Annotated in this window: 47 protein-coding genes and 1 pseudogene; 21 read left to right on the top strand and 27 right to left on the bottom strand. The window is 63.6% G+C overall.

Translation table 11 applies throughout. The features are described 5' to 3' along the window. The first annotated feature begins 4 nt into the window (after nucleotides 1-4). A complete protein-coding gene (locus U4Z64_RS00240) occupies nucleotides 5-466 on the top strand; it encodes a CBS domain-containing protein (protein WP_044846711.1) in 462 nt (153 codons plus the stop codon). Nucleotides 467-619: 153 nt separating this feature from the next. On the opposite strand, the gene U4Z64_RS00235 is transcribed toward U4Z64_RS00240, so the two are convergent. Next, complete coding sequence (locus tag U4Z64_RS00235) at nucleotides 620-949, bottom strand: DUF4148 domain-containing protein (RefSeq protein WP_044846710.1); 330 nt, start codon at nucleotides 947-949, stop codon at nucleotides 620-622. A gap of 514 nt (nucleotides 950-1463) precedes the next feature. Between U4Z64_RS00235 and U4Z64_RS00230 the strand changes: the two genes are divergently transcribed. Continuing rightward, a complete protein-coding gene (locus U4Z64_RS00230) occupies nucleotides 1464-1862 on the top strand; it encodes a GreA/GreB family elongation factor (RefSeq protein ID WP_044846709.1) in 399 nt (132 codons plus the stop codon). A 186-nt stretch (nucleotides 1863-2048) separates the two neighbouring features. On the opposite strand, the gene U4Z64_RS00225 is transcribed toward U4Z64_RS00230, so the two are convergent. Beyond that, entirely contained in the window at nucleotides 2049-3155 is a 1107-nt protein-coding gene (locus tag U4Z64_RS00225) for a porin (protein ID WP_044846708.1), read from the bottom strand. Between the two features lie 611 nt (nucleotides 3156-3766). Between U4Z64_RS00225 and U4Z64_RS00220 the strand changes: the two genes are divergently transcribed. Then, nucleotides 3767-4141 carry a hypothetical protein gene (locus tag U4Z64_RS00220; RefSeq protein WP_321818890.1) on the top strand — a complete coding sequence of 125 codons (375 nt, stop codon included), beginning with the start codon at nucleotides 3767-3769 and terminating at the stop codon, nucleotides 4139-4141. Nucleotides 4142-4439: 298 nt separating this feature from the next. On the opposite strand, the gene U4Z64_RS00215 is transcribed toward U4Z64_RS00220, so the two are convergent. After that, a complete protein-coding gene (locus U4Z64_RS00215) occupies nucleotides 4440-4826 on the bottom strand; it encodes a helix-turn-helix domain-containing protein (protein ID WP_321818889.1) in 387 nt (128 codons plus the stop codon). Between the two features lie 259 nt (nucleotides 4827-5085). Here U4Z64_RS00215 and U4Z64_RS00210 point away from each other — a divergent pair, with 259 nt between their 5' ends. After that, on the top strand, nucleotides 5086-5562 hold the full coding sequence (locus U4Z64_RS00210; RefSeq protein ID WP_321818888.1) for a nuclear transport factor 2 family protein: 477 nt from the start codon (nucleotides 5086-5088) through the stop codon (nucleotides 5560-5562). 265 nt (nucleotides 5563-5827) lie between these two features. Here U4Z64_RS00210 and U4Z64_RS00205 read toward each other — a convergent pair whose 3' ends face one another. Both U4Z64_RS00205 and U4Z64_RS00200 read right to left on the bottom strand, forming a co-directional pair. Then, nucleotides 5828-7078, bottom strand: a complete 1251-nt coding sequence (locus U4Z64_RS00205) for an MFS transporter (protein ID WP_321818887.1) — start codon at nucleotides 7076-7078, stop codon at nucleotides 5828-5830. A 150-nt stretch (nucleotides 7079-7228) separates the two neighbouring features. Beyond that, nucleotides 7229-8545, bottom strand: coding sequence for an MFS transporter (locus U4Z64_RS00200; protein WP_321818886.1), 1317 nt, complete (start codon nucleotides 8543-8545; stop codon nucleotides 7229-7231). Nucleotides 8546-8828: 283 nt separating this feature from the next. On the opposite strand from U4Z64_RS00200, the gene U4Z64_RS00195 reads away from it, so the two are divergent. The 3 genes from U4Z64_RS00195 to U4Z64_RS00185 all read left to right on the top strand — a co-directional run bounded on the left by U4Z64_RS00195 (nucleotide 8829) and on the right by U4Z64_RS00185 (nucleotide 11424). Then, entirely contained in the window at nucleotides 8829-9746 is a 918-nt protein-coding gene (locus tag U4Z64_RS00195; protein ID WP_321818885.1) for a LysR family transcriptional regulator, read from the top strand. A 345-nt stretch (nucleotides 9747-10091) separates the two neighbouring features. Then, complete coding sequence (locus tag U4Z64_RS00190; RefSeq protein WP_321818884.1) at nucleotides 10092-10625, top strand: VOC family protein; 534 nt, start codon at nucleotides 10092-10094, stop codon at nucleotides 10623-10625. 43 nt (nucleotides 10626-10668) lie between these two features. Then, nucleotides 10669-11424 carry a glucose 1-dehydrogenase gene (locus tag U4Z64_RS00185; RefSeq protein WP_321804371.1) on the top strand — a complete coding sequence of 252 codons (756 nt, stop codon included), beginning with the start codon at nucleotides 10669-10671 and terminating at the stop codon, nucleotides 11422-11424. 189 nt (nucleotides 11425-11613) lie between these two features. On the opposite strand, the gene U4Z64_RS00180 is transcribed toward U4Z64_RS00185, so the two are convergent. The 4 genes from U4Z64_RS00180 to U4Z64_RS00165 form a co-directional block, all read right to left on the bottom strand. Beyond that, nucleotides 11614-13131, bottom strand: coding sequence for a purine-cytosine permease family protein (locus tag U4Z64_RS00180; protein WP_321818883.1), 1518 nt, complete (start codon nucleotides 13129-13131; stop codon nucleotides 11614-11616). 447 nt (nucleotides 13132-13578) lie between these two features. Further along, nucleotides 13579-15075, bottom strand: coding sequence for an efflux transporter outer membrane subunit (locus tag U4Z64_RS00175; protein WP_321818882.1), 1497 nt, complete (start codon nucleotides 15073-15075; stop codon nucleotides 13579-13581). Next, nucleotides 15072-18245 carry a multidrug efflux RND transporter permease subunit gene (locus U4Z64_RS00170; protein WP_321818881.1) on the bottom strand — a complete coding sequence of 1058 codons (3174 nt, stop codon included), beginning with the start codon at nucleotides 18243-18245 and terminating at the stop codon, nucleotides 15072-15074. Before U4Z64_RS00170 ends, U4Z64_RS00175 begins: the two co-directional genes overlap by 4 nt. A gap of 13 nt (nucleotides 18246-18258) precedes the next feature. Beyond that, on the bottom strand, nucleotides 18259-19485 hold the full coding sequence (locus tag U4Z64_RS00165) for an efflux RND transporter periplasmic adaptor subunit (RefSeq protein WP_044846697.1): 1227 nt from the start codon (nucleotides 19483-19485) through the stop codon (nucleotides 18259-18261). 79 nt (nucleotides 19486-19564) lie between these two features. Here U4Z64_RS00165 and soxR point away from each other — a divergent pair, with 79 nt between their 5' ends. Beyond that, the gene (gene soxR, locus U4Z64_RS00160; protein WP_044846696.1) at nucleotides 19565-20041 is read left to right on the top strand and encodes a redox-sensitive transcriptional activator SoxR; all 477 of its coding nucleotides are present in this window, start codon (nucleotides 19565-19567) and stop codon (nucleotides 20039-20041) included. 211 nt (nucleotides 20042-20252) lie between these two features. Here the strand turns inward: soxR and U4Z64_RS00155 are convergent, their stop codons facing one another. Beyond that, nucleotides 20253-20906 (bottom strand): TetR/AcrR family transcriptional regulator, encoded by a 654-nt coding sequence (locus U4Z64_RS00155; protein WP_321818880.1) that lies wholly within the window; start codon nucleotides 20904-20906, stop codon nucleotides 20253-20255. A gap of 146 nt (nucleotides 20907-21052) precedes the next feature. Between U4Z64_RS00155 and U4Z64_RS00150 the strand changes: the two genes are divergently transcribed. Continuing rightward, nucleotides 21053-22345, top strand: a complete 1293-nt coding sequence (locus tag U4Z64_RS00150) for an NAD(P)/FAD-dependent oxidoreductase (RefSeq protein ID WP_321818879.1) — start codon at nucleotides 21053-21055, stop codon at nucleotides 22343-22345. 44 nt (nucleotides 22346-22389) lie between these two features. Further along, entirely contained in the window at nucleotides 22390-22779 is a 390-nt protein-coding gene (locus U4Z64_RS00145; RefSeq protein ID WP_257769468.1) for a DUF3331 domain-containing protein, read from the top strand. Here the strand turns inward: U4Z64_RS00145 and U4Z64_RS00140 are convergent. Then, the gene (locus U4Z64_RS00140; protein WP_044846692.1) at nucleotides 22776-24104 is read right to left on the bottom strand and encodes a dicarboxylate/amino acid:cation symporter; all 1329 of its coding nucleotides are present in this window, start codon (nucleotides 24102-24104) and stop codon (nucleotides 22776-22778) included. The genes U4Z64_RS00145 and U4Z64_RS00140 overlap by 4 nt on opposite strands. A gap of 227 nt (nucleotides 24105-24331) precedes the next feature. After that, complete coding sequence (gene ggt / locus U4Z64_RS00135) at nucleotides 24332-26083, bottom strand: gamma-glutamyltransferase (RefSeq protein ID WP_321818878.1); 1752 nt, start codon at nucleotides 26081-26083, stop codon at nucleotides 24332-24334. A gap of 368 nt (nucleotides 26084-26451) precedes the next feature. Here ggt and U4Z64_RS00130 point away from each other — a divergent pair, with 368 nt between their 5' ends. Continuing rightward, on the top strand, nucleotides 26452-27330 hold the full coding sequence (locus tag U4Z64_RS00130) for a MurR/RpiR family transcriptional regulator (RefSeq protein ID WP_321818877.1): 879 nt from the start codon (nucleotides 26452-26454) through the stop codon (nucleotides 27328-27330). Nucleotides 27331-27357: 27 nt separating this feature from the next. Here U4Z64_RS00130 and U4Z64_RS00125 read toward each other — a convergent pair whose 3' ends face one another. The 3 genes from U4Z64_RS00125 to U4Z64_RS00115 all read right to left on the bottom strand — a co-directional run bounded on the left by U4Z64_RS00125 (nucleotide 27358) and on the right by U4Z64_RS00115 (nucleotide 30803). Beyond that, nucleotides 27358-28704, bottom strand: coding sequence for an AAA-associated domain-containing protein (locus U4Z64_RS00125; protein ID WP_044846689.1), 1347 nt, complete (start codon nucleotides 28702-28704; stop codon nucleotides 27358-27360). Between the two features lie 11 nt (nucleotides 28705-28715). After that, nucleotides 28716-30470, bottom strand: a complete 1755-nt coding sequence (locus tag U4Z64_RS00120; RefSeq protein WP_321818876.1) for an ABC transporter permease subunit — start codon at nucleotides 30468-30470, stop codon at nucleotides 28716-28718. 78 nt (nucleotides 30471-30548) lie between these two features. Next, nucleotides 30549-30803, bottom strand: coding sequence for a phosphate transporter (locus U4Z64_RS00115; RefSeq protein ID WP_321818875.1), 255 nt, complete (start codon nucleotides 30801-30803; stop codon nucleotides 30549-30551). A gap of 244 nt (nucleotides 30804-31047) precedes the next feature. Here U4Z64_RS00115 and U4Z64_RS00110 point away from each other — a divergent pair, with 244 nt between their 5' ends. The 3 genes from U4Z64_RS00110 (at nucleotide 31048) to U4Z64_RS00100 (ending at nucleotide 33644) form a co-directional block, all read left to right on the top strand. After that, complete coding sequence (locus U4Z64_RS00110) at nucleotides 31048-31992, top strand: metallophosphoesterase family protein (protein WP_044846687.1); 945 nt, start codon at nucleotides 31048-31050, stop codon at nucleotides 31990-31992. Between the two features lie 47 nt (nucleotides 31993-32039). After that, nucleotides 32040-32381: a cupredoxin domain-containing protein gene (locus tag U4Z64_RS00105; RefSeq protein ID WP_044846686.1), complete on the top strand. Its 342-nt coding sequence runs from the start codon at nucleotides 32040-32042 to the stop codon at nucleotides 32379-32381. A 123-nt stretch (nucleotides 32382-32504) separates the two neighbouring features. Then, a complete protein-coding gene (locus U4Z64_RS00100; protein ID WP_321818874.1) occupies nucleotides 32505-33644 on the top strand; it encodes a patatin-like phospholipase family protein in 1140 nt (379 codons plus the stop codon). Nucleotides 33645-33692: 48 nt separating this feature from the next. Here U4Z64_RS00100 and U4Z64_RS00095 read toward each other — a convergent pair whose 3' ends face one another. Further along, nucleotides 33693-34397, bottom strand: a complete 705-nt coding sequence (locus U4Z64_RS00095; RefSeq protein WP_321818873.1) for an SDR family oxidoreductase — start codon at nucleotides 34395-34397, stop codon at nucleotides 33693-33695. A gap of 120 nt (nucleotides 34398-34517) precedes the next feature. Here U4Z64_RS00095 and gcvA point away from each other — a divergent pair, with 120 nt between their 5' ends. After that, the gene (gene gcvA, locus U4Z64_RS00090) at nucleotides 34518-35417 is read left to right on the top strand and encodes a transcriptional regulator GcvA (protein WP_321818872.1); all 900 of its coding nucleotides are present in this window, start codon (nucleotides 34518-34520) and stop codon (nucleotides 35415-35417) included. 278 nt (nucleotides 35418-35695) lie between these two features. Here the strand turns inward: gcvA and U4Z64_RS00085 are convergent, their stop codons facing one another. From U4Z64_RS00085 to U4Z64_RS00065, 5 genes are all read right to left on the bottom strand, one after another. After that, entirely contained in the window at nucleotides 35696-37009 is a 1314-nt protein-coding gene (locus U4Z64_RS00085; protein WP_321818871.1) for a TniQ family protein, read from the bottom strand. Beyond that, nucleotides 36993-38369 carry a TnsD family Tn7-like transposition protein gene (locus U4Z64_RS00080; RefSeq protein ID WP_322034612.1) on the bottom strand — a complete coding sequence of 459 codons (1377 nt, stop codon included), beginning with the start codon at nucleotides 38367-38369 and terminating at the stop codon, nucleotides 36993-36995. Before U4Z64_RS00080 ends, U4Z64_RS00085 begins: the two co-directional genes overlap by 17 nt. A gap of 37 nt (nucleotides 38370-38406) precedes the next feature. Then, nucleotides 38407-39987 (bottom strand): ATP-binding protein, encoded by a 1581-nt coding sequence (locus U4Z64_RS00075; RefSeq protein WP_321818870.1) that lies wholly within the window; start codon nucleotides 39985-39987, stop codon nucleotides 38407-38409. A 79-nt stretch (nucleotides 39988-40066) separates the two neighbouring features. Then, a complete protein-coding gene (locus U4Z64_RS00070) occupies nucleotides 40067-42457 on the bottom strand; it encodes a hypothetical protein (protein WP_321818869.1) in 2391 nt (796 codons plus the stop codon). Nucleotides 42458-42542: 85 nt separating this feature from the next. Beyond that, a complete protein-coding gene (locus U4Z64_RS00065; protein WP_321818868.1) occupies nucleotides 42543-43508 on the bottom strand; it encodes a hypothetical protein in 966 nt (321 codons plus the stop codon). Between the two features lie 586 nt (nucleotides 43509-44094). Between U4Z64_RS00065 and U4Z64_RS00060 the strand changes: the two genes are divergently transcribed. Continuing rightward, complete coding sequence (locus U4Z64_RS00060) at nucleotides 44095-45108, top strand: hypothetical protein (RefSeq protein ID WP_321818867.1); 1014 nt, start codon at nucleotides 44095-44097, stop codon at nucleotides 45106-45108. On the opposite strand, the pseudogene U4Z64_RS00055 reads toward U4Z64_RS00060, so the two are convergent. The 3 genes and pseudogenes from U4Z64_RS00055 to U4Z64_RS00045 all read right to left on the bottom strand — a co-directional run. Continuing rightward, nucleotides 45071-45307: pseudogene (locus U4Z64_RS00055) on the bottom strand (type II toxin-antitoxin system PemK/MazF family toxin); the annotation flags it as partial. The gene U4Z64_RS00060 and the pseudogene U4Z64_RS00055 sit on opposite strands and share 38 nt — an antisense overlap. Beyond that, nucleotides 45301-45552: an AbrB/MazE/SpoVT family DNA-binding domain-containing protein gene (locus U4Z64_RS00050; protein ID WP_321818866.1), complete on the bottom strand. Its 252-nt coding sequence runs from the start codon at nucleotides 45550-45552 to the stop codon at nucleotides 45301-45303. The pseudogene U4Z64_RS00055 and the gene U4Z64_RS00050, both read right to left, overlap by 7 nt. Before the next feature lie 233 nt (nucleotides 45553-45785). After that, entirely contained in the window at nucleotides 45786-48431 is a 2646-nt protein-coding gene (locus U4Z64_RS00045) for a DEAD/DEAH box helicase (protein ID WP_321818865.1), read from the bottom strand. A gap of 679 nt (nucleotides 48432-49110) precedes the next feature. On the opposite strand from U4Z64_RS00045, the gene U4Z64_RS00040 reads away from it, so the two are divergent. Further along, nucleotides 49111-50907, top strand: a complete 1797-nt coding sequence (locus tag U4Z64_RS00040) for a phage integrase family protein (RefSeq protein ID WP_321818864.1) — start codon at nucleotides 49111-49113, stop codon at nucleotides 50905-50907. A 355-nt stretch (nucleotides 50908-51262) separates the two neighbouring features. On the opposite strand, the gene U4Z64_RS00035 is transcribed toward U4Z64_RS00040, so the two are convergent. Continuing rightward, a complete protein-coding gene (locus tag U4Z64_RS00035; protein ID WP_321818863.1) occupies nucleotides 51263-51727 on the bottom strand; it encodes a hypothetical protein in 465 nt (154 codons plus the stop codon). A gap of 90 nt (nucleotides 51728-51817) precedes the next feature. Between U4Z64_RS00035 and U4Z64_RS00030 the strand changes: the two genes are divergently transcribed. Both U4Z64_RS00030 and U4Z64_RS00025 read left to right on the top strand, forming a co-directional pair. Next, complete coding sequence (locus U4Z64_RS00030) at nucleotides 51818-52063, top strand: helix-turn-helix domain-containing protein (protein ID WP_039321166.1); 246 nt, start codon at nucleotides 51818-51820, stop codon at nucleotides 52061-52063. A gap of 943 nt (nucleotides 52064-53006) precedes the next feature. Beyond that, on the top strand, nucleotides 53007-53306 hold the full coding sequence (locus tag U4Z64_RS00025) for an H-NS histone family protein (protein ID WP_321818862.1): 300 nt from the start codon (nucleotides 53007-53009) through the stop codon (nucleotides 53304-53306). Nucleotides 53307-53906: 600 nt separating this feature from the next. Here the strand turns inward: U4Z64_RS00025 and U4Z64_RS00020 are convergent. Then, entirely contained in the window at nucleotides 53907-54545 is a 639-nt protein-coding gene (locus U4Z64_RS00020) for a hypothetical protein (RefSeq protein WP_321818861.1), read from the bottom strand. Between the two features lie 161 nt (nucleotides 54546-54706). Here U4Z64_RS00020 and U4Z64_RS00015 point away from each other — a divergent pair, with 161 nt between their 5' ends. After that, on the top strand, nucleotides 54707-55015 hold the full coding sequence (locus U4Z64_RS00015; RefSeq protein ID WP_321818860.1) for a helix-turn-helix transcriptional regulator: 309 nt from the start codon (nucleotides 54707-54709) through the stop codon (nucleotides 55013-55015). After that, on the top strand, nucleotides 55012-56244 hold the full coding sequence (locus U4Z64_RS00010) for a type II toxin-antitoxin system HipA family toxin (RefSeq protein ID WP_321818859.1): 1233 nt from the start codon (nucleotides 55012-55014) through the stop codon (nucleotides 56242-56244). Before U4Z64_RS00015 ends, U4Z64_RS00010 begins: the two co-directional genes overlap by 4 nt. A gap of 617 nt (nucleotides 56245-56861) precedes the next feature. On the opposite strand, the gene U4Z64_RS00005 is transcribed toward U4Z64_RS00010, so the two are convergent. Then, on the bottom strand, nucleotides 56862-57479 hold a 618-nt coding region (locus tag U4Z64_RS00005), incomplete at its 5' end, for an ABC transporter ATP-binding protein (protein ID WP_321818858.1).

Here is a 57479-nt window from a genome sequence, read left to right as displayed (position 1 = left end):
GCAAATGAGCACGACTGTCGCGCAAATTCTCAAAGCCAAGCCGGATTCCGGCCGCACGATCTACACCGTCAAGAAAGCCGATTTCGTCTATGACGCCATCAAGCTGATGGCGGAAAAGGGAATCGGCGCATTGCTGGTCATGGACGGCGACGACATCGCGGGCATCGTCACCGAGCGCGACTACGCGCGCAAGGTCGTGCTGCAGGACCGTTCGTCGAAAGCCACCCGCGTCGAGGAAATCATGACGGCCAAGGTGCGCTACGTCGAACCGTCGCAATCCACCGACGAGTGCATGGCACTGATGACCGAGCACCGGATGCGCCACCTGCCCGTCATCCAGGACGGCAAGCTGATCGGCCTGATCTCGATCGGCGACCTCGTGAAGAGCGTGATTGCCGACCAGCAATTCACGATCAGCCAACTGGAACACTATATCCACGGCACCCCGACGGTCACGTCCGCCTGATCCGTCCCAGCGAAAAAGGCCCAAACGCGCGAGCGTCTGGGCGGAAAAGCCGCCGGAATGCGGCGACGGAGGTTCTGCTCTGCTGACGCAGACGCGCGCAAGCGGCGCGCGTCCCGTCGGTCACATGCTGTGCTCGGGCAGACCCGGGAATGTTCAGTTGCCGAAGTAGACGGAGTTCACGGGATTCGCGGCTTCATGCGTCATGCGGCGGCCCGACTGGCCTGCGCCCGTCGCCACCGCACCATAACCGCTCGTATCGGCTTGGGCGAGCATCGGCTGGTTCGGCTGGATCCGTTGTTCCGCGGCCTGGATGTTGTCCGGATATTGCGAATCGCTCGCGAGCGGCTTGTAGCCGTTCTGTTCGAGTTGCACGAGCTCGGCCCGAACCTGGTCGCGAGTCAAGCCCTGCTCGGACTGTGCGAACGATGCGATCGGGGCGGCAAGAACGGATGCAGCGATCGCTGCGTAGATGATCGACTTCATGGTGGACCTCCGAAATATGTTCTCTTTTGACGTCGCTCCCGGCGGGACTGTCTGAAGCGATGGATCAAGTGTAGTGCTGGCGATACCAAGGGGAAACCCTTGGTTTGAACATACAGCGTTGCATTTTCGGAAAAAATCGACCGCTGTCACCGTGCGCGATCGCTATTACTTAAATCATTTTCACAACAATGCCTGACGAAAGGCCGACAACCGAAGCACCGATCCGGAAGGTTGTGTTGTAGAATCGTAAGGTTTTATTCACCTCTCGATACCCCATTCACCATGCACGCGCCCATGCTCGCTTCGGTTTCGCCGCCTGGCCTGGTCGGCGTGCGCATGCGCGCCGGCCAGCCGGCGCATCCCCTCGCTCGACGCACGGCCCAGGCGCCGCTCGCGCCTGCCCGGCGCCTGATCTGACGGCTCGGTCTCCTTCCCGGAGCCAGGTCAGACAGGCTCCGGGCGATCCCCATAGGCGCGCTCCGCCTGCCCCATGCCGATCATTTGGAGAACTGCCATGAAACAACGCCTTTACCAGTTGACCGAACTCGACGTTGCTCGCCTCGAGAAGCACGCCGAACACAACCCGCGCTTCCAGACGATGCTCGACACGCTGCTCGAGCGCGCAGATATCGTGCAACCGGACGCCATCAAGGCAAACGTCGTCACGATGAACTCGCAGATCACACTGCTCGACGAAGCGACCCAGGAACAGGCCACCTGGACGATTGTTTATCCGGACGCCGCCAATCTCGAGCTCGGCCGCCTGAACGTGTTCTCGCCGGTCGGCATGGCGCTGCTCGGCACGCAACGCGGTCAACTGGTGAAAGTGCTGCAGCCGAGCGGCGCCGAAAGGCTGATGAAGGTCGCCGCGATCGTGTTCCAGCCGGAAGCCAACGGCGAATACACGCGCTGATGCAGCCGGCCGGCAGCGCACACGTCGGCACACCAAGCAAAAAGCGAGGCTCAGCGCCTCGCTTTTTTTGCGGCCGGACGATACGCAGCGTCATCGCAGCCCGCATCGCCGATGCGGCGGGCGAAAAAAAAGGCGCCCGAAGGCGCCTTTTTCGATACTGCGAAGCTGGTTACCCAGCCGTCACGCTTAGAAGCGGTGACGCAGACCAACCGTTGCTGCGGTTTGGTTGATCGACGAGCTCGGCAGCGTGTTGACGTCGCCGTTGTAGATCGATGCGCCAACGCCGTTCTTCGCAGCGCGCTGGTACACAGCTTGTGCGTAGACGTCGGTGCGCTTCGACAGCGAGTAGTCAGCTTGCAGGCCGAACTGGTTCCAGTGCGTGCTTTCGCCAGCAACCTTCGCGTTCGTGTACGTGTACGCTGCGCCCAGGCCCAGCGCCGGCGTCAGGTTGTACTTCGCGTTGACTTCGTAGTTGTCAGCGTGGAACGTAGCCGCGCCGTTAGCTTGGTTGTCGACACGCGATTGCGTCCATGCTGCGCCAACTTGCGCCGGGCCGAATGCGTATGCAGCAGCCGCGCCGTACGTGCGCAGGCGGCCTTGGCCGTTGAACAGAGCCGACGACGAGTCAACTGCGCCCGTGCCGTTGTTGTTCGGGTTGTTCGCTTGCGAGTAAGCTGCACCCAGCTTCAGGCCTTGGTACTGGTACGACACGCCGCCGCTGTAAGCACGGTTGTTGCCGAAGTTCGTGCTGTTCGAGAACGAGTACGTGCCGCCGAATTGCAGGCCAGCGTAGTTCGCGCTTGCGAACTTGATCGTGTTGTTAGCCGAGTAGCCGCCGTTCGTGCTCAGGTTGTCGTTGTTGAACGGGTGAGCGAAGTACGTACCGCCCCACGAGCCCGTTGCGGTCAGCGGTGCCAGGTAGTCCTGGACGGAGTCGTACTGCTTACCCAGCGTAACCGTGCCGTACTGGCTCGACAGGCCGACGAAAGCCTGGCGGTTGAACATGCCGTTGTTGTTCGCGAACTTGCCGTTGCCGATGTTGAAGCCGCTTTCCAACGTGAAGATCGCCTTCAGGCCGCCACCGAGGTCTTCCGAACCACGCAGGCCGAAGCGGCTCTGGTCAATGCCCGAACCCATCGACCACAGCGACTTGCCTTGGCCGGCTGCGTTCTGGACGTTGCTTTGGTAGGTGATGCCTGCGTCCAGCACGCCGTACAGCGTGACGCTGCTTTGCGCGTGAGCGACGGTAGCGAACGATGCTGCAGCTGCTGCAACGATCAGAGTCTTGTTCATTCGTGGAGCTCCCTTCTAAAAAGAGGCAGGTCTCGCGACCTTGTTCATAAACGGTCTGCAACCGCCCGGGAGCGCCATCGGTCCTTCTGGCCGCGCCCGGATAGTTGCCCGTTTGGGAACCGTGAGTTTAGGGGTGTACCCTAGGGACGCGATCTGCAAATAAAGAAATAAGCTTTTCCAGAACTAGAAATAATGAAAGTGGGGACGCGTTATAAGTATTTGTTTTAACGTCTTTTTTTGACCTATTGACGGATGTTTTTTGGAGGCTTTCATCCCACCATTCTTTCGTGTCATCGTCTTGACGGTTGCATAGAAACAACAAGCGGAATCGATGGAACCACACGAAAACGGTAATTTTTACCCGAATTGATCTCAAATATTGGGCCTGGCCGCCTAAAACGCAGCGACTGAACGGTAAACATTCGGCCGCGCGGCCGTAGCCGACCCCATTGGCCGTCGGCGCCAACTTCAACGGGGAGATCGACGGCGGCGCCCCGGCAGCCGCCGGGCCGTCGTGACATGCGGTAACAGCCTTAACGACCCGCGTAACCCGGCTCCGGGACCGGCGGGCTAATGTAAGGCGGCTTCGACTACATATATAGAGGACCCGCATGAATCGACGCTCGTTGCTGCGCGCCGTCGGACTGACCGCCGCATTCGCCGCCACCGGCGGCTGGCTGCGTACCGTCTCGGCCCAGCCCGCCCCACCCGGGTACCGGCCGCCCGGACCGCCTCCGGGCCCCGGCAGGCCGCCTTATTCCGATCGCCCGGGCTTCGCGCCGCCTGCACCGCGGCATGATCGCCGGCCGCCGCCTCCACGGCCGCACGGCTATGTCTGGACCGACGGCTACTGGCGCTGGCAGCGCGGCCACTATATATGGGTGTCCGGGCGCTGGGTCGCCCGCCGCCCCGGGCGCAGGTGGGTACCTGGATACTGGCGGCGCCAGGGTCAAGTGTGGGTCTACGTCGACGGCACCTGGCGTTAAGTCGTCCGCGCCGGCCGTCGGTCGGCGCGAATCCGCCGCTTCCACGCCCTTGCCGATCGACACGCCGCCCTGTCCTGCCTACGAGCTGACCGACCGGGCGGAGGCCGATCGCGCTTGCCACGGTCACGACAGTCGTCGGCACCCTTCAAACGCCGATCGCCACGCGTGCGTTGCGCCCTTCGCGACACCGCATGCGAAAGCAACCCCCCCGAAACGTTCGGATAACGAAATCACCTGCCGCTGCCGCAACGCACGCATCCCGTCGCCGGCCGTCACGCGACCGCACGACGCACTCCGCTCAACGCCCGCTGCTTTCCTGCTCGCGCGCACGGCGACGGACCGCGCAAATCGAACGATGATGCTCGTCGGCCCAGCGGATCAGCGCGTGCATCGGCGTCAGGAACGAACGCCCGAGGTCCGTCAGCGCATATTCGACGCGCGGCGGCACCTCGGCATACAGCGTGCGGCTGACGAAGCCGTCCTGCTCGAGCCGCTTGAGCGTGCGCGACAGCATCTGCTTCGACACGTCGCCGATCGCACGGGCGAGTTCGTTGAAACGCATCGTGCCGCCGGACAGCGCCTCGAGCACGAGCAGGCTCCACTGGTCGCCGATGCGGTCGAGCACATCGCGGATCGGGCACGGCTGATCGAGTTCGACGGATTCGTCGGCGGACGGAAACGACATGACGGGATTCTCTTTCACGGGCAATGCACGGTCACCGCGGTGTGACCTGTTCACACCGCGGTGACTTCTTGTGACGGGTTCGCGGCAACTGTACCATTCGATCGACTCGATGGCCGAGCGGACTTGCCAGTTCTACGAAGCATGCGCACGCGCACCACCGGCACCCTGTCGCCGCCGATGACGACGATCGGCGTCATCCGCAGTCGCACACCACGCACCGCGCGTCCGTCCACGCATCTCCAGACAAGGAACCTGCCGCATGTCATCGCTCCGCTCGCCCGTTCGTACCGTTGCCGCGTTCGTCCTGCTCGCCGCATCGACCGCCGCGCCGGCCGCCGGCCCGGCCGCGCGCGACCTGGCCGCCGAGGAAGCCAACCGCCAGCTCGTGCTGACGTTCTACGACCGCTTCTTCAACAAGCACGAAGCGCTCGAGGCTGCCGCCGTCGTCGCCGACGACTACAAGCAGCACAACCCGCACGTGCCCGACGGCAAGAAGCCGTTCGTGTCGTACTTCGTCGGCGCGTTCCAGAAGAGCCCCCAATCGCGCGCGCAGATCGTCCGCAGCGCGACCGACGGCGACCTCGTCTATCTGCACGTGCATGCGACCGAGCGCCCGGGCGATCGCGGCGAAGCGGTGGTCGACATCTTCCGCGTGAAGGATGGCAAGATCGTCGAGCACTGGGACGTGATCCAGCCGGTGCCCGAAAAAGCCGCGAACGGGAACACGATGTTCTGACCGGGCGGGCCGCGCGCCGATGCGCGGCCGACCGCTTCGCACGCTTGAACGCGGCCAGCGCACCGGCCACGCATGTGTCGTGCGACATCGAGCGCGAGCACCTGCCCGGTCGTCAGCACGTCGCCGCACGCGGCCCCGCGCCAGATTGCCGCCGCGGGCTGACCAGCCGCGACCGCGAGGCACCGGTGTCGGGCCGCGCGCTCACGCGCGACAGCGACCCGCGGGACAACGTCCGACAGGTTCAGGCCAACCTGCGCGCAACCGTCTACGACAGCGCGGCCGTGCGCCCGCCGGCCTGCTTGCGCCCGTAACTCACCATCATCACGAAGCTGAGCAGAAAGCCCGCGCCGCCGATCAGCAGCAGCCCGATCTCGCCGAATACCGGCAGCAGGTTCGTCAGCGCGCCCGTCACGACCCATGCGACGGCCATCACCGAGCCCGCGACGCCGAGCGCCCAGCCCTGCCGGTCCTCGCTGACGGCATCGGAAAACGCCGTATACATGGTGGTGTAGGCGACCATGTCGAAACAGCCGACCACCATCGCGAGCACCCACAGCACCGGCTCGTGCGGGAACAGTGCCGACGCGATCTGGCCGAGGCCCGCGACGAGCAGGCCCGTCTTCGCGATGTCGACCACCCGCCAAACGCGCAGCATCAGCCGCACGACGAACAGCAGGCCGAACACGAAGCAGATGCCGATCACGCCGCTGAACAGCCCGAGCCGCGCGCTCGTGTAGCCGAACTTCGCCTGCAGCAGCAGCATGATGGTCTGCAGGTAGAGTCCGTAGCCGACCTGCATCAGGAAGAACACCACCGACAGGAACGCGACGTTGCGCTGACGTGCGGCTTCCCCGATGATCCGCAGCGGCAGCAGCGGATCGATGCGCGTGTCGCCGCGCGGCGCGGCCGTGTCGCGATACGACGCCCAGGTCCAGAACGCGCACACGAGCGACAGCGCGGCGACGAGCACGAACGGCGTGCCGTAGTCGAACAGCGGCGAGATCGTCCGGTCGGACGTGACGCCGCCGAGCACGGGGCCGACGATCACGCCGGCGCTGAACGCGAGCGACATGATGCTCATGTTGTACGCCTTGTTCCCGGGCGTGCTCAGGTCGGTGATGGCCGCCTGCGCGATGCCCTGGCAGCCTGCCATCAAACCGGTGAGCCCGCGGCCGGCCAGCAACAGCGCGACGCTCCCGTGCCATGCGCCGGCCGCCATCAGCGCGTAGCCGGCCGCAAGGCCGAGCACGCACAGCAGCAGGATCCGGCGGCGGCCGTAACAGTCCGACAACTCGCCCATCAGCGACGAACCGAAGAACATGAAGAGCGGATAGATCCCGTAGCCGACACCGAGGTAGAAATTGCGCGCGTGTTCGCCGGCGTCGGCCGGCAGGATGCCCGCGTGCGGATCGCTGAAGATCGCGGACATCATCGGGTAGACGAGCCCGAACCCCATCGCGTCGATCGCGATGGCGAGCAGGCAGGGGCCGAGCAGCGTGTAGTCGAGCCGGGACATGGCGACCTTCCGGACAGAGTGGATGATCGCGCCAGCGTAACGAGCGGGCGGCGGCCCCGGTAGGCCGCTGTCCGCGATGCTGACCATCGGCGGCGCCGATACGTCGCATGCCGCCCGGGCCGATGGCTGATCGCCCCGAATGGCGAACGACTATTTGGCGCTCAGCGGCTCGCCCGAGAACTGCCGGCGCGCGAGCACGCACGGCGCGCCGTCGTGCATGAACACGCTCGCGGCCAGCCCGAACGACGCGGCGAACAGCACGTACCACGCGGGCGCGACGGGCGACCCGCTCGCACGCGTCAGCCATGTGACGATGAACGGCGCGAAACCGCCGAACACCATCACGGCAACGTTGTACGCGAGCGCGACGCCGGTCGATCTCGATCGTGTCGCGAACTGCTCGGCGAGCGTGGTCGGCGCGGGACCGTAGCAGATGCCGATGATCGTGCAGATCACGAGCTGCATCACGAGCAGGCGCCCGATGCCAGGCGCGGCGGCCAGCCACGAGAACAGCGGATACGTGAGCGTCAGCAGCGACAGCGTGCCGGCGATCAGCACGGGCCGCCGGCCGATGCGGTCGGACACGATCGCCGCGACCGGAATCGTCACCGTCAGCAGCGCGACCGCCACCATCTGCACCTTGAAGACCTGGTCGAGCGGCAGCCCGAAGGTCTTGTGCACGAACGTCGGCATGTTGACGAGCATCACGTAGAACACCGCCGTGCCGGTGATCGTCTGCCCCATCGACACCAGCACGCCGCGCAGGTTGTCGCGCAGCACGCGCGACACGCTCGCCGGCGGCTCGACCGTCGACTTGCTCGCATCAAGGAACGCTTCGGTCTCCTCCATGTGACGGCGGATCCACAAGCCAACCGGCCCGATCAGCAGCCCGAGCGCGAACGGCACGCGCCAGCCCCAGCTGTGCAGCGCCGCATCCGACAGCGACTGCGTGGCCCACGCGCCCATCGCCGCGCCCGAGAACACGGCGAGGCACTGGCCGATCAGTTGCCACGAGCCGTACAGGCCGCGCCGGTGCGCGGGCGCGCTCTCGACCAGGAACGCGGTGGCGCTCGCGTATTCGCCGCCGGTCGCGAAGCCCTGCAGCAGCCGCGCGACGACGATCAGGATCGGCGCCGCCGGGCCGATCGTCGCGTACGACGGCGCGAACGTGATCAGCGCGATCGACAGCGTCATCAGGAAGATGATGAGCTGCATCGCGGCCTTGCGACCCTTGCGGTCCGCATAGAGCCCGAGCAGGATGCCGCCCACCGGACGCATGAAGAAGCCGACGCCGAACGTCGCGAGCGACATCAGCAGCGACGCATACTGGCTTTCGGCGGGAAAGAACAGCCGCGCGATGATGCCGGAAAAGAAACCGTAGACGATGAAGTCGTACCACTCGAGGGTATTGCCGACGACGGCGGCAATGACTTGCCGATGCCGCGTGTTCCGACGTAGGTCGCGCATGCTTGTCTCCTGCAGTCTCGTGGGGCCGTGCCGGCCGCTCGTGAACCGTTGCGCGCTGCGGTACGCGGGATGGAACGCCGCCTGGCGCCCGCGCACAACCGGCACGAACCGATGATAGGGACGCCGAAAACCCTCATCAATTAACGGCAGCAGCGGATACTTAGCCGCAGATTAAACGTCGCCCGGGCGCGGCACCGTCCCGCGGCCATTCCGGACATTCGCGCATTGTTGCTGCCGGGGTTCTGCGTCAGAATCGCCGATCGCCCTTCCCGCTGCCCCGACCATGCGCAATCGCATCAACGAAGAGATCACCTTCCGCAAGCTCGAGGTGCTTCTCGCCTTCATGGAAACCGGCAGCCTCGCGAAGGCCGCCGAGGCGCTCAACGTCAGCACGGTCAGCGTGCATCGTGCGCTGCACACGCTCGAGGAAGGGATGCATTGCGCGCTGTTTCGCCACGAAGGACGGAACCTGATTCCGACCGACGCCGCGCAGGTGCTCGCGGAGGTCGCGGGCGACGTGCTGAAGACGATGACGGACGGAATCCGCTCGACGCGCGAAGCGGCCGGCTACGGCGCCGGGCAATTGAAGATCGGCTCGCTCTATTCGCTGACGATCCGTACGGTGCCCGAGGTCGTGATCGCGCTGAAGGAGCGTCGGCCCGAGTTGCAGGCCGAGCTCGTGCTCGGCTCGAACGCCGACCTGCTCGACAAGCTTCGGCAAGGCGCGATCGATGCGACGCTGATGGCGCTGCCCGAACCGGACGCCGAAATCGAATCGATCGCGCTGTTCGAGGACGAAATGTTCTTCGCCGCACCAATCGATTCGCCGTACGCGCAATGCGATGCGGTCGATCTCGCCGCCTGTCGCGACGTGCCGTTCGTGTCGCTCGGCGAAGGTTTCGCGACGCAAGACGGTTTCACGAAAGCGTTCCGGGCCGCGGGCGTCACGGCGAACGTCGTGATGCGCGTGGGCGACATCTTTTCGCTGATCAACCTCGTGTCGGGCGGCGTCGGCCATTCGCTGCTGCCGGGCCGCGTGCGCGACCTCTTCTCGCACAAGATCGCGCTGGTGCCGCTCGCCGGACCGACGATCCGCCAGACGATCGGCCTCAGCTTCCTGCATCGGCGTGAACGTGATCCGAACCTGCTTGCGCTTGCAACGGTGTGCCGACTGACGGTCAAGAGGCCGAACGCGGGGTAATGCGCGAATCCGGTTTACGCGCTTCGTCAGCTTCGGCTCCTCCCTGCTTTCCTGCTTTCCTGCTTTCCTGCTTTCCTGCTTTCCTGCTTTCCTGCCGCCCGCCGCCCGCCGCCCGCTTGCCCGCTTGCCCGCTTGCCGCTTGCCGCTTGCCGCTTGCCTGCTTCCTCGCTCGTCCTGTCCTGTACGCAAATCCGTCGTCAGCGATGCAGCGCCCAGCGCCGTCCGGATAGCCTGCAGCTAGTCCGTTTGGACGGCACGCCGCGCCGCCTTTGTTGCCATCATGACCGTCATTCATCACGCGCCGAATGCCGCACGAAACGGCGCCGCGCCCGCCACGGAGACACCATGAACGACCCTATCCTCGGCCCCATCGACCAGATCGGCTATGTGGTCGCCGATCTCGACCGCAGCATCGCGCGCTGGCGCGCCCGCCACGATGTCGGCCCCTGGACCGTGTTCCGCAACGTGCGGCTCGACGGCCGCTGCCTCGGCGAAGCGACGACGGTCACGATGGACGTCGGGCTCGCGTATCGCGCCGATCTGCAGATCGAACTGATCCACGTGACGAACGACGCGCCGTCGCCGTACCGCGATGCGCACGGACAACTGCTCACGGGCCTGCATCACGTCGCATGGGTGGTCGACGATCTCGATGCCGCCGTCGCGCAACTTACGGCGCGCGGGCTGCGCGTGGTGTTCGACGCGCACAACCCGGCCACGCGCGTCGCCTATCTCGACGACGCCGACGATCCCGGCGTGCGCGTCGAAGTGATCGAAGGTGCAGGCATGCGCGCGATGATCGCGCACGGCATCGCCGAAGCGCGTACCTGGGACGGCACCGATCCGGTCCGCATCATCGACGCGTCGGCCGCGGCCTGAGCGGGCCCGCACGCGTCCCCCTACACTCACAGGAGCACACACGATGAAACGACTCGAAGGCAAGGTAGCGCTGATCACGGGCGGCGCCCGCGGCCAGGGCGAGGCGGAGGCACGCCGGTTCGTCGCCGAAGGCGCACGCGTGGTGATCGCCGACGTGCTGGACGACGCGGGCCGGCGCGTCGCGGCCGACCTCGGCGACGCCGCGCGCTACCAGCATCTCGACGTGACGAACGAAGACGACTGGCGCACCGCCGTCCACGCGACACTCGCGCAATTCGGCCGGCTGGACATCCTCGTGAACAACGCGGCGATCCTGAAGCTCGTGCCGATCGAGTCCTGTTCGCTCGACGACTATCGCAAGGTGATCGACGTGAACCAGGTCGGCTGCTGGCTCGGCATGAAATCGGCATTGGCCGCGCTGAAGGATGCGGGCGGCGGCTCGATCGTCAACGTGTCGTCGACGGCCGGGATGGAAGGCGTGGCCGGCGGCAGCGCGTATGTGTCGAGCAAGTTCGCGGTGCGCGGGATGACGAAGGCCGCCGCGCTCGAGTTCGGCCGCTACGGGATCCGCGTGAACTCGGTCCACCCGGGTGGCATCGACACCGTGATGGCACGCCCGCCGGAATACGCGGATTTCGACCCGTCGTCGATCTACAGCGGTTTGCCGATCGCACGCATCGGCAAACCCGACGAAGTGGCGAGCCTCGTGCTGTTCCTCGCGTCCGACGAATCCGCGTATTGCACGGGTTCGGAATTCATCGTCGACGGCGGGATGCTCGCGGGCAGCACGTTCCACTGATCCGCAGCGGAGTCGACACGCGCCCGCCTGCCCGGCGGGCGCTGTCGTTTTCGGCCGCGCGCGGGAGAAGTCAGGGGCGGCCTTCCATACGCGCATACAACCCGGCATCCTGAAACAACCATGCCGCCGGCGGATCTCCCGCGCGGCGGCACCGGTATTTCCAGCGCGCAGCGACGCGCGATGCGGCGGTCAATACCCCTTCGGCTGAATCGCCGGGGCGCCGACACTTCGCGCCGCCTGCCTGCCGCCGCGCACGAGGAAACGTCCGCGCGCGCCGTACACGCCTTCCGCTTCCGGATACACCGTCAGCAGCACGAAATACAGCAGCCCGCCGACCACCAGCGACACCGGCACGCTGAGATCGAGTCCACCCGCGAGGTTGCCGAGCGGCCCGACGAACTGGCCCGGCAGGTTCACGAACGACAGTCCGATGAAGGCCGCCGGCAGCCACGCGCCCATCGCGCGCAGGTTCCAGCCGTGCGTGAACCAGTAGTGGCCGCCGCGCAGCCCGCGGTTGAACACCTGCAGGTCGTCCGCGAGATAGTAACCGCGGCGCGTCACGTAGCCGATCACCATGATCGCCATCCACGGGCAGCTGAACGTGTCGATCAGCGTCGAGAACGTCGCGACGCTCTCGACGAGGTTGAACCAGAAGCGGCCGACGAAGATGAACGCGATCGCGATCGTGCCGATCAGCAGCGTCGCGCGCACACGATTCAGGAAGCGCGGGAACATGCTCGACACGTCGAGGCCCGTGCCGTACAGCGCGGTCGTGCCGGTCGACATCCCGCCGATGATCGCGATCAGGCACATCGGCAGCAGGAACCAGCGCGGCGACACGGCGAGCAGCCCGCCGACGTAGTCATTCGACGCGATGAACGCGGGTGCCTTCGACGCGATGATGGTCGCGGTCGCGAGCCCGAAGAAGAACGGCACGAAGGTCGCGATCTGCGCGGCGAACACGGCGGCCATCACGCGCCGCTTCGGCGTCTGCTGCGGAATGTAGCGCGCCCAGTCGCCGAGCGTCGACGCGAACGACACCGGGTTGCTCAATGCGACCAGCACGGCGCCGACGAACGCGGCCCAGAAGCCTGCGCCGCCCTGGTTCAGCGTGCCCGCGTAGTTCAGGTCGAACAACCCCGCGAACGCGAACAGGCCGGCGACGAACAGCAGGCTCGCGGCCCACACGGCGATCTTGTTGACCCACAGCATGAAGCGAAAGCCGTAGATGCAGACGATCAGCACGAGCACCGCGAACACCATGTACGCGGCGCCGAGCGTGAAGCCGTTGACCGGCACGCCGACCATGTCGTGCGCGCCGCCGACGAGCGCATCGCCCGAGCTCCACACCGCGAGCGAGAAGAACGCGATCGACGTGAGCAGCGCGAGGAACGACCCGACGATCCGGCCGTGAATGCCGAAATGCGCGCCGGACGACACGGGGTCGCTGGTGCCGTTGCGCGGGCCGAACAGGCTCATCGGCGCGAGGATGCAGGTGCCGGCGAGCACGCCCAGCACGATCGCGCACATGCCGGCCTTGAACGACAGCCCGACCAGCACGGGAAAGCTGCCGAGCACCGACGTGGAAAACGTGTTGCAGCCGCCGAACAGCAACCGGAACAGATCGATCGGACGCGCATAGCGCGATACGTCGGGAATGCGTTCGAAACCGAACGATTCGACTTGGGTAATCCTGCCTTCAGTCATTTGTCTCCAGCTCCTCTGGCGCGTCTGTACGGCCCGCGACTGCGGCCATACGACACATCGTCATCGATTTGCGGCCACTCTAAACCGGATCGGGCAGCGCAAATATCACGCATTCGAGACGTTTACGACGAGGCAGAACAATGTTTCGCGACGGGGAATCGACCGGTTGGCGCGCCGCGCGGGCGGCCCGGGCGATGCAAGGTGCGCCGGGCTGCCGCCGGCGCGAGAGCCGGCCGGCGATCCAGCCCCGCTGAACGGCCGTAATCGCTGTGAGGCAGGCGCACGGAGCGTCATGCCGATCCACGGGACCGGCGCCGCATCGACCGTCGTCAGTCCATGCGACGCCCTCGCTGGCCGACAACGGGGACGCAAGCGCCCACCCGGCGATGCGAAGTCGATCGCCCGGCGGGCAGACCCAACGTCCCTGCCCGCCGCGCGACCCGCGCCCTACTGCCCCGATCGCGCGAGCGGACCGGCTGCCTGCTGCGCCGTTCCCGACGGCCAGCCGCCCGCGAGCGCCTTGTACAGCGCGACCGTCGATGCCGCGCTGCGCATCCGCCCGTCGGCCGCCGCGTCCTGCGCCTGCAGCAGCGTCCGTTGCGCGTCGAGCACTTCGTAGTAGTCGATCGCACCGGCCGAGAAGCGCGTCTGTGCAAGCTGTGCCGCGCGAGCGCTGTCGTCCGCCGCGCGCACGAGGTGCGCGGTCTCCTCCCGCGTGCGGGCGACACGCAGCAGCGCGTTCTCCGTTTCCTCCAGCGCGCCGAGCACGGTCTGCCGGTACTGCGCGAGCTGGCCGGCCGCGTCCGCGTCGCTCGCCGCGATCCGCGCGCGCACGCGGCCGACATCGAGGAACGACCAGTCGATGCCGAGCGCGATCAGGTTCGTATCGCTGCCCGCACGGAAGAATCCGTAGCTGCTCGTCGCGCCGCCGAGCAGCCCCGACAGCGTGAAGCGCGGAAACAGGTCGGCTGTCGCGACGCCGACGCGCGCGGTCGCCGCGTGCAGTCGTGCGTCGGCGGCAGCGACATCGGGGCGGCGGCGCAGCAGGTCGCCCGGCGTGCCGGGATCGATGTCGGCTGCAAGCGCCGGCAGCGGTACCGGCACGCCTTTCGATGCGGCAGCGTTCGGGATGTCGAACCGGCCGATCAGCGCATCCGGCGTCTGCCCGGTCAACACCGCGAGCCGATGCTCGTCGACGCCGATCGCCGCTTCGTACACGGCGATCCGCGACGTCGTCGATTCGTACTGCGCGCGCGCCCGCGCCGCATCGAGTTCGGAGCCGCGTCCCGCGCCGACGCGCGCATTGATCAGCGCGAGCGTCTGCTTCTGGTTGTCGGCGTTCTCGCGTGCGATCCGCAGCCGCTCCTGCGAGCCGCGCAGATCCACGTACGTGCTCGCGACCTCGCCCGCGATCACGACACGCACCGCGCGCACGTCGGCCGCACTCGCAGCCGTTTCCGCCCGCTGCGACTCGATCGAGCGGCGCACGCGGCCGAACAGGTCGAGTTCCCACGCCGCATTGATCCCGACACTGGAGATCGGCGTATCGCGCTGGCTACGCGGCGCGCCGAACGCCTGGTCCCTGCTCGTCAGCTGATGGCCGATCCGGCCGCTCGCGGTAATCGTCGGATAGCGGTCGAACGCGGCCTGCGACAGCAGCGCGTTCGATGCGTCGTAGCGCGATACGGCGACCTGCAGGTCCTGGTTCGCGGCGAGCGCCGCATCGATCAGCTGCGTGAGGGCCGGATCGCCGAAGCCGCGCCAGAACGCGGCATCGGCAGCGGCCGACGCATCGGGCGGCGACGCGTCGTGCGTGGCCGGATGCGCGTCGCGCGCGAAGCGCGCGGCGCTCGCCGTAGCGGGCCGCTTGAAATCGGGGCCGACCGCGCACGCGGCGAGCGTCATCGACAGCGCGAGCGCGGAAAGACGGAATGCAGCGCTCATCGGTTTTCTCCTTCGAGGGTGCCGTGCTGTTCGCTCCACACGGCCGGCGTGCCGCGCGCGAGCTTGCGGATCGCCACGTAGAACACGGGCGTGAGGAACAGCCCGAACAACGTGACGCCGAGCATCCCCGCGAACACGGTGACGCCGGTAGCCGCGCGCACTTCGCTGCCCGCGCCGCCGCCGATCAGGAGCGGCACCGAGCCCGCGATGAACGCGACCGACGTCATCACGATCGGGCGCAGCCGCAGCCTGCATGCCTCGAGCGCCGCCGCGATCGCGCCCTTTCCCTGGATTTCGAGTTCGCGCGCGAACTCGACGATCAGGATCGCGTTCTTGCACGCGAGCCCCATCAGCACGACGAGACCGACCTGCACGAACACGTTGTTGTCGCCGCCGGACAGCCACACGCCGAACAGCGCCGCGCACATGCACACCGGCACGATCAGGATCACCGCAAGCGGCAGCGTCCAGCTCTCGTACAGCGACGCGAGCACCAGGAACACGAGCATCACCGCGAGCGGGAACACGACGATCGCCGCGTTGCTCTGCGTGACCTGCTGGTAACTGAGATCGGTCCATTCGAGCGTGATGCCCGGCGGCAGCACGTCCTTCGCGATCTGCTGCAGCTTCGCGATCGCCTGCGACGACGACATCGCCTTCGGATCGGCGTCGCCGATCAGGTCCGCGGCCGGATAGCCGTTGTAGCGGACGACCGGGTCCGGCCCATACGCGGGCGCGACCGTCACCATCGAGCCGATCGGCACCATCTCGCCTTTCGCGTTGCGCGTGCGCAGGTTCGCGATGTCCGCGGCCGTCTGCCGGTGACCGGCATCGGCCTGCGCCATCACGCGGTACACGCGGCCGAACGCGTTGAAGTCGTTCACGTACATCGAGCCGAGATAGACCTGCAGCGTGTTGAACAGGTCGGTGAGCGCGACGCCTTGCGCCTTCGCCTTCAGCCGGTCAACCTTCACCTCGAGCTGCGGGATGTTCGCCTGGTACGAGCTGACGGGGTAACTCATCCCCGGCGTTTTCGCGACCGCGGCCTGGAACGTCGTCAGCGCCTTCTGCAATTCGCCGTAGCCGAGCCCGCCGCGATCCTCGAGGTACAGCGAGTAGCCCGAACCGTTGCCGAGGCCCTGGATCGGCGGCGGCATCAGCGCATAGGTGATGCCGCCGCCGATCGCCGCGAAGCGTGCGTTCAGGTCCGCGTTGATCTGCGCGGCGCTGCGGTGACGCTGGTCGAACGGCTTCAGGATCACGTACGAGTTCGTGATGTTCGGCGTGTTCACGCCTTGCAGCGCGTTCAGCCCGGCGAACGCCGGCACCATCTCGACGCCGTCGGTGCCGAGCGCGATCTTCGTCATCTGCTCGGTGACCGCGCTGGTGCGGGCGAGCGACGCGCCCTCCGGCAGCTTCGCGCCGGCGAACAGGTACAGCTTGTCCTGCACGGGGATGAAGCCGCCCGGCACCGCGTTGAACAGCAGCGCGGTCGCGGCGAGCAAGGCCGCGTAGACCGCGAACACGGCGCCGCGCCGCTTCAGCGTGCGCGCGACCACGCCGTGATAGCGATCGGAGCTGCGCTCGAAGAAGCGGTTGAACGGATGGAACAGCCAGCCGAATGCGCGGTCGAGCACGCGCGTCAACGCATCCTTCGGCGCGCCGTGCGGACGCAGCAGTTTCGCGGCGAGCGCGGGCGACAGCGTCAGCGAGTTGACCGCGGAGATCACCGTCGAGATCGCGATCGTCACCGCGAACTGCCTGTAGAACTGGCCCGTCACACCCGACATGAACGCCATCGGCACGAACACCGCGCACAGCACGAGCGCGATCGCGACGATCGGCCCCGACACCTCGCGCATCGCCTGGTGCGCGGCGTCGCGCGGGCTCAAACCCCGTGCGATGTTGCGCTCGACGTTCTCGACCACCACGATCGCATCGTCGACGACGATCCCGATCGCGAGCACGAGCCCGAACAGCGTCAGCGTGTTGATCGAATAGCCGAGCAGGTAAAGCCACGCGAACGTGCCGACCACCGACACGGGCACCGCGACGAGCGGAATGATCGACGCGCGCCAGGTCTGCAGGAACAGGATCACGACGAGCACGACCAGCACGACGGCCTCGATCAGCGTGTGCTGCACCGCGCGGATCGATTCGCGCACGAACACGGTCGGGTCCCATACCGGACGATAGGCGACGCCCGGTGGGAAACGTTTCGACAGTTCGTCGAGCTTCGCATACACCGCCTTCGCGACGTCGAGCGCGTTCGCGCCAGGCGACAGGAAAATGCCGACCACGGACGAATGCTTGTCGTTGAAGTACGAGCGCAGCGTATAGTCGCCCGCGCCGAGCTCGATGCGCGCGACGTCGGACAGCTTCACGACCTGGCCGTCGTCGCCGTTGCGCAGCACGATGTCGCCGAATTCCTGCGCGGTGCGCAGCCGGCCGCGCACGTTGATCGACACGAGGAAGTCGTTCTGCTTCGGCGTCGGCTCCGCGCCGAGCTGGCCGGCCGACACCTGCACGTTCTGCTCGCGCACCGCGGCGATCACGTCGCTCGCGGTCAGCCCGCGCGACGCCAGCCGGTTCGGGTCGAGCCAGAGCCGCATCGCGTAGTCGCCGGAGCCGTACACGCCGACGTCGCCGATGCCGGTCAGGCGCGACAGCTCGTCCTTCACGTGCAGCGTCAGGTAGTTGCGCAGGTACAGCGAATCGCGGCTGTTGTCCGGCGAATAGAGACTCACGTACATCAGCGGCGTCGGCGACTGCTTCTGCGTGGTCACGCCGTACTGGCGCACCTCGTCCGGCAGGCGCGACAACGCCTGGCTCACGCGGTTCTGCACGCGCACGGCGGCCGTATCGGGATCGACGCCCTGCAGGAACGTGACGACGACCTGCAGGCTGCCGTCCGAACCGGCGACCGACTTCATGTACATGATGCCTTCGACGCCGTTGATCGCCTCTTCCAGCGGTTCGGCGACCGATTCGGCGATTTCCTTCGGGTTCGCGCCCGGGTACGTCGCGCGCACGACGACGCTCGGCGGCACGACTTCCGGATATTCGCCGGCCGGCAGCATCGGGATCGAGATCAGGCCGATCGCGAAGATGACGATCGACAGCACGACCGCGAAAATCGGCCGGTCGATGAAGAAGCGGGAGAAATCCATTGCGGGCCTCCCGTTACCGTGCGGCCGGCGCGCCGGCGTCGGCCACGGCCACCGCCACGGCCTGCGTGCCGCTGCCCGGGCCGGTGCCGGTGTCCGCATCCGCGCGGGCAGGCAGCACTTTCGGCTTCACCTGCGCACCCGGATAGTAGATCCGCTGCACGCCGTCGACGACCACGCGATCGCCCGGCTCCAGCCCCTTCTCGACGATCCGCTCGCCGTCCAGCGCACGGCCGATCGTGACGTCGCGACGCAGCGCCTTGTCGCCGGCGCCGATCACGTACACGTACTTGCGGTCCTGGTCGGTGAGCACCGCCTTGTCGTCCACGAGCAGCGCATCCTGGTCGCGACCGCTGACGAGCTGGACGCGCGCATAGAGGCCGGGCGTGAACGTGTGGTCCGCGTTCGGCAGCCGCACGCGCGCACGAATCGTGCCGGTTTGCGGATCGAGCCGGTTGTCGAGAAAATCGACGGTGCCCGCGTGCGGGAAACCCGTCTCGTTCGCGAGACCCACGCGCACCGGATCGGCGCCGATCGCGCGATGCTTCGGGTCGGCGCGCCGCGCGTTGTAGCGCAGGTAGCTCTGCTCGTCGCAGTCGAAATACACGTAGACGGGGTCTTGCGACACGACGGTCGTGAGCAGCGTGTCGTCCGCACGCGCGAGGTTGCCGGCGGTCGCGATCGCGCGGCCGACGCGCCCCGCGATCGGCGCACGCACCTCGGTGAAACCGAGATTGAGCTTCGCGTCGGCGACGGCCGCGTCGGCCGCCCGCAGGTCGGCGCGCGCCTGCTCGGCGGTCGCGCGCGCGTTGTCGAGTTCCTCCTGGGAAGTTGCATGCGCATCGATCAGTGTCCGCACGCGCTTGAGCTGCACATCGGCGAGGCTCGCGGCCGCGCGCGCCCGCTGCTGCTGTGCGTTCGCGCGGTCGAGCGCGATCCGGTACGGACGCGGATCGATCTCGAACAGCACCGCGCCCTGCGCGACGAGGTCGCCCTCCTTGTACGCGATGCGCTGCAGATAGCCGCTCACGCGCGGCCGCAGCTCGACCGCGTCGACTGCTTCGACGCGTCCGTTGAATTCGTCCGCGAGGCGGATCGTGCGCGGCGCGACGGTCGTCACGCCGACTTCGGGAAGCGGCTGGGCCGCCGTTTCGCCTTTGCCGTCGTGACAGCCCGACAACGCCAGCAGCAGTGCGCAGGCCGCGCCCAAAGGCGAGGTCCTGCGTAGGGATAAGGAGAGCATGATGCCTCGCGACGGGTTAAACTGCCGCGTAGCATAAAAGTTGAAGTTAACTTCAAGTCAAGCTTTCCCGGAGGGCGTCATGGGTATCGACGAAATCCCGCAATGGCCGCTGATGTCGATCCGCGAAGTGGCCGCGCGCAGCGGCGTGCCGGCATCGACGCTGCGGTTCTACGAGACGCGCGGGCTCATCAAGTCGCACCGCAACGGCTCGAGCCATCGCCACTATTCGCGCGCGGTGCTGCGGCTGATCGCGTTCATCGTGTTCGCGCAGAAGATCGGCTATTCGCTCGACGAGATCGCCGAACAGCTCGTGAGCCTGCCGGAAGACACCGCGCCGACCAACAAGGACTGGCAGCGGCTGTCGCGCGGCTGGAAACAGCGCGTCGCGAACCGGATCGAGGAACTGCAGCGGCTCTACATCAATCTCGACGAGTGCATCGGTTGCGGCTGCCTGTCGCTGAAGCGCTGCAAATTGACCAATCCCGAGGACCGCGCGGGACGCAACGGGCCGGGCGCACGGCGCTGGCTCGGCGACACGCCGCCCGATCTCGACTGACGCATGCGCGGCGGCCGGCGCGATGCACGATGCCGCGCCGGCGTCCCGCGTCACCCGACTCGCCCGCCCCGCCGCTCACCGCGATCGCCGTGCCCGTGAGGGCGCCAGTCTGCCCGAACATTGACGGTTGGAAACAATGGCAGTCCGGGCCCTGCTCGGCGTAAGGTCGATCGCGCCGGCGCGCCGGGCGGCTTCGCGTCGCGCGCGGCGCTCAGACGCTCAGGATGCCGAGCGCGACGTCGAGCACGGCCTGCCGGAACGCCTCCTGCCGCGTGGGCAGCGACGTGAACTCCAGCATCATGTGGCTATACGACACCGTCGTGCCGACCGCGCTCGCGATCATGAAGAACAGCACGTTCGGATCGACCAGGCGGATCTCGCCGGCCTCGACCGCGTCGGCCAGCAGCGGAAACATCGCGTCGTGATACGGGCGCACGATCCGCTGCTGCAGGCAGTCGAGCCGCCCGCCCTCCTCGGTCGCTGCCGTCGAGAAGAACATGCCGATGTCCGGCTCCGCGAACTCGTGATCGACGCACAGCTCGATCGCGCGCCGCACGCGCTCGCGATGCGGCAATGACGACGTGCGCAGCGCGCGCAACGCGTCGAACAGCGGCTCGGCCAGGTCGACGATCTGCTCGACGACAGCCAGCCACAACGTCTCCTTCGCGCCGAAATGATGGGCGATCAGCGCCGCGTCGATGCCCAGCTCGCGCGCGACCTCGCGCACGCTCGTCGCGTCGTAGCCGCGCTTCGCGAACGTGCGGCGCGCGGCCCGCAATATCACGTCCGGTCCGACGGACGCCTCCGCCAGCGGCCGCCCGCGCGTACGCCGCTTCGACGGCGCGCGCTCAGTGACTTCAGCCACGTTTTCCTGCTCCCGTTGAATGAATCGAATGCCCGTGTCCGGGCCCCGGTTCGCGTCCGCGGAACCGGGTTGCCTGCCCGCTCCGTTGACACGCGAAGCCGGGAAGCGCTAGGATCATACCTTATTCATCACGTGATGATTTATTCATGACAACCCCTACTCGCATCGTGATCGTCGGCGGCGGCATCGCCGGATTGCAGCTCGCAACCCGCCTCGGCGAACGTCTCGGCCGCACCGGGCGCGCCCAGGTCACCGTGGTCGACCGCAGCCCGACCCATGTCTGGAAGCCGATGCTGCACACGATCGCGGCCGGTACGCGCGACGTGCAGCAACAGCAGGTGATCTTTCTCGCCCATGCGCGCGATCACGGCTACACGTACCAGCCCGGCGAATTGACGGGGCTCGATCGCGCGCGCCGTCGCGTGCAGCTCGGCGAGATTCGCTCGCAGGACGGCGAACGCGTGATCGACGCGCGCGAACTCGAATACGACGTGCTGATCCTCGCGCTCGGCAGCCAGGCCAACGATTTCGGCGTGCCGGGCGTGCGCGAGCACTGCTACTTCATCGACAGCCAGCGGCAGGCCGAAACCTTCAACGAAGCGCTGCGGATGCGCGTGTTCCGCAGCATCGCGCGCGACGAGCCGTTTCGCGTCGCGATCGTCGGCGCGGGCGCGACGGGCGTGGAGCTGGCGGCGGAACTGAGCCGGCTGCTGGAAGTGGCGCAGGCGTATGGCGACGCGACGGTGCGCGAGCGGCTGCGGCTCACGCTGCTCGAAAGCGGCCCGCGCATCCTCGCCGCATTTCCGCCGCGGATTTCCGCGTCGGCGCAGCGACGGCTCGAGCAGATCGGCTTTCACGTGCTGACGTCCACGCGCGTGACGGCGGCCGATGCGAACGGCTTCCACTACGGCGACGGTTCGTTCGCCGAAGCGGATCTGATGGTGTGGGCGGCGGGTGTGAAGGCGCCCGATTTCATGCAGGCACTCGGCGGGCTCGACACGAACCGCGCGAACCAGATCCTGGTCGGGCCCACGCTGCAGGCCACGGCCGACGAGCACGTGTTCGCGATCGGCGATTGCGCGAGCCTGCAGCCCGACGGCCAGGAACGGCCGCTGCCGCCCACCGCGCAGGTGGCGACCCAGCAGGCCGAACATCTCGCGAAGCACCTGCCCGCATGGCTCGACGGCAAGCCGCTGCCGCCGTTCGTGTTCCACGATTTCGGCGCGCTCGTGTCGATCAGCGACTACGACGCGTTCGGCACGCTCGGCCAATTCGGGTTCTTTCGCGGCGGCTTCATCCAGGGGCGTTTCGCGCAATTCAGCCACCTGATGCTGTACCGGCGCCACCAGCAGGCGCTGCACGGATTCTCCAAGGCGACGCTGCTGTGGCTCGCCGAACGGATCAACGGCTGCGTGCAGCCGCGCATCCGCCTGTCGTGACGTCGCGTTTCGCGGCGTCGCCCAACGTTTCGAGGAAAGCAAAGATGAGCAACAGTGCAGTTGCCTGGCTCAGGACCGTCGCCGCGATCGGCAGCTTCGACATGCCGTCCGTTTCATGGGTCGCCCCGCGACGGCGCAGCATCACGCGTGATCGCCTGCCGTCGTGGGATGCGACGAGCCAGCCGTCGATCAGCGTGCTCGAGCGGCCCACGGCCGACACCGTGATGATTTCGTGGTGCGACGCGTGCACCGGCCACTACGGCTACCAGAAGTGGCGGCTGTTCACGACGCGCAAGCGCGGCGTCTGCGCGCTGTCGGGGCGGCCGATCGCGCGCGGCGACAGCGTCTACGCGCCGCAACTGCTCGGCTCGGCGCCGGGCAACGCCGCCGCGATGGTGCTGGCGGCGTGCATCGACGAGGCGTGTGCCGCTTAAACGGACGTCGCCTGACCGGCACCATAGGCCGGATCGCGGTTCTGCCGTTCCAGTTCCGCGTCGAGATGCGCGGCATGCGCTTGTGCTTCGGACTCCGACATCAGCTCGCCCTCCCACTTCGCGACCACTGCGCTGGCGATCGAATTGCCGACCGCATTGGTGGCCGAGCGCCCCATGTCGAGGAACGTGTCGACGCCGAGAATCAGCAGCAGCCCCGCTTCCGGGATGTCGAACTGATGGAGCGTGGCGGCGATCACGACGAGCGATGCGCGCGGCACGCCGGCCATCCCCTTCGACGTCAGCATCAGGACCAGCAGCATCGTGACCTGCGTGCCGAGCGACAGGTGAATGTTGTACGCCTGCGCGATGAACAGCGACGCGAACGTGCAGTACATCATCGAGCCGTCGAGATTGAACGAATAGCCCATCGGCATCACGAAGCTCGAGATCTTGCGCTTCACGCCGAAGCGGTCGAGCGCGTCGAGGATCTTCGGATACGCGGCTTCGGAGCTCGCCGTCGCGAACGACAGCATGAACGCTTCCTTGATCAGCACCAGCAGCTTGAATACGCGCGGCCCGAGGAACAGCAGGCCGGCGATCACGAGCGTGCTCCACAGCAGGAACAGGCTCACGTAGAAGTCGCCCATGAACACCGCGAACTTCAACAACACCGACAGCCCGTTGACCGCGACGGTCGCGGCCATCGCCGCCAGCACCGCGAGCGGCGCGAGCTTCATCACGTAGCCGGTGATCTTCAGCATCACGTGCGCCAGCTGGTCGATCGCGGCGACGAGGATCTTGCCGCGCTCGCCGAGCGCCGACAGCGCGACGCCGAAGAACATCGAGAACACGACGATCTGCAGGATCTCGTTGTTCGCCATCGCCTCGGCGATCGACTTCGGCACCATGTGGCTGACGAAATCCTTCAGCGTGAACTTGGAGGTCGCGAGATGCGCGGATGCGCCGATATCCGGCAGCGGCAGGCCGAGGTTCTCGCCCGGGCGCAGCAGGTTCGCCATCAGCAGCCCGAGCAGCAGCGAGATCAGCGACGCGGTGACGAACCAGCCGAACGCCTTCACGAACACGCGTCCCACCGACGAAGCGTCGCCCATGTGCGCGATGCCGACGACGAGCGTCGAGAACACCAGCGGGCCGATCACCATCTTGATCAACCGCAGGAACACGTCGGACACGAGGGAGATGTAGCCGGCGATCTCGGTCGCGGACTGCTTGTCCGGAAACTGCGTATAGATCATGTAGCCGATGAAGATGCCGGCCGCCATCGCGAGCAGGATCCAGACTGCCGCAGACATTCGTTTGTTCATAACGGAACTCGACGCACGGAGCAGGAATGAAAAAAATGCGCGCGTCAGTGCCGTGCCACGGCGCGCATTGCGGGTCGGTCGGGCCCGGCATTCCGGGCACCCGCCCCGCCCGATACTGCGGACGTCCGCGAACGGACGCGCTGTCGCTGCCCCGGCGCTCGCGCGATGGCGAACGCCGGGGCAACCGTTCAGCGTGGTGCAATCAGATCAAATCAAATCAGCTCAGGTCAGTAGCCGATTGCCGAACCGGCCGGGCGGCGCGGATCGTTGACGCCGTAGATGTAGCCGACGCGCACGTTGCCCGACACCGACGAATCGTTACCGGAACTCTGATGGCTCACCGCCTCGGTGCCGGGCAGGCCGACCATGATCAGCTCGGCGGCGCCCCACGGCGTCTGCTCGACCATCTTGTAGCCCATATTGCGCAGGATCGCGAGCGTGTCGGGCGACAGGCCGCGGGTCTCGTAATAGACCTGATCCGGCAGCCATTGATGATGGATGCGCGGCGCACCGACCGCATCCTGCGGCGTCATCCCGTAGTCGATCACGTTCAGCACGGTCTGCAGCGTGATCGTGATGATGCGCGAGCCGCCCGGCGAGCCGACCACCATGAACACCTTGCCGTCCTTCTTCACGATCGTCGGCGCCATCGACGACAGCGGACGCTTGCCCGGTGCGATCGAGTTGCGCGTGCCCTGCACGAGGCCGAACAGGTTCTGCGCGCCGACCTTGACCGTGAAGTCGTCCATCTCGTCGTTCAGGAAGAAGCCCGTGCCCGGCGCGATCACCACGGCACCGAAGCGGCCGTTGACGGTGTACGTGGTCGACACCGCGTTGCCGTCGCGGTCGATGATCGAGTAGTGGGTCGTCTCCGGCTTCTCGTGCACACCGACACCCGGCTGCACGTCGACCGATGCCGTCGCCATGTCGCCGCTGATCTGCTTGCGGATCTCGGCCGCATACTGCTTGCTCGTCAGCTTCGCGACCGGATTGTCGATGAAGTTCGGGTCGCCCAGCAGCGTGTTGCGATCCTCGTACGCGTGGCGCATCGCCTCGGTCATGTAGTGGACCACCGACGCCGACTGGTAGCCGAACTTGCGCAGGTCATACCCTTCGAGCACGTTCAGCGTCTCGCACATGGTCACGCCGCCCGAGCTCGGCGGCGGCGCCGACACGAACTCGTAGCCGCGATACGTGCAGGTCAGCGGCGCCATGTCCTGCGCGCGATACGACGCGAAATCGGCCGCCGTGATCACCCCGCCGCCGCGCTTCGCCGCGGCTTCGACGATCTTCGGAATCTCGCCGTGATAGAACGCGTCGGGGCCCTGCTCCGCGATGCGCTCGAGCGTGCGTGCCAGGTCCTTCTGCACCAGGCGGTCGCCCGGCTGCAGCGGCGTGCCGTCCGGGCGCAGGAAGATGCGCGCAGCTTCCGGGTCCTTCCTGAAGCGCTCGATCGTCGTGTCGAGAATGTCCGTATCGCCGCGCGTCAGCACGAAGCCGTCCCGCGCGAGCCGGATCGCCGGCGCCATCACCTGCCTGCGCGTCAGCTTGCCGTACTTGCGCTGCGCGAGGTCGAGACCCGCGACCGTGCCCGGCACGCCGACCGCGCGATAGCCGTACAGGCTGTCGTCCGGAATGACGTTGCCGTTCGCATCGAGATACATGTTCGCCGACGCCGCGGCCGGCGCGGTCTCGCGGAAGTTGATGAAGCGGTCGCGGCCGTCGGCCAGGTGCAGGGTCATGAAGCCGCCGCCGCCGATGTTGCCGCAGCACGGATTGGTCACCGCTTGCGCGTAGCCGACCGCCACGGCGGCGTCCACCGCGTTGCCGCCTTCCTTGAGGATGTCGACGCCGATCTGCGACGCGAAGTGCTGCGACGACACGACCATGCCGTTCTTCGCTTCCACCGCGGGTTCCGAAGCGGCGAGCGCGCCTGCGCTGATGGCCGACAACAGGGTGAGTACGACGAGCCGCCTCATGACGGAATCCTCCAGACGAATGACCGGGCCATACCGGGATGCGCAACCGACTCGGAAGGCCGGACGACGCTGCTGATCCGGCATGTAATAAACCATACATTCCGGCGAGGCCGCGATCATAGCATCGGCATTTTCATGTCAAAACCTAGGGTAATTACTGAATTCCCGATGAATTTATGGAAAGGTTCCGATCGATAATGTTTAATACATTACATAATCAGCCGATTGACGACCCGAATGATGCGCCCCTCTAATCTGTGGCCTCACACGGTCCGCGGCGCGGCGATCGGCTAACATGCACGGCGTCGCCGGCAGACGCATGCCTGCCGTTTGTCATTCATTCAGATAAAAACAAGCCGGAGTGCCCGATGGGGACAAGCATCAGGGCGTTGCTGCTATCCCAGATGGATAGCTTCACGCCGTCGGAACAGAAGGTCGCGCACGCGCTGCTGGAGCGCTATCCGAGCCTCGGGCTCGGGCCGATCGCGAGCTTCGCGAAGCAAGCCGAAGTCAGCGACCCGACCGTGTTCCGCTTCGTCGTGCGCATCGGCTTCCCGAACTACTCGTCGTTCCAGCAGGCGCTGCACGACGAAATCGATACCGCGATGAATTCGCCGCTCGCGCGGATGGACGCGTTCCACTCGGAATCAGGGATGCGCGACAGCCATGCGGCGATCTTCCAGCGGCTCTCGCAATCGCTTGCCACCACGATCGAGGGACTCGACGCGGCGGCGTTCGACGAAGCGGTGACGCTGCTGGCCGATCCGGAAATCCGCGTGTTCTGCGGCGGCGGGCGTTATACCGCGCCGCTCGCGTCGCTGTTTTCGTTCACGCTCGCGTATGCGCGCCCGCGTGTGCAGTACGTCGAGCCGAACCTGAATCTCTCGTCGGTGTCGCTGACCGACATGGGGCCCGGCGACGTGCTGGTCATTTTCGATTTTCGCCGCTATCAGAAAGACAGCATCCGGTTCGCGCAGGCCGCGCACCAGCTCGGCGTGCGCGTGCTGCTGATCACCGACGAATGGCGCTCGCCGATCAGCGCGTTCGCCGAGATCGTGCTGCGGATCCAGGGGCGCCCGTTCGCGATGCTGCAGACCAACGTGCCGGCGCTGGCGCTCGCCGAAGCGCTGGTGATCGGCGTGACGAACCGGCTTCCCGAGCTCGCGCGGCAGCGGATGGAAAAGATCGAGCGGCTCAGTACGGGCGGCAGCGAGCAGGACGCGAATCAGCGGGATTTGCCCGAATGACGGTCGCGCGTCATTCGGGCGAGGACGTCAGCTCTCCACGTCCTCGAGACTGAACACTTCCGTCTTGTCGTTGTACGAAAAGACTTCGCCGTAACGCCCCCAGTCGATCACCGCATCGAGCGTTTCCTCGGCCGCCTCGTCCGACAGGAAATCCTCCAGCTCCTGCTCGAAACGCACGCGCGGCGCACGATGGCCCGGGCGTTCGTTCAGCACCTTCCGGATCCGCGCGGCGAGCGGCACGTGCTTCAGCAGGTGATCCGCGAACATCAGCTTGCGTTCCTGCGTGCCGAATTCTGCGAACACGCGCGCGGGCGGCGTCAGGAACACGTCGCCTTCGCGCACGTCGGCGAAGCCGAGGTACTGCAGCACTTCGGCGATCGGAAACAGTTCGTCCACTTCCAGATGCAGCGTGCGCGCGATTTCCGGCATGTCCGCGCGGCCGTGGTACGGCGCCATCGCGAGCGTCTCGATCAGGCCGGCCATCAGGTTGGTCGACACGCGCGGCATCCAGCTGCCGAGCTCGAGCCCCTTCTTCGTCGCCTCGCCGGTCTGACGGGCCGTCATCTTCGCGTAGATGTCGTCGACCAGCTTGCGGAAATCCGGATCCAGCCGGTTGCGCGGATGCTTGAACGGCACCTTGATCTCGGCGATCACGCGGCCCGGGTTCGACGACAGCACCAGAATCCGGTCGCACATGAACACCGCTTCCTCGATGTTGTGCGTGACGATCAGCACCGACTTGATCGGCATGCGGCCTTGCGTCCACAGGTCGAGCAGGTCGGTACGCAGCGTCTCGGCGGTCAGCACGTCGAGTGCCGAGAACGGCTCGTCCATCAGCAGGATCGTCGGATCGACGACGAGCGCGCGCGCGAAGCCCACGCGCTGGCGCATGCCGCCCGACAGTTCGCGCGGATACGCGTTCTCGAAGCCGTCGAGACCGATCAGGTCGATCGCGGCGAGCGCGCGTTCGCGCCGCTCGCGTGCGCCGACGCCGAGTGCTTCGAGGCCGGCCTCCACGTTCTGCAGCACGGTCAGCCACGGAAACAGCGCGAAGGTCTGGAACACCATCGCGACGCCTTCGGCCGGGCCGCGCAGCGGCTTGCCGAGATAAGTCACGTCACCGCCGGTCGGCTCGATCAGCCCGGCGATGATCCGCAGCAGCGTCGACTTGCCCGAGCCCGAACGGCCGAGCAGCCCGACGATCTCGCCTTCGCGCAGCGACAGGTTCGCGTCGTCGAGCACGAGCAACTCGCCCTGCGACTTGTTGAAGCCTCGATTCACGTGCTCGACGCGCAGGATTTCCTCGCCGAGGCGCGGCGGCTGAAGCGGCTGGGACGTCTGGACAGGGGCGTTGATTACGGTCTGGTTTTGCATCGCGCTTACTCTCAATCGAGACGGAGCCGGGATTCCGCATAGGCGTACATCGGACGCCACAGCAGACGGTTGAACAGGGTGACGAACAGGGACATCACGGCGATGCCCAGAATGATCTTCGGAAAATCGCCGGCGGCGGTCATCTGTGCGATGTACGAGCCGAGGCCATGCGCGACGACCCTGGTGTCGCCCCACTGCACGAACTCCGACACGATGCTCGCGTTCCACGCGCCGCCGGATGCGGTGATCGCACCGGTCACGTAGTACGGGAAGATGCCGGGCAGCATCGCCTGCCGCCACCACTGCCAGCCGCGAATGCGGAAGTTCTTCGTCGCTTCCTTGTAGTCGTTCGGATAGGACATCGCGCCGGCGATCACGTTGAACAGGATGTACCACTGCGTGCCGAGCACGATCAGCGGCGACAGCCAGATGTCCGCGTTCAGATGGAAGTGGACGATCACGATCACGAACACCGGGAACAGCAGGTTCGCCGGGAACGCGGCGAGGAACTGCGCGAGCGGCTGGATCTTCTCGGCCAGCGCGGGGCGCAGCCCGATCAGCACGCCGAGCGGCACCCAGACCACCGACGCGATCGCGATCAGCACCAGCACGCGCAGCAACGTGATCAGCCCGAGCACCAGCACATGGCCGACCTCCCCCATCGTCACGCCGGTCGCGACGAAGCTGACGACGCGCCACCCGACGTACACCGTCAGCAGGATCACGAACGCGCCCCACACGATATCGCCGACGCGCGACGAACCGCGCGCCGACGTGCCGCGCGAGCGCTTGCCCGTGAGCGCCGGCACGCGCAACGGAATCCGCGCGGCCTGCGACAGCAGCCAGCCGGCCGGCACGAGCAGCTGGTGGATCAGGTGCGTGCGGCGCAGCATGTCGAGCAGCCAGGACTGCGGCGCATCGCCCGACGCGGTGTTTTCCATCCGGAACTTGTCGGCCCACGCGACGAGCGGGCGGAACAGGAACTGGTCGTACGCGAGGATCACGACCGACATCGCGACGATCACCCAGCCCACCGCGCCGAGGTTCTGGTCGGCGATCGCCTGCGCGAGATACGCGCCGATGCCCGGCAGCGTGATCGTCTGGTTGCCGACGGTGATCGCCTCCGACGCGACGACGAAGAACCAGCCGCCCGACATCGACATCATCATGTTCCAGATCAGCCCCGGCATCGAGAACGGCACTTCGAGCTTCCAGAAGCGCTGCCACGGCGTCAGGTGAAAGCCGCGCGACACTTCGCTCAGGTCGCGCGGCACCGTGCGCAGCGACTGGTAGAAGCTGAACGTCATGTTCCACGCCTGGCTCGTGAAGATCGCGAAGATCGCCGCGAGCTCGGCGCCGAGCACGCGGCCCGGGAACAGTGCGAGGAAGAACGTGACCGTAAACGAGATATAGCCGAGCACCGGCACCGACTGCAGGATGTCGAGGATCGGGATCAGCACCATGCCGGCACGGCGGCTTTTCGCGGCGAGCGTGCCGTATACAAGCGTGAATACCAGCGACGCGACCATCGCGGCGAGCATCCGCAGCGTGGTGCGCAACGCGTATTCGGGCAGGTTCGACGGATCGAGCGAGATCTTCTGCGTCTGCAGCACGGCGATCGGCGCCATCGTCTGATGAAAGCCGACGATCGCCATTGCGAGTATGCCGATGATCAGCGGAAACGCGACCGCATCCCAGCGGTTGGGGAGCACGCGCCACGCGGACGCGTTGGCGGTGCGATTCGGATCGAAGAAACTGATATCCATCGGTAGCGTCTTGGTCGAATTGAAAATCGATGGGATCGGCCGCTGACGCGCGGCCGGATGCCCGTTAGCCGGCGCGGCTCAGAACGGCTTGTGGCGCGCCCGGTACAGGACCGCCGAACGCACGATCGACGCAGGCAAGACCAGCACCCGCGCGACGGCGGGCAGCATGATCGGCAGGACCGAACCCTCCTTGACCGGACCGGGATCCGCGCTCAGGTGAACGCCGACGTAGACGATGCCGCAGGCAACGATCGGCAAGTACGGCGCGAAGCCGATGGTGCGCGTGCGATGACCGCCCGCACCGCTGGTTTCCGTTGCCGCGAGATTCGGCATGAGGGGCTCCGGAGAAGTGATTCGGTGTCGCAGGCTATCGGGCGGACATGACGCAAACGTGACGTGTCACTTACAGGACATTGACAGGTCATCGGCCGGTGGTCCGTCATTGCGCCGCAAGCCGCGAGCAACCTCGCAACGCGCGGGAATAAATCCGCCGCCGCAGCGGTATGGCATACGAAGGCGCCGGCTTATTCCAGGACGATCCGGCCGTCCGGTTCCGTCACACGAATGCGAGGCTCACATGTCTTCATCGAATCCCACCCGCCCGTCGCGTCGCAAGGCCCTGCAATGCATGGCGTTCGGCGGCCTCGGCACGCTGTTTACACTGTCGGGCGGCATCCTGACGCCGTTCGACCTCGCGCTCGCGCAAAGCGGCGCCGCACTCCCCGCGGACAAGGGCCGGCCGCTGTTCGTGCAGATCAGCGACACGCACATCGGCTTCAACAAGGACGCGAATCCCGACGTCGCGGCCACGCTGCGGCAGACCATCGAGCTCGTCAACGCGATGCCCGCCACGCCCGCGCTCGCGATCCATACCGGCGACATCACGCACCTGTCCAAGGCAGCGGAGTTCGACCAGGCGTCGCAGCTGCTGTCCGCGCTGCGCGTGCCGGAGCTGCATACGGTGCCCGGCGAACACGACGTGACCGACGGCTCGGGTGCCGAATATTTCAGCCGCTTCGGCAAGGCGTCGGACAACCGCGGCTACTACAGCTTCGATCACGCGGGCGTGCACTTCGTCGCGCTCGTCAACGTGATGCACTTCAAGCCGAACGGGCTCGGCAGCTTCGGCGACGAGCAGCTCGCGTGGCTCGCGCAGGATCTGAAGGGGCAATCGTCGAGCACGCCGATCGTCGTGTTCTCGCACATGCCGATGTGGACCATCTACGAGCCGTGGGGCTGGGGCACCGGCGACGCACCGCAGACGATGGCGCTGCTGCGCCGCTTCGGCTCGGTCACTGTGCTGAACGGGCACATTCACCAGATCGTGTCGAAGGTCGAAGGCAACGTGACGTTCCACACCGCGCGCTCCACCGCGTTCCCGCAGCCGACCGCCGGCAACGGCCCCGGCCCGGTGCCGCTCACCGTGCCGCGCGACCGGCTGCCCGCGATGCTCGGCGTGACGACCGTCGACTTCGCCGGCCATCCCGTGGCGGCGTCGCTGCGCGACACGACGCTGGCCTGATCCCTCGCCTGATCCCTCGCCCGATTCCGCTACGCAAGGAGACCGACATGACCTTCCTCAAGCCCTCGACGCTGCTGGCGGCGCTGACCCTGTGCGCGGCCGCCGCCGGCACGCCGCTCGCCGCATTCGCGCAACCCCCGGCCGGCCCGCTCGTGACGATCCACAACTTCATGTTTTCGCCGATGTCGACCACGATCAAGGCCGGCACGACGGTCACGTGGAAGAACCTCGACGCGGAACCGCATACCGTCGTCAACGACGCGGGCATCTTCCATTCGAATGCGCTCGACCAGGACGAGACCTACTCGTTCCGCTTCGACAAGCCGGGGGTCTACAAGGTGTTCTGCGGGATTCATCCGTACATGAAGGAGACCATCACCGTGGAATGACGCGGCGCAGCGCGCCGCACCATGCGCGCGAAGATCCGGCACCGCGGAGCGACGCCCGCCGATCGCCTACACTGGTTCCAACCGGCCGGCCCCCGCCGGCCGTCACCGACCACGAGGCAAGCGATGACGGCAAGTCAACCCGCACACCCGACGCTACCCGGACAGGTCGTGCTCGTGCTCCAGGGCGGCGGCGCACTGGGCGCATACCAGCTCGGCGTATTCGAGGCGATGGACGCGGCGGGCATCCAGCCCGACTGGGTCATCGGCACGTCGATCGGCGCGATCAACGCGGCGCTGATCGCCGGCAACGCGCCCGCGCACCGCGCGCAGCGAATGGCCGAATTCTGGCGCCACGTCACCGAACGGCCCGCCGTGACCGTGCCGGGCTTCCCGACGACGTGGGACAAGATCGGCTCGGAACTCGCGGTGATCGGCGCGGGCCTCACGGGATTCTTCCGGCCGAATCCCGCCGCGTGGCTCGGGCCGCTTGCGCGGGTCGGCGTCGAGCACGCGTCGTACTACGTGGTCGAGCCGCTGCGCGACACGCTCGCGTCGCTGATCGACCTCGACCTGCTGAATGCGTGCCGGCCGCGACTGACCGTCGGCGCGGTCAACGCGTGCACCGGCACGATGCGCTATTTCGATTCGCGCGACCGGCCGCTCGACCTCGACCACGTGATGGGCTCGGGCGCGCTGCCGCCCGCGTTCCCGGCCGTGCGGATCGACGGCGCACCCTACTGGGACGGCGGCATCTATTCGAATACGCCGGTCGAGGTCGTGCTCGACGATGCGCCGCGCCGCAGCTCGATCATTTTCTCGGTGCAGATGTGGAATCCGGTCGGGCCCGAGCCGCAAAGCATCTGGCAGGTGTCGGAGCGGCAGAAGGACATCCAGTACGCGAGCCGCACGGACGGCAACATCGCGCGGCAACAGCAGATTCACCGGCTGCGCCACGTGATCAAGGAACTGGTGATGCGGCTGCCGGAGGCGGAGCGCACGTCGGCCGACGTGCAGGCGCTCGCCGCGTGGGGCTGCCAGACGACGATGCACGTGATCAAGCTCGCGGCGCCGCGGCTCGACGGCGACGATCAGTGGAAGGACATCGATTTCACGCCGGACGGCATCGCGGCGCGCCGGCAGGCCGGGTTCGACGCGACGATGCAGGCGATCGCCGCGCGGCCGTGGGATCAGCCGATGGACCCGACGGAAGGGCTCAGCGTCTGGAGCCCGGAAGAGAACCGGATCGGCGAACGGCACAACTGAGGCAGCCGGCGCAACGTCCGCGCGCGCACCGCCCTGCCCGGCAGCGGCTTAAAGCGCGCGGACGATGCCGCCGTCGACGCGAATGTTCTGCCCGGTGATGTAGCCTGCGCCTTCCGACAGCAGGAACGTCACGGTCTGCGCGATCTCCTGTGTCTTGCCGAAACGGCCGACCGGAATGCGGGCCACGATCTCGGGCGTCTCCGGCCAGCTGTCGATGAAGCCGGGCAGCACCGAATTGATGCGGATGTTGTCCTTCGCGTACCGGTCGGCGTACAGGCGCGTGAACGCACTGAGCGCCGCGCGCAGCGCGGACGACACCGGCATCGCCTGCTCGGGCGCGTCGGCCGCGAAGCTCGAAATGTTGACCACCGCGCCGCCGCCCAGCTTCAGGAAGACCGGTGTCACGCGGCGCAGCACGCGCGCGACGTTGAGCACGATCAGGTCGAGCCCTTCGTGCCATTTGTCGTCGTCGATCGAGAGCAGGTCGCCCTTCGGCGGATGCCCGGTATTGTTGACGACCGCATCGATACGGCCGTACTTCGCGAGCGTCTCGTTCACGAAGCGCGCGATGTCGGCGTCTTCGGTGACCGACCCCGCCACGCCGAACCCGCCGAGTTCCTTCGCCAGTTCGACCGCGCTGCCGGACGGCGACATCAGCGCGACGCGATAACCGTTGCTCGCGAGATCCCGCGCGATCGCGGCGCCCATGCCCTTGCCCGCCGCCGTCACCAAAGCCACTTTCTCTACAGTCATGCTGTTCTCCTGAATGGGTCGGCGCAGCGCCGCGATCATCGTCCATGGCAGTACTGTAGGACTCTATAATCGGCTTGTCGAACCATGATTTCTCCACCCACCCTGTAGAATTTCTACTGCATGAAGGCGCTATCGCGTACCCGCCGGTTCCCGCCGCTCAATGCGCTTCGCGCGTTCGAGGCCGCCGCGCGACACCTCAATTTCCGGCTGGCCGCCGACGAACTCGGCGTGACCCAGGGCGCGGTGGCGCAACAGGTCAGGCATCTGGAGGACGTCGTGGAGGTTCAGCTGTTCCGGCGGCTGCCCAGGGGGCTGGCGCTGACGCGCGAAGGGCTCGAGTATTTTTCGTCGGTCCAGCGTGCGCTGCAGATCATCTCCGACGCCACGGATGCGCTCGGGCAGCGCCCGACGGTTCTGGCGGTCAGCACGACGCCGTCGTTCGCGTCGAAGTGGCTGATTCCGCGCCTGTCGGACTTCGGCCGGCTGCATCCCGACATCGAAGTGCGCGTGATCGCCGACGAAAGGCTGGCGTCGTTCCGGGCCGACGGCGTCGACATCGCGATTCGACTGAGCAAGCCGCCGTTCCCGGCCGGCCTGGTCGCCGAGTTGCTGTTTCCGCTCGACATCTTTGCCGTCGCCAGCCCGAAACTGCTCGACAGCGGCTCGCCGATCCGGACGCCCGCGGACCTGGCAAAGCACGTGCTGTTGCACGACGCGCACGATCTGTGGCCCGAGTTCATCGACAAGCTCGGCGGCAAAGGCCGGGCCGATCCGACGAAAGGGCCGCGGTTCAGCCAGTCGCTGCTCGCGATCGACGCCGCGGTCGCCGGCCAGGGCATCGCGCTGACGAGCGAGCCGCTGGTTGAACGCGATATCGCGGAAGGCCGGCTGCGGCGCGTGTTCGACTTTTCGTTTCCGATGTCGCTCGGGTTTTACGTCGTCTTTCCGCAGGCCAATGCGCACACTGAAGCGCTCGATGCGATGCGGCGGTGGCTGTTCGCGCAGTACGGGAACGGGTGACACGCTGAAGTCCGACCGACCAACTGTAAGCGCACAAAAATGTCTGTACTCCGATTGCTTGCAAACACGGGCGTCAGAGACTCTTCCGTCGCCCCAAAGACATCGCAGAAAGTCGGGACTTCGCGTGACAACGCAGCCGGATCGCGGTCGCAGAGACACAAGAGTCCGCACTCGATAGTAGGGGCGAGAGGTTTGAAGGAGAGATTAAGCAGGGACGAATCGAAGGATCGGCTGAACATCGAGAATCCATCTTGCTGTCCGGCGATAGAAATATCAAATCATCGGTCCGAGCGGCGCTTTGCGGAACTGCCCGACGTGATCGGCAGCACACGGGTATGAAATCGACCGTTGATCGACATCATAGAACGGACAGTATTATAGGGAACCCCAATCCGACGGGCGATCGCCGCAGCCGTCATCCCGCGCCTCGCCAATCGACGCACTTCGTTATCGTAATCGGGCGTCCATCGAGTGACACGCATCAATGTGGCACCCTCCGCCGTTTCCGCACACATAAAGCGCATTCCGCAATCACAAACGGCGTATAGTCGACCCCGCCTCCGGCGTACTTTCGGAACTATATAGCTAGGTCCGTGCCGTGCAAATTGGCTCGGGCAGACTACTTCAGGCAAAGCTTTTCTCGCTTCCTGCGGTAGTGAATAGTCATAGATGTCCTTGAATCGCCAGTCCGCGAGAAGCACCGGCTGTTCCTCAACGAGGCGCATCAACGACAGCGCAATCACGTTTCGCATGGGGTGTTGCCGGCTCCGCTCGCTCAGAGTATTGAAAAATGCCAACCCTTTTCTTATCACACCATGCATTTTTAAATACTCGTCTCCGAAGCATTGGCTCATTAGCCTATTCATGCAGTCCCCGTGCTTTGATCCACGCAGGTAGCGTGAAGCACCGCGCATAAAATCCCGAAAGTATTCGGCAAAGCTAGAAGTATCAACCGCAAGACTACCATTGAGTAGATCTGCGGACACTTGGGCGACCCTCTGGCAACACTTCTTTTGTCGACTGGTCATATTCAGGTCGATCCGTGCTGCCCCCAGCCGAATAGCGGCGGAAGGCGATACATATCCCAAATTCCCGTTGTTAGCGTGATTGCCAAGTTCCCATAGCACCTCGCCGTGCAAAGGACAGATGACGACACCGGGAAGTTGGTGGCTCCGTCGCCAGTGCGTGACACCATCTGTCATCTTGTCCTCGCGAAGACACGCGTGGCAATATCGATGCCCGTGACACCCAATCGTCCAACTCGCCATCATGCGCACGTGCTTCGCCCCGGCGGGCAATATTCCGCACATCCTATCAAGAATGAGTTGGGCTCGCTCGGGCGACGACATCGCAGCACAATATGGGAAAGCCGTCATCTTTTCGGCAATCTGCGTCGGCGAAAGACACCAACACGCTTCAGTTTCGCGCGCCACGAAATCCAATCCGCCGCTCGTGTAAGATGCCCTGAGTGGCCGTCCGAATAAGTTGCGAATCGTCGGCTTAATAGATTGAGTGGGCCCGGACTCAAGGTAGCGAGCAACGATTCCAAAGAGCGGCTCGTCGTCCAGTTGCTCATCAAGATAGATCGCCATGTTTCACCGTGTTCGGAGACGCACCTTTCGTTGGAATCAGTTGACTGGGCAGGCTCCGTTCCAACACCGCAACGAAGCGCCAGTGCCCATGTCCGTTTGCTATCGCAGTGTCCGCTTCGCCACATCGATCAATGAGTTCGATCCAGGCTGCAAGATGTCTTGCGCGCTGCCGTTGACATCGCCACGATCTGACCTTGATCTGCTTTTCTAACATGCTTTCCAGAGCCCTCTTCTCGATACCCAACCAATGGGCTACTTTAGCGATCGAATAGCCACGATTGATAAGGTATGCAGCAGCCATTGCAAGATCCAGGCCGTCATGCGTCGGACGCAGCACTCTGACGCCGCTCACCCGATCGCTGACGTAAAGAAAAGAGAATCCACATGAGCAAACACAGTGAGCCTCTTCGCGGAGTTCTCGAACCGTGAGTCGATGTTGACGATCATGCGCTGACGCAGCCGCAGGACATACGGGAAACCCCACCGTTGCCATTCGATCAACGCGGTCTTGAAGCAGAAATTCCAGGAGCATGTATTTCAACGTGCTACTAGGCTCACTCTTACTCCGTAGAAAAGCACGACGTATCCAAGATTCGTTATGCAAAGAGATGCCAACCTGCTCGAAATACGCTCGTCCTAACATATCCACGAGATTGCCTGCCATCCGCTCGATGTCAACAAAATTGCCCGCTGCATATCCGAGGGCTCGCGCGCACTCGATTCGGACGCCTCTCCCGAGATACCGGCAGGCGTTTTTCTCGCCAAGGAGCACCTTTTCGCTGAGCGCGGCGAATCTAAAGCGTGCCTCACGCTGATCTTTTGAGCCCCCAAGTTCGATGCGGCGTCCTACGTCAAACCTACTGCCGGTTTCAAGCAGTGATTGGGAGGCACCGCACCCGCTATAGTTAAGCGGGTGTCGATGCGTCAAGCATATGAGCATGCCGGGTATTTGATGTGTTCGCCGCCAATACCGAGGGATGCCGTTGGCGATGTCCTCCTTCCAGCACATCTCGCAATGTCGCAAACCGAGGCGCCCCGGAGTCGCTCTGCTCGGCCACGACGACCGATATGCTAAGTCGCCTTGTATGGGTTCTTCCGTACTAGGATTGCACAGGGCCGCATAGTACGGGTAAAGCGTCAACCTATTGCGGATCTCGGTCGGACTCATTCCCCAGACGATGGCAGTTTCGCTAGCTATGCGATCCAGGCTGTGTGCGATACCGATCAACAGACTAGCACCCGAGCCTATAGAAGCTTTCAGAGACGCGCAGCGTGGCGCAACCCTAGCGTCCACAAGATATCGTACAATCACGCTAAACAGTGCTTCATCAGGCAATGGTTCGTCGAGAAAGATAGCCATATAAACCTCAACTTGCCTATTTTGTGGGAGATGCCGGTTAGGTTTGTTTCGACTTCGCCCGCCTGCACGTTTTCAATGCGGGAGGCGCATTTGGCGATTTGACCGCCTCCGTCAGAGCTCGACGTATCACTTCCTCGGAAGATAGTTTCCGGTCAGTCTCCAGAATGCGACGGACCAGGGACTCAGCTTCGATCTGCGTTCGCCCCATTTCAATCAACATGGCGACGGAGACCGAGAACGTTACAAGAAAGCCATCGCTCTCCGGATCCATACCGAGTTTGCGCCGCCGACGTTCACGCTCGATCCTTTCCCGAAACGCTTCGACGTCCGCGGTTGCAAGGTCCTCGCATTTGGCCAAGGTTATATAGTCCCTTGTACGTAACGCATGTAGCAAACATTTGACCGGGCCGAAACCAACCTTGACCGCTTCCCGGATGAGCGCGGGCGTAACCCTCACCTCACCTGCACGCAGTCCCATGTACTGCGTCAGCTTCCACGCCAACTTAGCGAAAGCGGGTAACCCAGCACTCACGTCGTGCAACACGCGTATGATCTCGTCGGGTTCGATCGGTGGGAGCGGAAGGAAATCGATATTGATCATTGCTTTCGCTAGATGCGTCCATTGTTCATCGATCGGAAACGGGTCCATCAAAATAAACCCGTCACTGACCACGCGACGAGCAGTACGCAAACTCTTAACGATGTACCGTTTGGCATCGGGCGTTCCGAGCAATATGAATGTACAGTGATTGCTGTTAAGTAAATTAGTTAGAAAATCGATTAGTTGAGTCTTCTCTGCCGTCTTCAAGGCAAATTGGATTTCATCAATCACCAGCACACCCGTAAAATGGCGACGTAGCACGTCATCCACCTTCAAGATGTAGTCCGCAGTATTCGAGCGGTACTTCACTTCGTCGACGTAGTGTGTCCGGAAGTGGAGATCAAACCAATACAAGATCCCCTTCATGAGCGTCAGGACAGAACCGTTGGGTGGACAAGAAACGAGAACCCATACCACCTGCACGAATCTTGCCGCAACTCCCTGAAACTCTTGATGTTCTACAATCATCGGGAACGTGCTCAGTACCATCTTCGCAAGCGTCGTTTTTCCCGCGCCCGAAATGCCGAATACCAGCTTGCATGCAGCATGTGAATCGCCCGGAGGACAGATCGGCCTCGGAGTTCCCGCTTGCGTCAAGACATAGTTTTCTTGCGCACGCTTCTTCAAGGAGCGCGTCGGCATAAGGTCCTGGTAGCGGTGACGCAATGCGATATGCAACCAACCCAACATCTCGACATGAGCGACCGTCAATACCAGGACATCTGATACGCGGTTGACCGCCAGAAGCTTCCGTTCTAGCGGCCACTTTCGATAACTCGGCGCATGGGGCACAGTAAACGTCATCGCCATTCCGTCAGTGATCAACTGCATCGGATTTAAAGGGGGCAACGCGAGAATCAGTGGGTTATCAGAATTTTCCCCTAGTTCTAGCTCTTGAGAGTGATAGATTGCAGAAACAGACGGACACATGTTGCGAAAAATGTAGTCGCTTTCGATCTGCACCGGCACATCCTTATAAGTGCCCTGCTCCATGCCGCCATTGCCATTCGATTTCATCGAAGTACTCCTAATAAATATACGATATGCGACACTCGCACTCGTCATCGGAGCTCATGAGCCGCTCATCGCTTTGCCGCTAGTCGCCAAGCAAGCCCAGCGTGTTGCGACGGAGACGAGCCGCGATTTCCGATTCGGTTGGATCCTCCGTCTGGTCCAAATCGCGTGAACCAGCCGTTGAGGTTGACACCTGCTGCCTCTTGGCGGTCCTTCCTTCTTCTTCGCGTGCCGCGCGCATTCCGACCGTCTCAGGATGAGTCAGCCCGGCGCGACGCAAGGCCTTCTTTTGCTCCTGCTTTGAACTACGACTTTCCTGCGCGTTGTTAAGGTTTTCCATCACGCGCTGAGGCTGCAGCGCCTGTTTTTGTTGCCGGGAGTTCGCCCGGTCGACCAGACGCCTGATGTTCCATTCCATAAGCTCAACGTCGCCTGGCATCTGCTTGTTTGTACCCGATTGGTAGCCATATTCCGGGCGGTCCTTCCCAACCAGGATGATTTGTGACATGTCGCCCGGATTGAACTGGATCGGCACCGCCTCGCGAGCGTGCTTGCCCCAGCAATGAATAAGTGTGCTTTCAATGTAGGGAGAGGTGTAATACACGCCTTGCCAGGCAAGTCCCCGGTCCGTGGGTCTGGCGGTCGCATGCGGCCACGTGGCCATACGGACTTCGTCCAACGAATGCTTGCGCAATGATCCAGTGCGATTGTCCATGCCCCAGTTCCAGCGATTAAGCGGCGTATCGGCCATGCCCTGGAAAATCATGTCCGGCTCCGCGCCTTCGCGCCCTATGGGTGTTTGGATGTAGACAAGGATGGCTCGCAGTAGCTTTTTGGTGAATTCGCTGAGCGTGTCTGTCGCATCCCATGCATAGTGCGGCGCTCCACGTGTCGTTGCGTCTTTCTCCACAACGCCGAAGCTTTCCCGCTCGAAACGTATCGGGATCGTTCCGAACGTGCGTTCAATCAGTCCGTGCTTCGTAGGATCACGCGCTTTGGGGTTGCTGATTGCAAGATGCATGTGCTGGTCGACCCTCTTCCATGCTTCGGCCTTCATGTAGTCGCCACCGCGATCGGCCATAAACCCGATCGATGGAAGATACTGACAAGGCCACTGATGCTGGTCGATGTGGAGCCCATACCTCGCACAAAACTCGTCTTTGGGTGTGACGATGTTCTCAAGGACCAGCGCTACCGCCTCAAAGGATGGCGGGTCCAAAGTGGCGAGAACCCCGACAATCATTCGGCTCCAGACGTCCATCACCAGATAAACGGTCGGCCTCCCAACCACAAAAATCCGGCTAAATCGCGATACCAAGTACACATCTGCGACGGTGGCGTCGATCATGAATTCAGCACCAGGCCCTACACAGTGTTGCAGCGCATGCCCGTGTTTGGGACGTCCGGTCAGCGCGTACGTCCGCTCTCCCATAGCGCGGCGCTTGCGAACAACGACCGGAACCCGCGTCAGCCAATAGTGTTGAAATTGCCGCAGGGTGACTTCTTCAAACGGTGCCAGCTCGAGCTTGATGACTTGGCCGGCGGCATCCCGCACTTCCCGGGTGCAACGGCAAACATAGTTGAGATGGTCCACCATGTCCTGCATGGTTCGACGCCGGCGCCGGCCATCTCGCGTCGGCGTCGCATGCGGCCATTGTTCGGCGCGTGCGCGGCCCGTCCGCTGAGCTTGTTTTGCTTCTTTTCCTAGGCGCCGCGCTGGAAACTCTGCGCTTGCGCTCGTGCTCTTGATGTGCTCCATTAGTCTATCGGGTACATCAACCTGCCATGGTCCCTCCTTGCTGGTCAAATAGATGTCGACGTACTGCTCGAAGAGCCGGTTTAGCTGCTCGGAGGGAATAGCGTAGTGACCCACGCCGGATGGCCGACGCCCCGGTCGGCTCGTGAACTGCCTTTCCTTGAACTCGGCCTTCACGTCGCTGCCGTCGCGAAGACGTGCAGGTTGCGCTGCGCGGCCGCATCGCCAAAAGTCGCTGGCTAACGACGACGGAGTCATGCCTCGTTGCAGATACAGGCGATGTAGTCGCCGAATCAGTTGAATGCTGACGCGCTGGTCGTTCGCATGTTTTTCGAACGTCTGCCGTCGTTCTGCTCCGGGATATAACGTCTTCTTGAATAGATCAAGATTCTCCACCAACGCCTTGATACGATTCCAGTTATCTTGGCTCTTCCAAACGTGGCCCTCCGTTCGGCTTGTAACTTGTTTGAATTCATCAAACGGATCCTCCTTTACCCGAACAAGCCGGTCCTCACTCTGGCAGTCGGACGCCGTTCGCCTTTGAAACTCGGTAATTGGGACGTGCCTGATCTCCAAGTGACTGCCAAAGACATGGCATAGCGCAACGTCAGGTGCCCCGCCGCCGGCGAGCACCACCCGATACAATTTTCCACTCGATTCGTCGCGCACCAGCTCTCGACATGCCGGCAGCGCGAAGCGCTGTACCTCTTCCTTCATCTCACCTCCCATCAACTGATGACACGCACAGGCCACGAGACGGCATCTCCAATTGATCGCGCGCGCCTTTTGCCGGGTTGCCTCTTCAATTCCTAATGCTCCCTGCTCGCTGACCCGCTGTTACATCGACAGAGAAATCGGAATCGCGCGCAAGGAACGAGCTCACAAACTGCCGTGGGTCGTCTGCAATTCGGATGAAGCCCGTTGATTGCTCTAAGAGAATAGGCACGTCGAGACGGCACTCCATCGCATGGCAGGCAATCAACTGAAGCACTGCACGTGCACACTCGGCGCGCGTGAGATCGCTCGCGCGTGCGGCGGCGCTACAGGCGTCCGAAATTCGGGCGTCGTTGCGGCGACGTAATCGTCGAATCACTGCTTCTTGTGCGCACTGCTCGCGATCATTGAGACCGTACGCGACGAGTTGCTCGCCGTACCCGAACAGCAACCAGAGATTGCGTACACGGAAGCTGTTGAGCCCAAGTGAGTACGTCGTGCGCGAGCCCACACCCGCCCGTCGCCAAAATTCTCGGATGATCAGCCAGCCGGAGGACATTCCAGCCGCACAATCGCGCGCCGAAGCCGAGTGAACCGCGGTCCAACTGTAGTTATCCGATTCGAGCTTGCAGACCAACAGGTCCGTAGTCAGGATGCGTGGGCTGCCGTCCCTATATGTCGGATGGTTGACGCCGATGGAACGCGCGATGCGTACCGTTTCGTCTACGTCCACCAACGGGAAATATTCACGCAGATCGCGCGTCCGGGGATCCCAGTGCTCTTCGAGAAAGGTGGCCAACGCCATATCCGAAGGCAGCGCGATCTGACGTCCGCCGCAACGGCTACAGGAGAATCGGTGCATGCGGCCGACGCCTCGCAGTTCGCGAAACGTCCTGCCCGGCACGTAGGTGCCCCATTCGCCTGAGCCGCGCCCCTCTTTGGCAAAGCGGACTCGGGCTTTATCTGACAGACTGCTGTCGCCGCAAAGCGGGACATTGCCGCCCGACCTTTCAAGCTTGCGTGGGTCTCTGTAAAACTGGTAATCATTGGACATGACGGTGCCCTCCACAGCGAACATGGATACGCGGTACTAGTCGATGCGCTGCCCCCACACGCGCGCCACCAGCGGCGGCGCTGGTGCAACGAGCGGTTTCAAAACCGCTCGTCAATACGACGGCGGTCGTCGCGCACAACAGCTCCGGATGCGTCGGGACGAGCGCTACCCGCGATTTTTTAAAAAAATCGGGGTTCGCTTGACTCCCGGGGAAGGGCTGAGTAGGATGGGACCGTCGATTCAGGTAATTCGATGCAGTTCCGAAAAGGCCTCTTGGGTTGCCGCCCAAAGGCCTTTTTTCCTTTCAGCCCCACAATCTATGGTCCGTTCATAGCGTTTCCTCCATGTACCAATCGGTACCCATTTTCGGGACGCGATGCATTCCCGCCGTCGCCAGCACGAGTCCGGCGCAAGTTCATAGCAGAACAGCTTAGCGAGCGTGCTGCGAATAGCAAAAGGAATGCGCTTCAACAAATAGGGCCATCCCGGGGAGAGCGATATACCGGGATTTGTTGGATGTTGGGGGTCGGTTGTACTTAACGTGTAATGGTGTATTCCAGCGCTGTCCGCGGTCTTGGCCGAGCAAATGGATCCCTTGTCACCAAATGAATTTCGGTACTGGCGGGAGTTGCAGCTGCCAGCGGCCGATGTGCAGGAAAAAAGAAAGGTGCCGATGCATCGTCGGCTGGCGGGGCTGCGTGGTATGTCATGGGGCGTGTCCGCCGTTCACTACACCAACAGAACGGCGTCGTGGTTGAGCCAATTGTTCAGCGTGGATCCGACAATCTGCAGTAACCAGTTGAGCGATCACACCTCGAGCAACAGCAAGATCGTCTATCAATATTTGCGGGGAGAACGCGCGCCGACTCTGGGTCCGCGAGGCAAATACGGGCACGATCTGACTGGGGCCGTGAATGCGCTTCCCGGTGGTGCCATGGCGCGTCTATGGCTTAACTCCCCGCTCTGGGAACTGCTCAAGGGTCATCTTTCGGCGGAGCGCGTAAGAGGCATCTTGTCATGGACGCGAGAGCCTCTACCGGGCATGCCGGTGCGTGAGTACATTCGTGCGTGGGCGCTCTATCGGCTCTCCACGCTTGAGCAAGCGCCGGAAGCGGAGCAGCACGAACGCGCAATCGCGATTGCGCGCCTGCATTCCCCGTTGAATACGGACGATCGGGTGTTTAGCTATATCAAAGGGCCGTTGGAACACTACCTCATTGAGCGCGAGCCGCAGATACCGCTTGAACGTCCTCGATCGAGATCCGGTCGGAAATCGCGGCTGTTCATCAAGATGCAAGAGGTCACCAAGAGACAAGCGCAGAGACAGAATCGGTTCGATAACGGCGTCAAACGATATCGCAGATCAGGACGTCAACCTGATCGCCGGTTTCTCAAGGAGTTCGCTGATCCTTGGAACACCTTCGTGCGATGGTGCAATGACTGGGACGCATTGCATGCGGAATCGAAAGAGTTCCAACGTCTCAAGGCCGGATGGGAGCCTCTCTGTTGGGTATGGAAGATCCCAATATGTGCGAGCAAATACTCGCTTCCTCGAGGGCTTATAAGCGGGCCATCGGTATCGCGGAGAGCTCGGTGTTGAGTTTGGCTACAAATCCAGCAAAGCGTGCAAACTCGCCTCCTTGCGTGATGTGCGCGACAAGCGCCACCTCAAGGGCATTGAACGCTGCCGGAGGCAGCACGAGCGCGGAACGAAAGTTATCTTGCTGCTCGCGCCCAACGGTCGAATTCAGGCTCACACGCACTATGTCCCCTCGCTCAAACTTCACCCGCCTCACCATACCTCACGCCTCACCGGATTGACCTCACCCCACGCAGCCATGTCCGCTGGAAAAGGGGCTTTCGCATCGCATTGAGCGATCAGATCGTCGAGTGCGTACCTGCGGCGTGCGGGTGTCAGCAATACGCCGTCCGGGCGGACATCGGCGTTAAGGGAGTCTCCCACAGAAGCATGCATTTGCTCGAGCAACACGGCGGGCAGACGAACTGCAGCGCTATTACCCCACTTCTGAATTTTGAGTTCCACGACACCACTCCAAATGCTGATCCGTTGTAGAAACACCGACGCAAAACCTCAAGACAATTATATCTACTTTGGATCTACGTGATACTTGGTGGATGACGCCAGGTCCACATCGTTTTGTCAGAAACCGGTCATTGACGCGATCGAATAGCTCCTTGGCCCCAAGGCGCCGTCCCGAGGACGGACATCCCGGGGCCAAATACTAGTAGTCCTAGTCAGTTCTCGATCTGCAGTAGTTAAACATGAGTCAGGCAGTCGACAGCGGCCTTGTCTTGCAAATACCTTGAGATCGAGTCGAAATCGATACCGCGCTCCTTGAGCAAATTAGCTGCGTCGGCCTGCCACACAAGATCACCTTGCTCAAAGAATGTGGCACGCAACTCTCTGATCGTTTGCAACGCAATCTCTGCCCATTTCTGGAATTCACTAAGTTTCCAGTATGAGAGCCCGCCTGCATGAGGCACCGCAGCCTTGCGAATGCTCTTCGCCGGCGAGACAAGCACCGGCAAATATTCGCACCCCGCCGACTCGGTGACATGTGCACGCATCCAATCCGGATGCGATGTCGCCTGTCGAGCCTTTGTGACGTCCAACTCACCGGCCTCCGTGGTATTTACATAGTCCTCAAATACAATGCATCGTGACTCGCAGATCCACCAGGGATCTGGTGACCCCTCTTCTTCGACCTTGCCCGAGACGAATCCCAACAGACTACCGAGTTCCACCTGAGCTTGCTCAAACCGCGCCGGGTCCAAAAGACCTTCCAGAATCAAGCGTTCCTTCTTTGCAAACTCTCGGTCGTGAGTAGCACCAAGCCGGGTGAGCTCTGCACCGATTCTCTCGACCTGTCGCTGGAGGGCGAGATCGGCAGCGTTCGCGGTGACAACATCACTGACTTCTCGTCTCGCGAATTCCGTCAGCCAACTGAGCTCAGGAGCACATTTGTACGCCTCGCGAAAATAGTGGCGCGCTTTCGACTCGAGTGATGAGATGCCACGATCAGCGCCGAGGTAGCTGGCGGAACCTGCGAGATAATTCCAGAGCGCTCGATACCCGCGAAGCGAAGGTGCAGCCAGAGCACCCAGCACCCGCTCCGCGGCGCCGACTGCCGTCTCGTAATCATGGCGCCATAGTGCCGTCTGATAGTCGACCTCCCAGGAGACTGCTGCCTGTAAGTCGTCAATACCCGGCAGGAAGGTCTGATGCGAGCGATTACGATCGTCGACGATCGATTGGTTTGCTGCCTCCCACGCCTTACCGTTCTCAAGGAATATTTCAAAATTATCGATCAGATCGGCAACTGTCGTGTTCTTGGACTGGTATGTACCAAACTTGATCTCCGCTTGGAGTTCGGGATGGAAGTACTCGCGGCGGCGAATATCGGCCAAGTAGTCAGGTAACTCTTCCCCGGAAACCACAACAGCAGAAAAGTCCTCCAGTGATCGTGTGCATCGACCAATCGCCTGCACCACGCGGGTCTGGATCCGCTCGTTGTAGAGCGTGTTCGCTCCCATGCGCGTCATCAGAAATCGTTCCTGAGAGTTCATCGCTTTCGGCAATCCCTCAATAAACAGGAGACGACATTCGTCGCCCGCGAAATCGACACCGTCGTATCGATTTGCCACGATCGCTACTGCATTCTGGCTACTGACAAATGCAGTCTTGGATTCCTCGATATCGCTCGCACGAAAAACAGGATATTTCAGAGACTCATCAACTTGATCAGCAATGGCATCCGCGATCCTGTCGCTCGGTACCAAAACGACGCTCCGCCCCGCCCGTTTCATCAACTCCGCTCTCAGCGCAGGAATCTCGGCAGTCGTCAGCGACATCTCGGGGAAAATGAAAAATCGCCGGCCGACCCCCTGCGTATCCCAGCCCTTCGGGGCGGGCAGTCGGTAAATTGACTTACGTCCGGTCAACCGCTCGAGATCCCCTCCTACGCCAAGCGTTGCCGACATATATACGCGCTGCTTGGCGTCATCGAAGGCAGCATGAGAGAACGTCGGTGGAAGGATGGGTCGTATCAAGATGTCCTGCGACGACAAGTACACGTGACATGCATCGAGGTGATCGCGCAGCAAAGACCACTGATAGGCAAGATCGTTACCCTGCGTATGAGCATCAAGAATTTCAATGAACTCACTTCGCACCGCGAGAAGTGCCGGGGTCGCAAGTTTGTCCACCCATGTCCGGTCAACAACGTCTTCCCAAACGCCGCGAAGGCGTGACAAATCCGTCGGCGTCAAGTGCTTCGCAAGCGCGTTTGTCAAAGCCTGATGGAGTGCGACATGCTCCTCCTCTACTCTGCTGACACGCATCGTCCAGTACGCAGCAATGTAATTCTCGCTCGCGTGCGCGTCGTCAACAAAGATGACGTCAGCGTTATCAAAAAAGGGGTTCGTATTGAACATCCCCGAGTATGTGGTAATTGCAACCTTCTCCGCCTGCTGGTAGTCAGCCCTGCTCGATGGCGCATAGTCACGTTGCTTGCCAACAAACGTCGCAACTGACAGACCGTACTTCTCATTTGCCTGCTCGGCGACCTGATGAACTAGCTGCCGCGTTGGGCACAGATACACCACGCGCTCTTTGAACTTCCGCCGACGCCATTCCGCGATCAACAGTCCGACAAGTGTCTTGCCACTGCCCGTCGGCAGTTGCAGAGCAACGTCGGGCCGTTCGATCGCCTGCGCTGCATAGGCCTGCATGATTTCGGCCTGGTGCGGCAACACGTCAGGGAACTTCCGACGAGTTAACTCTCGGAACAACTTGTCCGGAGTCTCGGGAACCGATACATCTGTAGGTGGTGTCTTGAAGGCCATATTCTTGAATTTTCTTGATAAAGGTCTCTCTCGCAATTTCTCCAGCTCGGAGTCCATCGAATGACAATCGCATGACAACGACGGCAAACAAGGCTGGAACCAAGGCGTTACGCGTCACATTTCATGATTTCCCGCGATATCAAAATATCCACGTACGCGATAACGCTGCCCCCTAGCCGAGGGTGCAGCTATATTACCGTCCCGGCACACCAACTGCATTTTCCCGAGACGTCCACTGTGCTAATTTCCGAGTGGCTCGGTAAACCTTGCGTGGTTGGCATTAGCCCGACAGGACACTCAACGACTCCGCTGCAAACGATTAGCTCGGATAGCTGAGACCGGTACTAGTATTCGCCGTGCACCCGATCACGAACCGCAGGGTCAACGCGCGGTCAATCGTTCGATCACGATCCCAGCTATGGGTCTGGGGTTGCGGATATCTATAGCGAAAACCGCGTCGTTGACTGTACAGCCAAGGAAACTGCGCATTTCGATCGATCGCAACCGTCCGCTTGCGGCGCACCTGGTTCCGGGCGCCGGCACATCCTCAATCGTTCCGCACAAATGGCTCGCTGTCGGGGCGCCGTCGTCGGCCCCCCTCGCTTCTAGTTTTGTTTTTTGGGGCAGCCTCTTGTCAGGGTCGGGTGAAAACACGTTCGGCGGAGGATGTCCCCTCAAGTTATTTGCGATAAATACTCTTATCGCAAGCATCTTCCTGACGACCTAAACTGGTTGTATGAAAACCGCTCCCGCCCCGCGCTCACGCACGGGGAACGGATCGTTAGCCGGAACGCCCGCTGCCCCGCCCGAGCTCCCCAGCCTGTCCGAGCTGGCAGCCCTGCATGCCTGGCACGAAGGACTCACCGCGCGCGCCGCCGTTATGCGCTACCTCGACCACGCGCGCGACGATGGCCAGTCATCGCGCGGACTGCTGGGCCGCATTCGTCGCCAACTTGTCGCGTGCGCGATGGCCCGCCAGCGCGATGACCTGATCGCGCTTTTCATGCACCCGGCCGCGGACCGGACCCGCCATGCGGCGCAAGTCGTCGCGGCGCTCGACGTGTTGCGCACCACGCCCCTTCCCGTGCCGCAGCCGGCCGACCCCGTGGATCGGTGGCTGCCGCCGCGCATCGCACGCGTCCTCGCCGCGGCGTGCGTCGCCTCGCTCGCCGATCTGCTGGTGCGCAGGGCCCACCGCAAAGGCTGGTGGCGGACGATTCCGGGGCTGGGACGCCAGGGTACGCAATGTGTCGAGGCGTTCCTCGCGGCGCATCCCGAGCTGACCCGGCGCGCCGCCGCGCTCATCACCTACAAGGCCGACGGGACTCAACTCGTCCCGCTGTGGTCACTTGAGTCCCTGCCCGCGGCCCTCGATGGCTCACACGGCCGCTTCCGGGCCCCACGTGACACCTGCGGCCTCGCCGCGACCAACGACTACCAGGCCATCGAGGCATGGCTGGCGCTGCACGAGGCGGCGCACACCGCCCGCGCCTACCGGCGCGAGGCCGAGCGGCTGCTGCTGTGGGCGATTGTGGAACGCCGCACCCCGCTGTCGTCGCTCACGACCGACGACGCAATTGCCTATCGCGCGTTCCTGCGGCATCCCACGCCCGCCGCACGCTGGATCGGGCCGCCGTGCCCGCGCGCCACACCGGCCTGGCGCCCGTTTGCCGGGCGCCTGACAACGCGCTCCACGGCCTATGCGCTGGCGGTCCTGCGCGCGCTCTTCGGGTGGTTGGTGGGCCAGCACTATGTGGTCCTCAACCCGTTTGCGGGGGTGACGGTACGCGGTGGGACAACGCGCGCGCCGTTCGATACCGGACGGGCACTGACCGGCCGCGAATGGAAGATCGTGCGGGCTGCGGCCGACCAGCTGCAGCGGACCGGCTGGACCACACCGGCTGCAGAGCGGCTACGATTTGTGCTGGATTTCGGCTACGCGACCGGGCTGCGCGCGCAGGAACTGGTCACCGCGACGCTCGGTGACATTGCGGCGGACGCGCGGAGCGCGTTATGGCTCGAGGTGACTGGCAAGGGTGCAAAACCGGGGCGCGTCGCCCTGCCGCCGCTCGCGCGGGACGCGCTGCGTCGGTATCTCAAGGCGCGGGCTCTGCCGGTCAGGCGTGCCCGCTGGCATCCGGCGACCCCGTTGGTGGCATCGCTAAATGAAGAGCACCGCACCGGACGCCACGCCCATGCCAGTATCAGTGCGGCGCGGCTGCGGCAGGTGGTGGGGGGATTTTTCCGGGCGGCGGCGGAGCGCGTGGCCGCGCGCGATCCGGCGCTCGCCGAGAAGCTACGGCGCGCAAGCCCCCACTGGATGCGTCATACACATGCCACGCACGCGCTGGACGCCGGGGTCGAGCTCGTCGCGGTGCGTGACAATCTGCGTCACGCCTCGGTTGCGACAACCTCGACCTACCTGCATGCGGAAGAAGCGAAACGCGCGCGCCAAGTCAGCGCGGCGTTCCGGCGAGCGTCGTCACACACGTCGCACCGGCAGACCGCGTCCCGCTCAGGTAGCAACTTGTAGCATCCTCGTCGGGATGCCGACTGGCGGCACCACAATAAAAGTGCGATCGAGCACAGCACCCGCCGATCAGGAGTGGCTCACGATAGTCAAAACTCGATTGAAATTGTGCAATGCTCAACGGATTTTGGAACGCAGCAGACTTTCTTGTACACGAACGGCGAACCTTACGTTCCAGCAGACTTTGTTGTGCACCGATATCGGCACCGCGTCGGCCCCTTGTCACGACCGCCAATCTGCAGGGCTCACCTGCGCGCGGCCAAGCATCCAAAGACACGATGAATTGCCCATTCGAGTGCCCCAACTGCTTCGGTGACGGCACCCCATGACAGTGCCAGCCCACACGGTCTATGCGAGGTCACTGCCCCGAGCCTGAGGCCGTCCCGCGCGCCTGCCAGACGCGCCTGCCGCGGGCGTAGTGCGTCGCGAAACCATGAGGCACGGAAAACCTCCGCCCTGCCGTCGTTGTGAACTGCGTCACCATCAACAGCACGCGATCGCTCTCGCTGACTTCAGTCGCCCCCACCCGGATCTCGCTCAGGGGATCCAGATACCACTCCTCCACCGGGCGCCCTCGGCGGGTACTCACCACCGCCGCCCCACGCAGCACGTTATCGCCATCGAGAAACTGATCAAGCGACGCCGCTCCAGACGTGAGATCCATCCAGATCACGTTCGACACACCGCGCGCTCGCTTTTCCGACACTCGCAGGACCAGCAAATCACCAGGCGTCCACTGCTCCATCACGGCCCATACGCCTGCGCCCGCGCCGGCCACCGCCGACTGAAGCGGCAAACGGTTTTCGTCCTGAATCAGAAACATATTCCCCAACGCTCGAGAGCCTGGCAGCACCCGCATAAATGGGTCGTAAATGCCGTGGCCAAACGACCATCATACCGCGACCATGATGAGATGCAAAGGGTATCAGGCAAACTGGACGATGCAGGACATCTGGCCGCAATTGGCGCGACGGTTCGCGCTCGTCGGCTGGAATTCGGCGTCTCCCAGGAGGCGCTTGCCCATGCAACCGGGATCGACCGAAGTCATATGGGTCGCATCGAACGAGGGGAGCGCAATCTGACGATCCTCAACCTCATCAGGATCGCAGGCGCCCTGGATATCTCGCCGTCGAAACTTCTAAAGACCGCGGGTCTTTAAAGTCCGGCCTAACCAGGCGAGTCGTGGCCATCGCCGATCAGTGCGCTTTTGACGACCCTTCTGACGCAGACGCGAAAAGTTGCCGGACAGCAAATCGCAGAGCTTGCGATGAACCCCACCGTTCGATTGGATGGACTCCCCTCGCGCGGCAGACAGAGTTCAGATTCACGGACCTGTTCGAAGGCCTCGGGACCGACACCGATCAGATGTCGATAGAGGCGGGGGCGATATTTGGTCGCTTGCCGCCCCATCTCGTGGCAGAGACCCCGAACGCACCTGCTCAGCAAAATCGAATCGCACGCTATCCGCAGCGCCCCACCTCCAGCGCGGCGGCCACCCGCAGCTTTGCCGGGGGCCGATTGCGCTGCAGACGGCGAGCTTGCAGGGCATCATCGAAGCGCACCTGAACCGGTTACCCTCCACCCGCCAGCGAGCCGGTACTATTACTGCGAGCGTCCGCCGGTTCGCCCAGACGCGCAGCAGCCGGCCTCGATGACGATACCCATCGCCTTCATGGTTGTCGGTACGCGCATGCCGTTCGCGCCAGCGATGCCACCGCATCACAACACTGTCGCAGCGGATGCATGCTGCGCGGATGCGCAAAGTGTCGAGACGACCGAAGCCATATTCTCACGGCTTCGCCCTGTGGCGCTATCTGGCTATCGAGCTTCGTACCTGTCGCTCCTGCGACAGAGAGCTTTGTCATTGCGTTGGCAAAGCGTCGGATTTGGCAAAACATTGCCAGTGCCACGCCAATCATGCGTCAGGGATAGCGCTGGCGCCGGCAATGATCGGTCAACCTTTCAGGAGGATCGCAATGCTCACCTTGAATGCCAATGCGTCGAAGCCCACGAACCCGAACGAGCAATGCGTACTCGCGATTCGCTCCTTCACGTAGGTCGAAACCGCTATCATGTGCGCAACACAATTAGAGGATAAAAAGATGGCGACTTACAAGGAGCTGAAAGCTCAAATGGACACCTTGGCAGAGAAGACTGAAGCCGCCCGGATAGCTGAATTCCAAGCTGTTGTTGACGACATCCGTGCCAAGGTCACGGAGTACGGCATTACCGAGCAGGATATCTTTGGTATACGTCGCGGCCGGTCGGCAAAGCAGACAAAGGCGCCGCTAGAAGCAAAATATCGCAATCCCAAGACCGGCGCAACTTGGTCGGGCCGCGGCCGCGCGCCTGCCTGGATCAAAGATGCCAAGAACCGCAATCGATTCCTGATTCAGGAGTAAATCTCTCCACTATGACGTGGCTAGCCGCGGAAACGTAATATCCGCGGCAGTCAAAGCATGTTCATAAAGCACCCAATGAGCACACTGGACATAGTCCTGGTTCCGCCATCTTTCATCGGGTGGAACAGTCTCTTGGTCATCAAGCTCGATTGCCGATCGACTGTCAGCGGCCGAGATGGATTGTTTCAATCCGCGCCAACATCTTCTCGCCTTACTCAGGATGCGTGCGTTTCACCATGGCGACCTGTCCACGAACTCTGTTTACAGGCATCTTGTATCCCTCGCCGACATCGACAGCCGCGTTCGCGCGATGAAGCCGCGATGCGATCCTACAATGTTGAAATTTTGGCACGGAGACTTTTTTCTTCACCACTGGGCCATTAACGGACATCCGCCCGTTGCGTCGTTGAACATCGTGCTTGGAACGCTTGACCGAGTAACCATGCCTGTTCACGAACGCGAACATTGTGGTATTTACCCGCGCCAAGCCGATGCTTCGGGGTAGCGGGTGCGGTAGGCGCGGTACCACACCTGGGGACTGTCGGGCGTGACGGTAACGACACGAAACCGTTCCGATTCGTCCGGGCGCGCAGACCTCCATCAGGCGACGTACGACGCCCCGCTCAGGTGCCGCGCCGCACCGACAACAGCGTCATGGCGATCAAGCGCATCCTTCGGAGCCATAGCTTGCCCGGTATGTGCGCCGGTACCGGTAATCCATCCGTTCGGGAAATGGAACCACGCCGCGATGCGCCACGTGTCGCTGACCTCACCCAGCGCAGCCAAGATGGATTTGATCACCGGCAGCGGCTGGCACATTTCGTCGAATTGATACGCCGCGAAATAGTCTTTGCCGTCGAGGCTCACGCTGTAGATGCGACCACGGCGCTTCCAGTCGTTCGTTGGCTGGGACTTGTTAGCTGGCGGCGCAGCTTGTAATTCGTTGACCTGCTCGGCCGTGAGCCACTCACCATGCGCGAGGATCTCGCGCATCGTCTTCTGTCGTTGGATGCGCTCCTCAATCAGCGGAATGGTCGGTGCCGACAGGCGTGTAACGATCGAGGCAATTTCGTCGGCTCGCAGGACCAGGCTCCTTTCGAACGAGAAGTCTTCCAGAAGGATCAGGAGCGCTTCCTCGAAGCTCTGTTTCAGCGACAACACGACCGCCGGATTGGTTCCGGCCGGCAGAGCCAGCTTCAGCTCGAGGGCAGCCGACGGCTTCTCCTGCACATCGATCATGGCAACCTCACTGAGTGCGATATTGCCACAACCCTACATCACATCGTCAATCTCGCCCAGCCCTGGGAGACTGTCTGAGCGGACGCACGGACAGTTGAACATCATATAATCGTCATTAAAATGACTGTTGTGCGGAAATTTCGATACGAACCGCCATCCAAATGCAATTTGACCTTGCAACGCCGCAGGAAGTCGCGGGAGAGCTCGGGCAGCGCCTTCGCACGCGTCGTCTGGCGCTGAACCAATCGCAGGCTGACACCGCCGCCCGAGCGGGCGTTTCTCTCGGCGCGGTGCGCAACCTCGAGCGGACCGGGCTGGTCACGGTCGAGGTTATGTTGCGCGTGGCCGGCACGCTCGGACTTCTCCAGCAGCTTGAGCCGGTGTTCGTCACGCGCCCCGTGACCATTGAGCAGATGGAGGCTACCAGCCGATCACGTCGCCGTGCGGGCCACAAAAAGGCAACGTCATGAAAAAACTCACCGTGATCTACGCCGGCTGGGGCGAGCGTTTCCCGCTGGCGCAGCTGGCGGACGACGGCCGCACCCTTCTGGCCCAGTACACCCCGGAGGCGCTGGCTCGTGGGCTGGAACTGTCGCCCTATCAGCTGAAGCTATCGCGCGATGCATACGACGATTTTCCCCCGCATCAAAACCGCCTGCCCGGCCTTGTGAGCGATGCACTCCCGGATGGCTGGGGCATGCTGTTGATGGACCGCCTGTTCCGCAAGAACGGTATCGACATCACCACGGTCTCGCCTCTCGACCGGCTCGCTTTCATCGGGGAAGGTTCGATGGGGGCACTGGCATTTGAGCCGCCGGCCGCCCAGCAACTCGAGCGGCGCGACCTCGAACTGCTCCAGATCGCGCAGGCGGTGCGCAACGTCCTCGCCGACAGCGGCGACGACATGTTGCAAGAACTGGCACTGATGGGCGGTGCGCCGCACGGCGCTCGCCCGAAGGTCCGCGTGAACATCGACCCGACCACGGGCATCGCGTCCCCACGGGAGAACGCGCCCGGTTCGCCGTGGCTCGTGAAGTTCCCCGGTCAGGGGGAGGACCCGGAAGTTTGCGCAATCGAATACGTCTACGCGGACATGGCCCGTCTGGCAGGCATTCCCATGCCGGCGACGCAGTTCTTCGCTCTGGGCGACGATCTGACCGCGTTTGGCATCGAGCGATTCGATCGCGTTGATGGGATGCGCGTCCCGATACACACGGTTTCCGGGCTTGCGCATGCGAACTTCCGCCATCCGACGCTTGACTATCTATCCGTGCTGCGGCTCACCCGCTTCCTCACCCGGGACGAGCGTGAGGTGCTGCAAATGTACCGACGCTGCGTATTCAATGTGGTCTTTCACAACCGGGACGACCATTCGAAGAACCTGTCGTTCCTGATGAAGCGAGACGGTTCGTGGAGTGTCTCGCCCGGGTACGATCTGACATTCAACGAAGGCCCGGGCGGCTATCACCAGTTGGATGTATGTGGCGAGGCACTGCAGATCGGACGATCGCACCTGCTCGACCTTGCATCCAAAGCAGGTCTGAAGAGGAGCGCCGCCGCTGCGGCCATTGACCAGGTATGCTCGGCAGCCGACCATTTCAGCGCGCTAGCGTGTAACCTGCCGATCCGCTCCTCGACCTGGAACCGCATTTCGGAGAAGGTAATGGGTTTACGAGACCTCGTCAGCGCCGCAGCCTAAGCCTGCGGCGCGTTCCCCCTATCCGGCAAATCATCCCGCTACATTCCTCGCCCAAGATACATATAGACCATCGGACTCGCACTCCTCTTCAACGACAACCGTGATCGAACCTGCCCCGATGTTGCGAGAACTTGGCGAAATGACGGAATTGGGCCTCTCATCTTTCGGGCTGCCACGCCGATCGCGCCAAGTCTAGAATCCTCAGAAACGCCGTGCTTTGGCGCAGAGGTCAGTCGGGCGTCCAAGCAGTTCAAATCGGCGCGAACGCCGCTGGAACGCCCTCCCGTGGGCCCTTCCGCTTCATGCGTACTGAGTCGCTTCCTTCCCATACGGAGTGTGAGTTCTCGGTGCCGGTCATCCCGGCCCGCCGACTCGTTCTTTCGATTCCCGAGAATCTGCTTAGACCACCGCACTTCATCGGTATACATTCCGATGCCGATGTTAATTATGTCAAGCAAGGCGAGAATGAAAACCGATATTGGTGGCGACCGATGGTCCCTCGCGACAATTCAAGGCGTCGACCCGGCCAAGGCTGTCACGGCAACCCGTGACAGCCTTTCGAAAGCCCTTGCGCGGCACGCCGGCATCCGCCGCCGCGCCGCACCGGGCCCGCTCATTTACTCACCCAGATACGCAGCCCGCACCTTCGGATCGTCGAGCATCTGCTTCGCGTCGCCTTCCATCGTGACCGTGCCGGAATCCATCACGTAGCCGCGATCGGCCGCCTGCAGCGCGAGGCGCGCGTTCTGCTCGACCAGCAGCACCGTGATGCCCTCCTTCGAGATCTCGCGCACCACTTCGAAGATCTTCTCGACCATGATCGGCGACAGCCCCATCGACGGCTCGTCGAGCAGCAGCAGCTTCGGCTTCGACAGAATCGCGCGCGACATCGCCAGCATCTGCTGCTCGCCGCCCGACAGCGTGCCCGCGAGCTGCGTTGCACGCTCCTTCAGGCGCGGGAAGAAGCCGAACATCCGGTCGACGTCCTGCTTGATCTGCTCCTTGTCGTTGCGCAGATACGCGCCCATCTGCATGTTCTCGATGATCGACATCCGCGCGAAGATCCCGCGGCCTTCCGGCACCATCGCGAGCCCGCGCTTGAGCAGCTCGTGCGACGGCACGCCCTTGATCGACTTGCCGTCGTACTCGATGTCGCCCGCCGAATACGGCTTGAGACCCGTGATCGCCTTCATCGTCGTGGTCTTGCCCGCGCCATTCGCGCCGATCAGCGTCAC

It is taken from the genome of Burkholderia sp. BCC1996 (genome assembly GCF_905339955.1).
In the GTDB taxonomy this organism is placed as follows: domain Bacteria; phylum Pseudomonadota; class Gammaproteobacteria; order Burkholderiales; family Burkholderiaceae; genus Burkholderia.
The sequence above is the reverse complement of the archived record's forward strand: the minus strand, read 5'-3'. Positions and strand labels throughout refer to the sequence as shown.

Bases quoted from the DNA above. Each gene is read 5' to 3' on its own strand.
- U4Z64_RS00070 (WP_321818869.1), bottom strand. From the start codon at position 42,457: ATGAAGGAAGAGGTACAGCGCTTCGCGCTGCCGGCATGTCGAGAGCTG.
- U4Z64_RS00035 (WP_321818863.1), bottom strand. From the start codon at position 51,727: ATGTTTCTGATTCAGGACGAAAACCGTTTGCCGCTTCAGTCGGCGGTG.
- U4Z64_RS00125 (WP_044846689.1), bottom strand. From the start codon at position 28,704: ATGCAAAACCAGACCGTAATCAACGCCCCTGTCCAGACGTCCCAGCCG.
- U4Z64_RS00190 (WP_321818884.1), top strand. From the start codon at position 10,092: ATGAACGACCCTATCCTCGGCCCCATCGACCAGATCGGCTATGTGGTC.
- U4Z64_RS00110 (WP_044846687.1), top strand. From the start codon at position 31,048: ATGTCTTCATCGAATCCCACCCGCCCGTCGCGTCGCAAGGCCCTGCAA.
- U4Z64_RS00105 (WP_044846686.1), top strand. From the start codon at position 32,040: ATGACCTTCCTCAAGCCCTCGACGCTGCTGGCGGCGCTGACCCTGTGC.
- U4Z64_RS00150 (WP_321818879.1), top strand. From the start codon at position 21,053: ATGACAACCCCTACTCGCATCGTGATCGTCGGCGGCGGCATCGCCGGA.
- U4Z64_RS00095 (WP_321818873.1), bottom strand. From the start codon at position 34,397: ATGACTGTAGAGAAAGTGGCTTTGGTGACGGCGGCGGGCAAGGGCATG.
- U4Z64_RS00235 (WP_044846710.1), bottom strand. From the start codon at position 949: ATGAAGTCGATCATCTACGCAGCGATCGCTGCATCCGTTCTTGCCGCC.
- U4Z64_RS00045 (WP_321818865.1), bottom strand. From the start codon at position 48,431: ATGGACTCCGAGCTGGAGAAATTGCGAGAGAGACCTTTATCAAGAAAA.
- U4Z64_RS00220 (WP_321818890.1), top strand. From the start codon at position 3,767: ATGAATCGACGCTCGTTGCTGCGCGCCGTCGGACTGACCGCCGCATTC.
- U4Z64_RS00225 (WP_044846708.1), bottom strand. From the start codon at position 3,155: ATGAACAAGACTCTGATCGTTGCAGCAGCTGCAGCATCGTTCGCTACC.
- U4Z64_RS00185 (WP_321804371.1), top strand. From the start codon at position 10,669: ATGAAACGACTCGAAGGCAAGGTAGCGCTGATCACGGGCGGCGCCCGC.
- U4Z64_RS00100 (WP_321818874.1), top strand. From the start codon at position 32,505: ATGACGGCAAGTCAACCCGCACACCCGACGCTACCCGGACAGGTCGTG.
- U4Z64_RS00115 (WP_321818875.1), bottom strand. From the start codon at position 30,803: ATGCCGAATCTCGCGGCAACGGAAACCAGCGGTGCGGGCGGTCATCGC.
- U4Z64_RS00140 (WP_044846692.1), bottom strand. From the start codon at position 24,104: ATGAACAAACGAATGTCTGCGGCAGTCTGGATCCTGCTCGCGATGGCG.
- U4Z64_RS00040 (WP_321818864.1), top strand. From the start codon at position 49,111: ATGAAAACCGCTCCCGCCCCGCGCTCACGCACGGGGAACGGATCGTTA.
- U4Z64_RS00065 (WP_321818868.1), bottom strand. From the start codon at position 43,508: ATGTCCAATGATTACCAGTTTTACAGAGACCCACGCAAGCTTGAAAGG.
- ggt (WP_321818878.1), bottom strand. From the start codon at position 26,083: ATGAGGCGGCTCGTCGTACTCACCCTGTTGTCGGCCATCAGCGCAGGC.
- U4Z64_RS00080 (WP_322034612.1), bottom strand. From the start codon at position 38,369: ATGGCTATCTTTCTCGACGAACCATTGCCTGATGAAGCACTGTTTAGC.
- U4Z64_RS00025 (WP_321818862.1), top strand. From the start codon at position 53,007: ATGGCGACTTACAAGGAGCTGAAAGCTCAAATGGACACCTTGGCAGAG.
- U4Z64_RS00075 (WP_321818870.1), bottom strand. From the start codon at position 39,987: ATGAAATCGAATGGCAATGGCGGCATGGAGCAGGGCACTTATAAGGAT.
- U4Z64_RS00015 (WP_321818860.1), top strand. From the start codon at position 54,707: ATGCAATTTGACCTTGCAACGCCGCAGGAAGTCGCGGGAGAGCTCGGG.
- U4Z64_RS00120 (WP_321818876.1), bottom strand. From the start codon at position 30,470: ATGGATATCAGTTTCTTCGATCCGAATCGCACCGCCAACGCGTCCGCG.
- U4Z64_RS00210 (WP_321818888.1), top strand. From the start codon at position 5,086: ATGTCATCGCTCCGCTCGCCCGTTCGTACCGTTGCCGCGTTCGTCCTG.
- soxR (WP_044846696.1), top strand. From the start codon at position 19,565: ATGGGTATCGACGAAATCCCGCAATGGCCGCTGATGTCGATCCGCGAA.
- U4Z64_RS00060 (WP_321818867.1), top strand. From the start codon at position 44,095: ATGGATCCCTTGTCACCAAATGAATTTCGGTACTGGCGGGAGTTGCAG.
- U4Z64_RS00175 (WP_321818882.1), bottom strand. From the start codon at position 15,075: ATGAGCGCTGCATTCCGTCTTTCCGCGCTCGCGCTGTCGATGACGCTC.
- gcvA (WP_321818872.1), top strand. From the start codon at position 34,518: ATGAAGGCGCTATCGCGTACCCGCCGGTTCCCGCCGCTCAATGCGCTT.
- U4Z64_RS00215 (WP_321818889.1), bottom strand. From the start codon at position 4,826: ATGTCGTTTCCGTCCGCCGACGAATCCGTCGAACTCGATCAGCCGTGC.
- U4Z64_RS00165 (WP_044846697.1), bottom strand. From the start codon at position 19,485: ATGCTCTCCTTATCCCTACGCAGGACCTCGCCTTTGGGCGCGGCCTGC.
- U4Z64_RS00145 (WP_257769468.1), top strand. From the start codon at position 22,390: ATGAGCAACAGTGCAGTTGCCTGGCTCAGGACCGTCGCCGCGATCGGC.
- U4Z64_RS00130 (WP_321818877.1), top strand. From the start codon at position 26,452: ATGGGGACAAGCATCAGGGCGTTGCTGCTATCCCAGATGGATAGCTTC.
- U4Z64_RS00030 (WP_039321166.1), top strand. From the start codon at position 51,818: ATGCAAAGGGTATCAGGCAAACTGGACGATGCAGGACATCTGGCCGCA.
- U4Z64_RS00020 (WP_321818861.1), bottom strand. From the start codon at position 54,545: ATGATCGATGTGCAGGAGAAGCCGTCGGCTGCCCTCGAGCTGAAGCTG.
- U4Z64_RS00230 (WP_044846709.1), top strand. From the start codon at position 1,464: ATGAAACAACGCCTTTACCAGTTGACCGAACTCGACGTTGCTCGCCTC.
- U4Z64_RS00205 (WP_321818887.1), bottom strand. From the start codon at position 7,078: ATGTCCCGGCTCGACTACACGCTGCTCGGCCCCTGCCTGCTCGCCATC.
- U4Z64_RS00010 (WP_321818859.1), top strand. From the start codon at position 55,012: ATGAAAAAACTCACCGTGATCTACGCCGGCTGGGGCGAGCGTTTCCCG.
- U4Z64_RS00170 (WP_321818881.1), bottom strand. From the start codon at position 18,245: ATGGATTTCTCCCGCTTCTTCATCGACCGGCCGATTTTCGCGGTCGTG.
- U4Z64_RS00240 (WP_044846711.1), top strand. From the start codon at position 5: ATGAGCACGACTGTCGCGCAAATTCTCAAAGCCAAGCCGGATTCCGGC.
- U4Z64_RS00085 (WP_321818871.1), bottom strand. From the start codon at position 37,009: ATGGCGATCTATCTTGATGAGCAACTGGACGACGAGCCGCTCTTTGGA.
- U4Z64_RS00200 (WP_321818886.1), bottom strand. From the start codon at position 8,545: ATGCGCGACCTACGTCGGAACACGCGGCATCGGCAAGTCATTGCCGCC.
- U4Z64_RS00180 (WP_321818883.1), bottom strand. From the start codon at position 13,131: ATGACTGAAGGCAGGATTACCCAAGTCGAATCGTTCGGTTTCGAACGC.
- U4Z64_RS00195 (WP_321818885.1), top strand. From the start codon at position 8,829: ATGCGCAATCGCATCAACGAAGAGATCACCTTCCGCAAGCTCGAGGTG.